Here is a 55,837-nt window from a genome sequence, read left to right as displayed (position 1 = left end):
GGGTGCGCGCGCGGCGCCGGTCGGCCAGGCTGGGCGGGTGAGCAACGAGAACAGCGGCTCCGGCTACGTCACCGCCGGGCAGGAGTACAACCGCGACCAGAACTACATCACCGACCGCATCACCGCCGACGGGTCGAGCGGCTGGCCGGTCGAACCCGGCCGGTACCGGCTGGTGATCGCGCGCGCCTGCCCCTGGGCGAACCGGGCGGCGATCGTCCGGCGGCTGCTGGGCCTCGAGCCGGTGATCTCGATGGGCATCTGCGGGCCCACCCACGACGAGCGCAGCTGGACGTTCGACCTCGACCCCGGCGGCCGCGACCCGGTGCTCGGGTACGAGCGGCTGCAGGAGGCCTTCTTCGCCCGCGACCCCGAGTACCCGCGCGGCATCACCGTGCCGGCGGTGGTCGACGTGCCCACCGGGGCCGTGGTCACCAACGACTTCAAGCAGATGACGCTGGACTTCTCCACCGAGTGGACCGCCCACCACCGCGAGGGCGCCCCCGACCTCTACCCCGAGCACCTGCGCGCGGAGATGGACGAGGTCATCGAGCGGGTCTTCACGGAGGTCAACAACGGCGTCTACCGGTGCGGTTTCGCCGGCTCCCAGCGCGCCTACGACAGGGCCTACGAGCGGCTGTGGACGGCGCTGGACTGGCTGGAGGAGCGGCTGTCGACCCGCCGGTTCCTGATGGGCGACACCATCACCGAGGCCGACGTCCGGCTGTTCACCACGCTGGCCCGGTTCGACGCCGTCTACCACGGGCACTTCAAGTGCAACCGGCAGAAGCTGTCGGAGATGCCGGTGCTGTGGGCCTACGCCCGCGACCTGTTCCAGACCCCGGGCTTCGGTGACACCACCGACTTCCCGCAGATCAAGGAGCACTACTACGTGGTGCACTCCGACATCAACCCGACGCAGGTCATCCCGCTGGGCCCCGACACCCGCAACTGGCTGACCCCGCACCACCGCGAGGAGCTCGGCGGCCGCCCGTTCGGCGACGGCACCCCGCCCGGGCCGGTCGCCGCGGGCGAGGAGGTCCCGGCCGAGCACGGCCCGGGCGGCATCGGGCACCGCTGAGCGCACCGGCCGCCGGGCGAGGGAGGAGGATCAGCGCAGTGACCGAGACCGGCACCCTGCACCTCCGCCCCCGCCCGGCGGCCGGCGGGCCGGCGCTGGACCTGCCCAGCACCGGCCCCGACCCGCTGCCGGTCGACACCGCGCTCGCCGCCGTGCGCGGCTACGCGCGGGGCCGCCGGCCGCTGCGCTACCGGTCCCCCAACGAGCGCGAGGGCCGGTGGGTGCAGGTCACGGCGTTCGGCTTCGCCCGGTTCGACGAGCGCCCCGTGCCGGCCGGGCCGCTCGGCGACGAGGACGTCCTGGTCGCCGAGGGGCTGCACGGCCGGCTCGACCCGGCCGGCTGGTCCGCGGTGCGCCGGGCGCTGGACGACGCCCAGCCGGTGGCCGACGCGCTGGCCGCGCGCGCCGCCGGCCGGGCGCTGGACGACCTGCCCGACGAGGAGCTGTCGGTGCTCGGGGAGCCCGGCACCGTGGGGGCGGCGCTGCGCGCGCTCGGCGAGCTGCCCGGCGTCCGGGCCCGCTACGTGCTCGCCGCGCTGCACCACCGGCACCCCGCGCTGGTGCCGCTCACCGACCGGGCCACCCGGCTGCAGCTGCTGCCGCACGTCCGGGAGGGCGACAGCGGGCCCAGCGCGGTGGTGCACCGCGAGCTGCGCGCCAACGCCGCGGCGCTGGCCGACCTGCAGGAGGCGCTGGGCGCCGAGGGCCTGCACCTCAGCCGGCTCCGGCTGCACGACGTGCTGCTGTGGCTGTCGGCCACCCTGCGGCTCACCCACGCCGCGGCCCTGGGCACCGCACTCGCCTGACCCCGGGCGCCGGCTGCAGCCCGCCGCCGACCGACCGCGCACGCCACGCCCACCTGGGTCACGACCCGCCGTCCCCGCACCGGACCCGGGGTGGACCGATCACCCTCGGTTCTCCCAGGCTGCACACAGGTGACCCGCGCCGCAGCCGCGGCCCGGTCACCCACCACGGCCCGCACCGGCGCGGGACGCCGACCGTCCAGGGGGACCCATGCCCACGACCTCCGCCCGGCGGCACCGCCGCTGGCTGCCCCTCTGCCTCGCCACCGCCCTGGTCGGCGGCGGCACGGCACTGCTGCCCGGCATCGCCGCGGCCGGCGGCAGCGGGCCCGACCCCGGGCACCCCCACGGGCACGCGCGCAGCGTCATCTTCATCAACGGCGACGGCATGGGCGCCGCGCACCGCGAGGCCGGCCGGCTCGACCAGGTCGGCTTCGACGGCCAGCTCGCCATGGACCTGCTGCCGGTCACCGGGCTGCAGACCACCGACCCGCGCGACCCGGAGGACACGGTCACCGACTCGGCCGCGGCGGCCAGCGCCTGGGCCACCGGCCAGAAGACCTACAACGGCGCGATCAGCGTCGACGTCGACCGCAACCCGCTGCCCACCATCGGCGCGCAGGCCCGCGAGGCGGGCAAGGCGACCGGCCTGGTCACCACCGCCCAGGTCACCGACGCCACCCCGGCCGCCTTCTTCAGCAGCACCACCGACCGCGCCCAGCAGGACACCATCGCCCGCCAGTACCTGGAGGTCAGCAAGCCGCAGGTGGTCCTGGGCGGCGGCGAGGACTGGTGGCTGCCGGCCGGCGACGAGGGCCGCTACCCGCCGCGCACGGGCAACGCCGAGGACCCCGAGGTCAGCCGCAGCACCCAGGGCGACCTGGTCGCGCAGGCCCAGAGCCTCGGCTACGAGTACGTCTCCGACGCCGCGGGCCTCGCCGCGGCCGGGAGCGACCGCCTCCTCGGGCTGTTCGCCAACGAGGAGATGTTCCAGATGAGCGAGGAGGGCAACGGCGACGAGTACGACCCCGTCGTCCCGCTCGCGGACATGGCGACCAAGGCGCTCGACGTCCTCTCCCAGGACGAGGACGGCTTCTTCCTGCTCATCGAGGAGGAGGGCGTCGACGAGATGGCCCACCACGACAACGGCACCCGGATGCTGCAGGCGATGCGGGCCCTCGAGGACGCCGTGCAGGTCGCCCGCGACTACGTCGCCCGGCACCCCGACACCCTGCTGGTCGTCACCGGTGACCACGAGACCGGCGGCCTGACCATCGAGGACGTCAACGCCGACGACGAGACCGGACCCGGCGGCACGCTGGACGGCACCCCGGCCCCGACGGAGGACCAGATCTCCGGTGAGGACGGCCCGTTCGCCGTCGCCGGCAGCGACAAGACCTTCGTCCTGGACTGGACGACGAACCAGCACACCGGCGCCCCGACGGTGGTGACCGCGGAGGGGCCCGGCAGCCGGGCGCTCGCCGGCTTCTACCCCAACACCCACGTGCACGAGGTGCTCAGCGACGCACTGCTCGGCTGACCTGCCGCGCACCGTCACCGCGCCGGACGCTCGGTGGTGGATCGCCGGGGCACCGGGTCCGGTGCCCCGGCGGACGTGCGCCCGGCGTCCCCGGGCGGGCACAGTGCGGGGACACCGTCGCTTCCGGGACGACGTCGTCCCGGAAAGGAGGCTCGCGCATGTTCGCCAGCACGATCACCGCCCGCGGCCGGGTGGCCGCCCTCGACGCCACCGTCCACACCGTCCGGGACCAGATCCTCCCGGGCGTGGGCCGGCTGGACGGCTGTACCGGCATGTCGCTGCTCGCCGGACGGCGCACCGGTCGCTGCATCGTCACCACCGGATGGCGCACCGAGGAGGCGATGTGGGCCGGCAACCGGTGGATGGACGCCACCACCCGGCGGATCGGGGCCACGCTGGGCGCCGCGCCGCAGCGGGCCGAGTGGGAGATCGGGCTGCTGCACCGGGTCCGCCCGTCCGGCGCGAACGCCGTCTGCCGGCTGGTCTGGAGCATCCTCCCCGACGCCGACCGCATCGACGACGACCTCGAGACCTTCCGGATGACCCTGCTCCCCCGCATCGAGGAGCTCATCGGCTTCCGCAGCGCGAGCCTGCTGGTCGACCGGCGGCGCGGCCGCACGGTGCTGGCCGTCACCTACGCCGACCGGGAGGCGATGCTGGCGTCCGGGCAGCGGGCCGACGCGCTGCGCCAGGACTACGCCCGCCAGATGGGCGGCCGGATCACCGAGGTGGCCGACCTGGAGCTGGTGGTCGCCCACCTCGGCGTGCCCGAGACGGTCTGACCCCCGCCGGTCAGCCGGCCGCCGGGGCCGCGGCCCGCGCCCGCCAGGACGGGTCGCGGCCGGTGGCGCCGAGCAGCCGGTCCAGCGCCGGCGCGTCCTCGGCCACCGGCACGACCGGCCCGTAGATGCCGTCCCGGGCGCCGGGCAGGTCGCGGTCGAAGTCAGCGACGTAGCGCAGGCAGGCGGCCACGGCGTCCGGGTCGGGCCGGTAGGGCCGGCCGGTCGCGACGGCGAGGTCCCAGCCGTGCACCACCAGCTCGTTGAGCGTGACCCGGCCCCAGGTCGCGCCGGGCAGCCGGATGCCGCCGCCGCCCTCGGCCTCCCCCGTCCAGGCGGCCGGGTCGCGCCAGGCCGCCACCAGGTCGTCGAGCTCGACGGGCACCCGGGTGCGCCAGTCGGCGGGCAGCCGGGCCGCGTCGGGCACCGGAGGCGTGCCGGGCGGTCCCTTGCGGGCCACCCCGGCCAGCCCTCGCGCGAGCCCGTGCAGGTGGTCGAGCAGCCCGGCGACCGGGGTGCCGGCGCACGGGGTGGGGTCGGCCAGCTGGTCGTCGCGGACCCCGGGCAGCAGCGCGGCGACCGCCTGGGCCGTGGGTCCGAGGTCGAGCATCGTCGTCTCCATGCGGTGGAGACCGCCCCGCGGGCGCGGACTCATCGGCGGCGCCGGTGGGTTCAGCCGAGGTCGGCCCGCCAGGCCGCCAGCCGGTCGTCGTCCGCTGCGGCCGACGCCGCCCGCGGAACCGCGGCCCGCGCGGCGTCGGCGTCTCCGTCGAGGGCGGCGTCGACCAGCCGGGTCAGCTCCGGATCGGCGAGCACGCCGGACACCTGGACCGCGCGGGCCAGCCGCAGCCGGGCCCGCACCTCGTCCGCCTGCGCGGGCGCGAGCAGGACGCCGGGCACCGACGTCCCCGGGAAGTGCACCGCACCGTCCGGGTCGGTCGACGGTGCGGCGGCGAGGGCCAGCACCGCTCCGTCGATGCCCGGCGGCGGCGCGGCGAGCACCGCCACGTGCGCGGCCACCTCCGCCCACGGCACCCCGGGAGCGGTGCCGGAGAGCCGGTAGCGGCCCGGGCCGTCGCCGTCGTCCAGCGGCTCGGCGTGCACCGTCGGCGCCAGCGCGACGGTCAGCGGCTCGCCGGCCGGCGGCAGCACGACGTCCGCGGCCAGCAGCGCCGGGCCGGCCACCAGCAGCTGCTCGGCCAGCGGCCCCGCCACCCCGGCGGCCGCACCGGTCCGGACCACGGCCGCGGCGTCCGCAGCCGAACCGCCGGAGCCACCGGCCTCGACGGGCAGCCCGGTGCCGGTCAGCCCGGCGGCGGTGAGCGCGGCCCACAGGTCGGCGTCCCAGGTGCCCGCCGGTACCCGGTCGCGCAGCAGCTCCGACAGCGTGGCCGCAGGTGTGCTCATGCCCTTGTTCCTACCGGCCCGGGCTGGTCACGCGCTCAGCCGGGGCACCAGCACCTCCGGCAGCGCCAGCGGGTCGGCCGCGTCGAAGTCCGTCGACTGGCTGACGCCGGCCCACACCGCCGCCTCGCGGGCGCGCACCCGGGAGGCGTGCTCGGCCATCTGCACCGCGTCGCTGCCCAGCAGCAGCCGCCGCGGCGGGTCGTCCATCGCGACCACGTCCAGCAGCACCCGGGCGGCCCGGGCCGGGTCGCCCGGCTGGCTGCCGTCGACCGACCGCCGGTAGGCGTGCATCCGGCCCACCGTCGCGGCGTAGTCGGGCGCCACCTCGGCCAGCCGCATCGACTCCCCGCCCCAGTCGGTGCGGAAGGCGCCCGGCTCGACGATGGTGACCTTGACGCCCAGCGGCGCGACCTCGCTGACCAGCACCTCGGAGAAGCCCTCGACGGCGAACTTCGCGGCCTGGTAGGCGCCCAGGCCCGGGGTGCCGCCGACCCGGCCGCCGATCGAGGAGAACTGCAGGAAGTGCCCCGACCGCTGGCCGCGGAACACCGGCAGCGCGGCCTGGGTGAGGTGCACGGTGCCGAACAGGTTGGTCTCCAGCTGCGCGCGGAAGTCCTGCTCGGTGGTCTGCTCGATCGGCGCGGAGTCGGCGTGCCCGGCGTTGTTGGCCACGACGTCCAGCCGGCCGAAGGTGTCCAGCGCGGCCTGCACCGCGCGGCCGGCCGCGGCCCGGTCGGTGACGTCGAGGGCCAGGGTGCGCACCCGGTCGCCGTACCGCTCGGCCAGGTCGGCCAGCTGCTCGGGACGGCGCGCGGTGGCGACCAGGCTGTCGCCGCCGTCGAGCACGGCGACGGCGAGGGCCCGGCCCAGGCCGCGGGAGGTGCCGGTGATGAGCCACGTCTTGGTCATGAGGACTCCGTTCAGACGTCGGCCGGCACCGCGGCCGGCGCGGGGGTGGGGACGATCAGCTCGGCCTCGGGGCGCGGGGTGCGGCGCCGGGCGGTGGGCACGAGCAGGGCGAGCAGCGCGGCGACGACCGAGGCACCGGCCAGCGCCCAGAAGGCGGTGGTGAAGCCGGACTCGGCCGGCAGCCCGGCCGGACCGGCCGAGGAGGTGACGACGCTGCTGACGACGGCGGTGCCCAGCGCGCCGCCGATGGTGCGGATGTTGACGTTCATGCCGCTGGCCGCGCCGGTGTGCCCGGCCGGGACGGCCTGCACGATCAGGCTGGTCATCGCCGAGTAGGCCAGGCCGAACCCGACGCCCAGCAGGGCACCGGCGAGGGCCAGCTGCCAGGGCGCGGCGTGGAACAGCGCGAGCGCGGCGCACCCGACGGCGGCGACCACCGAGGCGGCGACCAGCTGCGGCTTGAAGCCGAGCACCGGCGACACCCGGCCGGACACCGCGCCGGCGACCGACATGGTCACCAGCAGCGGCACCATGAGCAGCCCGGCGACGGTCACGCTCTCGCCGAACCCGTAGCCGGTCGCGGCCGGCACCTGCACGAACTGGGGCAGGAAGGCGTAGGTGCCGAACATGGCGGCGCCGAACAGCAGGGCGACCAGGTTGGTGGTCCAGACCGCCGGGATGCGCATCATCCGCATGTCGATCAGCGGGGTGGCCGAGCGCAGCTCGACGGCGATCCAGGCGGCCAGCCCGACCGCGGCCAGGGCGAACAGGCCGAGGGTGCGCGGGGCGGCCCAGCCCCAGGACGACGCCGAGCTCAGCGGCACCAGCAGCGCGACCAGCCACAGCGCGAGCAGCGCGGCCGCCGTGCCGTTGACCCGGCCCGGGGTGCGGGCCGGTGAGGCGGGCACGAACCGGGCGGCCAGCACGGCGGTGGCGGTGACCACGGCCAGCGGCACCCAGAACAGCCAGCGCCAGCCGAGCGCGGACTCGATCGGCCCGGCGAGCACCATGCCGAGGCCACCGCCGCCGGCGATCACCGCGGAGATGACGCCGACCGCCGAGGCCAGCCGGGCGGCGGGCAGCTCGTCGCGCAGGATGCCGAAGGCGAGCGGGAAGACCGCGCCGCCGAGGCCCTGCACCACCCGGCCGCCCAGCAGCACGGGCAGGTTCGGGGCCAGCGCCCCGACCAGCAGGCCGGCCGCGACGGCGCCGAGGGCGAACACCAGGGTGCGGTCCTTGCCGGCCAGGTCGCCGACCCGGCCGAGCAGCGGGGTCGCGACGGCCGCCGACAGCAGCCAGGCGGTGAGCACCCAGGTGACGGAGGAGGCGTCGGTGTGCAGGTCCCGCTGGATCGTGGGCAGGACCGGGGTGAGCATCGACTGCAGCATCGCGAAGGAACCCGTGGCGACGGCCAGCACGGCCATCACCACGCGGGGGGAGGAACGGGGAGCGGACACGGGGACGTCCTTCTGAGGGGTCCGGGAAGGGTGGTGGGGCGGGAACGAGTGGGTGGCGCGCTCGGGTCGCCGTCCTCGGGCCGTCGCGAGCGGTCCGGGGGCGTACCATCGACTCAAGTGGAGGCGCTCCTCCAGATTAGCGGAGGCAAGCCTCCGGATGCAACCGAACGGGAGGACGACGTGGCGCAGGACGTGCGCGAGTCGCCGTTGGCCGAGCTCGGCGTCCGCCGCCCCCAGCGGGCCGACGCCCGGCGCAACTTCGACGCGCTGCTGACCGCCGCGCGGGAGGTGTTCTCCGAGCAGGGCGCCGACGCCTCGCTCGAGGACGTCGCCCGGCGGGCCGGGGTCGGCATCGGCACGCTGTACCGCAACTTCCCCACCCGCCGGGACCTGTTCGAGCGCGTCTACATCGGCGAGGTCGAGGAGCTGTGCGCGGCCGCCGAGGAGTTCGCCGACGCCGAGCCGTGGGCCGCGCTCACCGGCTGGCTGGACCGGTTCGTGCGCTACGTGGCCACCAAGCGGGCGCTGATGGAGGCGCTGAACTGGGAGTCGCCGGTCATCGCGACCTGCCGGGCGGAGATGTTCGGCTGCGGCACGCCGCTGCTCGAGCGCGCCCAGGCGGCCGGTGTCGCCCGCGCCGACCTCACCTTCGACGACCTCATCAAGATGGTCAGCGGCATCACCTCGGGCAAGTTCACCGACGACGTGCAGCGCGACCGGGTGCTGCAGATCGCGCTGGACGGCGTCCGCACGGGCCGATGAGCGACCCCTTCGACCTGCAGCGGTTCGTCGACGCGCAGGACGCGCACGGCACGTACTCGGCCGCCCTCGGCGAGCTGCGCGCCGGCCGGAAGACCACGCACTGGATGTGGTTCGTCTTCCCGCAGCTGGCCGGGCTGGGGCGCAGCGCCACCGCCCAGCACTTCGCCGTCCAGGGTGCCGACGAGGCCCGCGCCTACCTGGCCCACCCGGTGCTCGGGCCCCGGCTGCGGGAGTGCGCGGCCGCGCTCACCGCGCTGCCCGGCACCGACCCGGTCGCCGTCCTGGGTCCGGTCGACGCGCAGAAGCTGCGGTCGTCGATGACGCTGTTCGCGCACGTCTCCCCCGAGCCGGCGTTCCGCGCGGTGCTCGACCGGTTCTTCGCCGGCGAGGAGGACCCGGCCACGACAGGCCTGTTGTGAGCAACGCACCTACACTGCGGCGGTGACGGGAGCGCCTCCACCGCGGGACACCACCGACCGGGTCTGGGACGTGGTGGTGGTGGGTGCCGGTCCGGCCGGCTCGACCGCCGCGTGGCACGCCGCCACCGCGGGTGCGGCCACGCTGCTGCTGGACCGCGCCGCCTTCCCGCGCTACAAGACCTGCGGCGGCGGGCTGATCGGCATCTCGCTGGACGCCGTGCCCGCCGACCTCAAGGTGCCGGTGCGCCAGACGATCTCCACGGTCAGCTTCTCCCGGGGCGCGCGCCGGCTGCGGTCGCGCACCAGCGCCGAGCCGATCCTGCAGCTGGTGGACCGCGAGGAGTTCGACGCGGCGCTGGCCGAGTCGGCGGTGCGCGCGGGCGCCACCTTCCGCGACGGCGTCCGGATGACCGGGGTGACCGAGCGCGACGGGCTGGTCGAGCTGGCCACCGACGGCGGGCCGGTGCGGGCCCGGGCCGTCGTCGGCGCCGACGGCAGCGCCAGCCGGCTGGGCAACCACGTGGGCGTGGTCTGCGAGCAGGTCGACCTGGGGCTGGAGGCCGAGCTCGCCGCGACCGGCTCCGCCGCCGAGCAGTGGCACGGCCGGGTGCACCTGGACTGGGGGCCGCTGCCGGGCTCCTACGGCTGGGTGTTCCCCAAGGGCGACCGCCTCACCGTCGGTGTCATCACCGCCAAGGGCGAGCCGCAGCCCACCCGCGCCTACCTCGCCGCGTTCATCGAGCGGCTCGGGCTCGGCGGCCTCGCGGTCGTGCGGGAGTCCGGGCACCTGACCCGCTGCCGCACCGCCACCTCCCCGGTGAGCCGCGGCCGCGTGCTGGTCGCCGGCGACGCCGCAGGCGTGCTCGAGCCGTGGACCCGGGAGGGCATCTCGTTCGCGCTGCGCTCCGGCACCGCGGCCGGCCAGGCCGCCGCCCTGGTGGCGCGCGCCGGCGACGCGGCGGCCGTCACCGCGGCGACCACCCAGTACGCGACCGCCCTGCAGAGCACCCTCGGCCGGGAGATGGCCGCCGGCCGGGTCTGCCTGCGCGCCTTCGCCCGCTTCCCCGCCGTGTTCGCCGCGGCGCTGTCGTCGACCGGCTCGGGCTGGGGCGCGTTCGCCCGGGTCGCCCAGGGCCGCACCACGCTCGCCGAGCTGCTGCGCCACCGCCTGCTCCGCGGCGCGGTCAAGGCCCTCGCCGCCCGCTGACCCCCTCGCTTTCGGCGCCGAAAGTGGTCCCCTCTTTCGGCGCGGGAAGCGGTGGGAGGGGTCAGGCGGGGACGGCGGTCGGTGGCTCCTCCTCCAGGTGCAGCTCGCGCAGCTGCCCGGGGTGGACGACGAGCACCGGGCCGGTCGCGCCGACCACGCAGTGCAGCGCCACCGAGCCGAGCAGCATGCCGCGGATGGGCCCACCGCCCCGGCTGCCCACCACCAGCAGCGACGCGTCGGCGGCCCGGCGCAGCAGCACCTCCGCCGGCGCCCCCTTCTCCACGTCGACCGTGACGTGGGGCAGGTCGCCGTCCGCCGCGGCCGCCAGCTCGTCGACCGCCGCCCGGGTGGTGGCCCGCGCCTCGGCCATCGCCTCCTCCAGCGGCGGCAGCAGCGCGAACCCGTTCCACTCCTCGACCGGCTGGACGGCGGCGACCACCTCGACGGCCACCCGCATCCGGCGCGCCTGCTCCACCGCGGCGGCCAGCGCGACCCGGCCGCGGGCGGACCCGTCGACGCCGACCACCACCGGCCGGTCGCCCGCGGGCACCCCGTCGCCGTGCACGACCACCACCGGGCAGGCCGCGCTGCTCACGCAGTGCAGCGCCACCGAGCCGAGCACCGTGCTGCGGAACCCGCCCCGGCCCCGGCTGCCCACCACGAGCAGGCCGGCGCGCTCGGACCGGTCGACCAGCACCGCGGGCGCCATGCCCTGCTCCGCCACCACGGTGGCCACCAGCCCCTCGGCCGCCGGCACCTGCGCGCGCACCTCGGCCAGCAGCGCGCGGGCCGCCGCGGCCGCGTCGCCGAGCATCCGGTCGCGGGTGTCCACGTCCAGCGGGACCGCGCCGGCCCAGTAGACCTCCATCGGGACGGCGGTCACCACCTCCAACGGCACCGCCCGCCGGAGCGCCTCGTGCACCGCCCACACCAGCGCGGCCCGCGCGTACGCCGAGGAGTCGACGCCCACCACCACCGGCGCACGCCCGCCGTCCGAGGTCCCGCCCGCCGTCCCGCCGGTCATCGCCGCTCCTCTGCACGCCCGCGCCGGCCGGGGGTGGCCGGCGCCGCCCCGAGGCTCCCCCTGCCGGACCCGGCCGGCCGCGGGCCACGGTCACGACGCGCGGGGACCTAGGGCCCGGCCCAGCCCGCGCACAGGTCGTGACCCACGCGACCAACCAGAACGGTCGACAACCGACCAGATCGGTAGATACTGATCGGGTGCCTCCGTCCCTGCGCCTGACCCGGGAGCAGGTCGACGAGCAGATCGTCGACCGCGCCGCCGCGCTGTTCGCCCAGCACGGCTTCGCCAACACCTCGCTGCAGCAGGTGGCCGACGCCGTCGGCTACTCGAAGGCGGGGCTGCTGCACCACTACCCCAGCAAGGACGCCCTCCACGCGGCCGCCGAGTCGCTGACCCAGGCGCGCCTCACGCAGATCCTCGACCGGGTGCGCGACCTGCCCCTCGGCCCGGCGCGGGACCGCCGGGGCCTGGAGGAGCTGGCCGACTGGGCCTTGATGAGCCCCGGTCAGACGGCCCTCGCCCTCAGCTTCGTCACCCACCTCGCCGACAGCACGCCGTTCACCGAGGCCACGGAGAACGGCGTCCCCGTCCTCCAGGTCTTCGGCGTCGACCCCTGCGCCGAGGACCCGGCGCGGCTGATCCGGGTGATCAGCGCGCTGACCGGCCTGCTCGTCACCTCGCTCGTCGCGTCCCACACCGGCGCGGGACGGGCGTGGCGGGACCACGTCGTCGCCGCCGCCGTCGACGCGCTCGGCCACCGCCGTCCCAGCGCCGCTGCACCCACCCACCCCGACCAGGTCGAGGACTGATCCCCCATGGCACGTCTGTTGTTCCGGCTCGGCTCCGGTGCCCATCGGCACCGGCTGGCCGTCGTCCTGGTCTGGCTGCTGGTGCTCGTCGCCGCCGGCATCGGGTCCGCGACGCTCGCCGGGAGCACCACCAGCGAGTTCAACATCCCCGGCCAGGAGTCGACGACCGCGCTCGAGCTGATCGACCGCGAGTTCGGCTCCGGCGCGAGCGGCGCCACGGCGCGGGTGGTCGTCCAGGCCCCGGCCGGCGAGACGCTGACCGAGGGCCCGGCCGCGACCGCGGTCGAGGACCTGGTGAAGACGCTCAACGGGCTGCCCGGCGTCACCTCGGCGACCGACCCGCTGTCCGCCCAGGCGCCGACGGTCTCCCCGGACCGCACCACCGGCTACAGCACGGTCACCTACGAGGGCTCGGCCGGCGAGGTGACCGAGGCCCAGCAGGAGGCGCTCACCGACGCGCTGGCCGACGCCCGCGGCAGCGGCCTGACCGTCGAGGCGGCCGGTGAGGCGACGCAGAGCACCGAGACCGGTGGCGGGTCGATCGGCGAGGCCGCCGGTGTGGTCGTCGCGCTGGTCGTGCTGGCCGTCACCTACGGCGCGCTCGCCATCGCCGGGATGAACCTGCTGACCGCCCTGATCGGCGTCGGCGTCGGCTTCCTCGGCATCCAGATCGCCACCGGCTTCCTGGAGCTGTCGGCGACCACCCCCGCGCTGGCCACCATGCTGGGCCTCGCGGTCGGCATCGACTACGCGCTGTTCATCGTCACCCGGTTCCGCCAGGAGCTGCGCCGCGGCATGCCGGTCGGGTCCGCCGTCGGCATCGCCACCGGCACCGCCGGGTCGGCCGTGGTCACCGCCGGGGTCACCGTCGTCATCGCGCTCGTCGGCCTGTTCGTCACCGGCATCCCGTTCCTGACCCAGATGGGCATCGCCGCGGCCGGCACGATCGTCGTCGCGGTGCTGATCGCCATCACGCTGGTGCCCGCCGTGCTCAGCCTGCTGGGCACCCGGGCGCTCCCCCGCCGGCAGCGGAAGGCGCTCGCGGCGGCGCAGCCCGAGGGCGGCCGGCACGAGGCCCCGGTCGAGCAGCAGGTCGCCCCGGCCCGCGAGGGCCGCGGCTTCTTCACCGGCTGGATCGGCGGCGTGGTCGGCCACCGCACCCTCTCGCTGCTGGCCGCGGTCGTCGCGCTGGCCGTCGTCGCGATCCCGCTGGCCTCGATGCGCACGACGCTGGTGCAGACCCCGTCCGAGGGCAGCACCCAGGCCAGGGCCGAGCAGCTGCTCACCGACGGCTTCGGCGCCGGCTTCAACGGCCCGCTCACCGTGTTCTTCGACGGCGGCGGCGCGCTGCAGGCCGCGACCGCGGCGAAGCCCGAGCTCGCCCGGCTGGCCGACGTCGCGACCGTCACCGACCCGGTGCCCAACCAGGCCGGGGACGCCGCGCTGCTCACCGTCGTGCCGGAGTCGGGGCCGACCTCCGCGGCCACCGAGGACCTCGTCGGCTCGATGCGCTCGACGCTGGCCGGCGTCGACGGCGCCCGGGCCTACGTCACCGGCAGCACCGCGGTGAGCGTCGACGTGGCGAAGAGCCTCAACGACGCGCTGCCGGTCTACCTGGTGCTCGTCGTCGGCCTCGCGTTCGTGCTGCTGGTGCTGGTGTTCCGCTCGCTGCTGGTGCCGCTGGTCGGCGTGCTGGGCTTCCTGCTCACCATCGGGGCGTCGCTGGGCGCGACCGTCGCGGTGTTCCAGTGGGGGTGGCTGGACTCCCTGCTGGGGGTCGACGTCAACGCGCCGCTGCTGAGCCTCGCGCCGATCCTGGTGATCGGCATCCTGTTCGGGCTGGCGATGGACTACCAGGTCTTCCTGGTCTCCCGGATGCACGAGGCGCACGGGCACGGGGCGGTCAACCGCACCGCGATCACCACCGGCTTCCGGCAGGCCGCGCCGGTCGTGGTCGCCGCGGCCACCATCATGTTCTCGGTGTTCACCGGCTTCTTCACCGGCGGCGACTCGACGATCAAGCAGATCGCGTTCGCGCTGGCGGCGGGGATCCTGTTCGACGCGTTCGTCGTCCGGATGGTGCTGGTGCCCGCGGCGATGGCGCTGCTCGGCGAGCGCTCGTGGTGGCTGCCCCGCTGGCTGCGGTGGCTGCCCGAGCTGGACGTCGAGGGCACCGCGATCGAGCGCGACGTGCCGGCCCCGGGGACCGCCCAGCCGGTGGGCGCCGGCGCGCGCTGAGCCCTCCCGCCGCGCGGCCCGTCTCCCCCGGGAGGCGGGCCGCGCGTGCGGGCGGGTGACATCCCGAGATCGAGGTGCAGAATCGACGGTCGGCGCGGACGGGGCCGAGCTCCCCCGCCGGCCCGCCCAGCCCTTCCCAGCAGCAGGGAGCCTCCTCACCGTGACCAGCACGAGCGTCGGGACCGATGCCCAGCCCGACTCCGACCTGGCCCGCGAGCAGACGGCGGTCGACGACCTCTACCGCCGGCTCGACGACGCCCGCGAGCTGGCCGTCACCCGCTTCAAGCAGGCGCTGGCGATGCCGGTCATCAACCCGCAGTCCCTCGGTGAGCGCGAGGCCGCCGCCCGGTTCCAGGGCCAGCGGATCACCGCGCTGGACGCCGCCGAGCACGCGCTGGTGATCGGCCGGCTGGACCGCGAGCCGGTGGACGACGTCCCGCTGCAGCCGCTCTACATCGGCCGGGTGGGCCTGGCCGCCGACGACCCGTCGGGCGACCCGGCGCTGGTCGACTGGCGGGCGCCGGCCTCGCGGCCGTTCTACACCGCGACCGCGTTCCGGCCCGAGGGCGTCGTGCGGCGCCGGCACATCCGCACCCGCGGCCGCACGGTGACCGCGGTCAACGACGAGGTGCTCACCGTCGACCCGGAGAGCACCGACGGCCCGGCCCTGACCGGCGAGGCCGCGCTGATGGCCGCGCTGACCGCCGAGCGCACCGGCCGGATGACCGACATCGTCGCCACCATCCAGGCCGAGCAGGACGCGATCATCCGGGCCGACTCCCGCGGCGTGCTCGTCGTGCAGGGCGGACCGGGCACCGGCAAGACCGCGGTCGCGCTGCACCGCGCCGCCTACCTGCTCTACACCCACCGCGAGCGGCTGGCCCGCAGCGGCCTGCTGGTGGTCGGCCCGACGCCGACGTTCCTGCGCTACATCGCCGACGTGCTGCCCGGCCTCGGCGAGACCGGCGTGCTGCTGTCGGGGCTGGGCCAGCTCCGCCCGGGCCTGGACGCGCAGGGCACCGAGGCGCCCGCGGTCGCCGAGGTCAAGGGCCGGCTGGCGATGGTCGACGTGCTCCGCACCGCGATCAAGGACCGGCAGACCGTCCCCCGCGGGGTGCGCGAGCTGGTCGTCGACGGCGTGCGCATCCCGCTGCGCGGCGCCGACCTCACCGCCTGCCGCACGGTGGGCCGGCGGGCCTCGCGGCAGCACAACCTGGGCCGGCCGGCGTTCGCCCGCGCCGTGGTCGACCTGGTCACCGACCGGTTCGCCGCGCGGATCGGCAACGACGTCCGCGGCGCGGAGAGCCTGTTCGCCCGCCGCGAGCTCGACGACCTGCGCAGCGAGATGGCCGCCGACGCGCAGGTGCGCCGGCTGGTCGACGAGCTGTGGCCGGTGCTCACCCCCGAGCAGCTGCTGCGCGACCTGTTCGCCGACGCCGACCGGATCAAGCGGGCCACCCGGGGCTGGACCGACGAGGAACGGGCGCTGCTCGTCCGGGACCGCGACACCCCCTGGACACCGGCCGACGTGCCGCTGCTGGAGGAGGCCGACGAGCTGCTCGGCCACGACGACAGCGCCGAGCGGGCCCGCGAGGCCCGCCGCCGCCGGCAGGCCCGCGAGCACGCGCAGGAGACCCTCGACCTGCTCTACGGCTCGCGGTCGCACGACGCCGACGAGGACGAGGAGAGCGAGGAGCTCACCGCCGTCGACCTGCTGGACGCCGAGCTGCTGGCCGACCGGGAGTCCGAGGTCGACACCCGCACCGCCGCCGAGCGGGCCGCCGTGGACCGCACCTGGACCTTCGGGCACGTGGTGGTCGACGAGGCGCAGGAGCTCTCGCCGATGGCGTGGCGGCTGCTGGTGCGCAAGTGCCCCACCCGGTCGATGACCGTGGTCGGCGACCTCGCCCAGACCGGCAGCCTCGAGGGCGCCCGCGACTGGTCCGAGGCGCTGCGCCCGCACGCCGAGGGGCAGTTCCGGATCGCCCAGCTGACGGTGAACTACCGGACGCCGGCGGAGGTCATGGCCGTCGCCGCGGACGTGCTGGCCGCCAGCGGCACCACCGCGCAGGCGCCCCGGTCGGTGCGCAGCTCCGGCGTGCCGCCGTGGGCGGAGCAGCTGGCCGACGCCGCGCTGCCGGCCCGGGCCGCGGCGGTCGCGGCGGAGTTCGCCGCCGCCGGTGGCACGGTCGCGCTGATCGCCCCGCCGTCCCGGGTCTCCGGGCTGGTCGAGGCGTTGTCCGCCGTCTTCCCGTCGGTGTCGAGCGGCCCGGCCGCCGACTCCTCGGCCGGGCCGGTGGTGCTGCGGCCGGTCGACGCGAAGGGGCTGGAGTTCGACTCGGTGCTGCTGGTCGACCCGCAGGGCCTGCTCGACGAGGGCGTGCGCGGCGACAGCGACCTGTACGTGGCGCTGACCCGGCCCACCCAGCGGCTCGGCGTCCTCTCCCCCGGCCCGCTGCCGGAGGTGCTGCACCGGCTGGAGGAGCGCTGAGCCCGCGCATCCGGCCCTACCGGGACAGCGACCGGGACGCGGTCTACGACGTCTGCGTGCGCACCGCCGACGCCGGCGGGGACGCCCGCGGCCGGTACGCCGACGACGCCCTGATGGGCGACCTGTTCGCCGGGCCGTACCTGTTCCTCGAGCCGGAGCTCGCGTTCGTGCTGGACGACGGCGGCCGGGTGGTCGGCTACGTGCTGGGCACCGCGGACACCCCGGCGTTCGTGCGCGGCTACCGGGACCGGTGGATCCCCCGGCTGGCCGGCCGGTACCCGGAGCCGGCCGACCCGCCGGTCACCCCGGACGACGAGGTGCTCGCGCTGCACCACCACCCCGAGCGGATGCTGCGCCCGGAGCTCGCCGCCTTCCCCGCGCACCTGCACGTCGACCTGCTGCCACCGGCCCAGGGCGCCGGGCACGGCCGGGCGCTGATCGGCACGTTCCTCGCCGCGCTCGCCGACCGCGGCGTGCCCGCCGTGCACCTGGGCATGGTCACCGCGAACACCCGGGCGCGCGGCTTCTACGACCGGCTGGGCTTCACCGAGGTGCCGGTGCCCGACGCCGGCGACGTCACGTACCTGGCCCGCCCCACCCGCTGATGTCCGGTCAGCGACCCAGCCGCTTCTGGTAGCGGGCGGCGCGCTTCGCGGCGGCGACCTGGCGGCGTTCGGTCTCCCGGTCCTGCCGCTCGGTTCCCGCGCGGTCCCGCAGGGCGGTGGCCAGACCGGCCGGGTAGCCGGCCTTCACCACCCGGTGCTCGGTGGTCTCCGGCATGTAGGCCAGCGAGTAGATCAACCCGAGGAACAGCCCGCCGCCGCACACCGCGGCCCGCAGGCCCCACCCGGCGGGCAGCACGGCCATGATCACGATGATCGGGACCGCCATCTGCACCAGGCTGCGGGCCACGTGCCGCAGGCCCCAGGTGCGGGTCGTGGTGTCGAACAGCACCCAGCCGCGGTGGCGGGCCGGCAGGCGCCCGCCGAAGGCGTACCAGAGCCAGCGGTGCGGCGACGGCCGGACGACGGGTGCGTCCAGCCCCTCGATCTGCTGCGCGGGCTGGGTCACGGCCGTCTCCTGCTCGGGGCTCGTCGTGCGGGATCGCTCCGGGTGCGGTGGTGCACGGCGTCAGGTCACCAGGTCCTCGGCCGGCAGGCCGAGCCGCTCGACGGTGCCGGCCGGGACCCGCTCCACCTCGGCGCGCAGCGCCCGCCCGGCGTCGGTGAGCACCAGGGCGAGGGTGCGCTGGTCGCGCTCGTCGCGGGCCCGGCGCAGCAGCCCGGCGGCCTCCAGCCGCTCGAGCAGCGGGGAGAGGGTGCCCAGGTCGAGCTGCAGCAGCCGGGCGGCTGCTGGCGTCACGTCACCAGGCTACCCGTTGGTGCCCCGACGGTCGGGGGCCAGGAGAACGGTCCCGCGGTACCCCGCCGGCCGCGTGCGGGTGCCCGGCAGACCCGGCTCAGTCGCGGCGGCGGCGGACCGCCCGGCGCAGCTGGAGGATGCGCACGCTGCCCAGGAGCAGGGTCAGCAGGATCCCGCCGACCGCCGCGATGAGCAGCATCAACGCCAGCGAGGTGCTGCCGGACAGCCCGAGGAACGTCACCTGCACGGTCTGGGTGTTCTGCACCATGAAGACCAGCAGCGCCACGGCGATCAGCGCCGCGGCGCAGACCCCGACCCAGACCCGGCCGGTGCGGGTGCTGCGCACAGCCCGGGCCGGCCGTCCGGAGGAGGGAGCAGGTGTCCCGGACGGGTCCGCGGGGCCACCCGGCCGGGTCGCGACGTCGCCGGGGAGCGGCGGCCCGGGAGCAGGGGTGGTGGGGGGTTCGAGCGTGGACATGGTCCGCTCCGCAGTGGTGCAGTCGCCGGTTCGGTGGGCACCCGCAGGTGGGGTGTCACCCCTTCCGGACACCGCCGACCGTACGCGCTCCCGGCCCCGGCGACGAGCCGCCGCCGCGTGCGCCCTCCCCCGGGTCCGGGGAGAACCGGGCGGCGCGGCGGCGGACCGTCGTCAGGAGGACGCCGCGGCCGGGTGGAGACCGGCCAGGAGCGTGGTGGGGGTGCGCCGGTTCGCGCGGTCGGACGCGTCGGCGAAGGCCCGCCGCGCATCGGCCGACGCGGTGTCCGGGGGGACGACGAGCAGGTCCAGCCGGCCGCGGGCCGGATCGCCGGTGAGGTTGACCAGCTGCCGGTCGAGACTGCGGAACCAGCCCAGCCGGACGGTCCGGCCGTCGGCCGGCAGCCGTCGCGGTGCGGCCTCCCAGGCGTCGGGGTTGTACGCCACCCGGGTCACCCGGATCCCCCGGCGGTGCAGCTCCTGGACCAGGCCGGGCAGTTCGTCGCCCAAGCTGCGGGTCCGGGGCCACCAGGCCCCGTCCAGCGTGGTCCGCCCCTCGGGCGGGTCGATGAGCGCGAGCCGCACCCGGTCCGCCTCGCCGGGACCGGGCGCCGGGCCGCCGGTCGGCGCCGGCGGGTGCGCCGGGACGCGGGTGCGGCGGATGGTGGTCACGGCCGGGCCGCCGGACGCGCGCGGGTCGGCTGGATCGTGGTGGACCCCATGAGGGACCGCCGATCTCCCCCGTCAGCGGGGGGCTCTGGACGCCGGGCCGGCGTCGGGGCCGACGCTACGCGCACCGCACCCCTTCCCGGCCGGTCGAGACCCGGGACCCGGCCGGCACCCGCCCGCCGGGCCGCCGCAGGAGGATGAGGGGGTGACCACGCACCGCATCGACCTGGCCCCCGCCGATCCGCCCACGGAGCGCACCGCCCGCTGCGACTGCGGCGACTGGGCGCGCACCTACACCGCCATCGACCAGTGGAGCGACACCCTCGACGCCGCCCAGCGGCACGTGTCCAGCCTCTGCGGCGACCACCGGCGCGAGGACCGGGGCCAGGGGCACATCGTCGTCTTCGGTGAGTGCGCGTGAGGGGGCCCGTCACGGACCGCAGGTGAGCGCCAGCAGCGCGATGTCGTCGGCGCGGTGGGTGCCGGTGAGCTCGGTCAGCAGCCGGTCGACCAGCTCGTCCGGCGGTGCCCCCGACCAGCGGACGGCGGCCTCCCGCAACCGCTCCAGCCCCTCGTCGATGTCGCTGGTGCGGCTCTCGACCAGGCCGTCGGTGTACAGCACCAGGGTGTCGCCCGGGGTCAGCACGCCCCGCCAGGTGGCGGCCGGCACGGCCGCCGCGCCGAGCATCGGGCTCGGCCGCACCGGCAGGAAGCCCGCCCGCCCGGACCCCACCACCAGCGGCGGCGGGTGCCCGGCCGAGGCGACCGTGAGGCCGCCGTCGGCCGGCGAGAGGACGGCGAACAGCGCGGTGGCCATCCGCTGCAGGCCCAGCAGCGGCCAGCTGGCCTGCAGCCGGTCGACCACCACCGACGGCGCCGGGCTCTCCACCAGCAGCGCCCGGTAGACGCTGCGCAGCTGGCCCATCGTGGCCGCCGCGGTGATGTCGTGGCCCACGACGTCGCCGACCGCGATCGCCACCTGGCCCGTCCCGTCGCCGGACAGCGGGGCCACGTCGTAGAAGTCGCCACCGATGTCGGCGCCCTGGGTGGCGGCGAGGTACCGCACCGCGATGGCGAGGCCCGGGACCGCCGGCGGCCCGGGGGGCAGCAGCGTCGCCTGCAGGGTGTGCGAGGTCTGCAGCTCGAAGTCGAAGCGCTGCGCCTTGCTGGTCACCATCGCCACCTGGACGGCGAGCTGCTCGGCGAGCTCGACGTCCGCGGCGGTGAACGGCCGGCGCCGGCGGTCGGCGCTGAGGGTGAGCACGCCCAGGGTCCGCCCCTCCGCCTGCAGCGGCACGCTGACGACGTCGGACAGCTCCAGCGCGCGCACCGCGGCGAGCTCGGCCGGGTCGCGCACCACCCCGGCCAGCCACTCGTCGGTCACGTCGCGGAACCAGCGGGTACGGCCCTGCTCCATCGCCGCCCGCGCGGGGTGCGGCAGCTCGCGGTACGGGGGCGCCCAGGCGCGCAGCTCGTCGACCAGGTGCTGCCGGGCGGGGTCGCCGTGCCGGGCGACGGCCCGGTCCATCCCCTGCTCGGTGACCAGGTCGACCAGGCACATGTCGGCCAGCCGCGGGACCACCATCTCGGCCAGCCGCTCGACCGTCTCCGCGACCCCGGTGGCGCCGGCGAGCAGCCGGGCGGCGTCCAGCAGGAAGCCCGACCGCTCGGCCTGCTGCCGGGTGACCTCGTGCAGCCGGGCCCGCTCCAGCGCCTGGCCGGCCTGCCGGCCGAGCGTGGCGAGCAGGTCGACGTCGGCCTCCTCCAGCACCGGCGGGCCGGTCGGGTCGACGAGGCTGAGCAGCCCGCCGGTGGAGCCGCCGGGGCCGAGGAACACCGCGAGCGCGCCCAGCAGCCGGTCATCGGCGGCGACCGGGGCGACCACCAGCCCGGTGTGCCCGGCGGCGGTCAGCGCCGCGGCGAGCGCGGGCCAGGCCGCGGCCAGCTGCGGGCCCACCGGCACGCTGCGCACCCCGGAGGACAGCACCGCGCCGACCCGCCCGGCGGTCGTGCGGTCCAGCTCGCGGACCAGGTCGTCGCCGAGCCCGTCCTGCGCGGCCAGCGCCACCCGCGGCTCGCCGTCCCCGACACCCGAAGGTTCGTCGACCAGCCACAGCCCGGCCGCCCGGGCGCCGACCGCCCGGCGGGACCGGCGCGCGACGACGGCCGCGACGTCCCCGGGGGTGACCGCCGCCGACAGCTCGCCGACGACCCGCTGCAGGGTCCGGGAGCGCACCTCGGACTCCTCGGCCGCGCGTTGCGCCGCCAGCAGCTCCCGCTCGTAGCGGCGGCGCGCGGTCGCGTCGAACAGGGTGAGCCGCACCAGCAGCGGGACGCCGTCCGGGTCGCGCACCTCGCGGGCGTGCACCAGGCAGGGCAGCGACGAGCCGTCGCGGCGGATCAGGTCGAGCACCATCTCCCGCACCTCGCCCTGCGTGCGCAGCAGCGGGACCAGGTGCGTCTGCACGAGCACCCGGCCGCCCACGCTCAGCAGCCGGTCGAACCGGGCGCCGAGCACCTGCTCGCGCGGGCGGTCCAGCCAGCCGCAGAGGGTCCGGTTGACCTTGACCACCGTGCCGTCGGGCCGGGCGGACAGGTAGCCGCAGGGGGCGTTCTCGAACAGCTCCTCGGGGTCGTCGGAGAGCAGGGCCGCGAGCCGCGGGTCGGGGTCCGTCGATCCGGCGTCCATGGCGTCGGCGCTCACCGAGCGCCCTCGAGGAACGCCCGGATCGCGGCGACCGTCTCCGCCGGGGCGCTCAGGTGCGGGCAGTGGCCGGTGGCGGCCAGCTGCACGAAGGTGCTGCCCGGGACCGCCCGGTGCACGTAGCGGCCGACGACCTCGGGGGCGATGACGTCGTCGGCGCACTGCAGCACCAGCGTCGGGACGGTCACCCCGGGCAGGTCCGCGCGGTTGTCGGACAGGAAGGTGACCCGGGCGAAGTGCCGGGCCACGCCGGGGTCGGTGCGGCAGAAGCTCGCCGTGAGCTCCTCGGCCAGCTCGGGGCGGTCCGGGTTGCCCATGATCGCCGGGCCCATCGCCGCCGACCACGCCAGCTGGTTGCTGTCCAGCGCGTCCAGCAGGGCCGCGATGTCGTCGCGGGAGAACCCGCCGGTGTAGTCGCCGTCGTCGACGTACCGCGGGTTCGGGCCGATGAGCACCAGCGCACCGAACAGCTCCGGCGCCTGCTGCTGGGCGAGCACCGCGATGATCGCGCTGACCGAGTGGCCCACGAGGACGACGTCCCGCAGCTCCAGCTCCCGGCACAGCGCGACGACGTCGGCCGCGTGCCCGTGCAGCGTGCCGTACCGCTCGCGGTCGTAGCCGCGCACGTCGGAGCGGCCGAAGCCGACCAGGTCGAAGGTGACCACCCGGTGGTCGGTGGCCAGGTCCGGGACGACGAGCCGCCACATCTCCTGGTCGCAGCCGAACCCGTGCACCAGCACCATCGGCCGGGCGGTGGCCGCGCCGGTGACGCGGACCACGTCCCGCGCGCTGGCGACCACACCGGCAACCTATCGACCGCGGTGTCCGCGCAACAGCCCCGCCCGGCGCCGGGCTGGTCGGCGGTCCTCAGCCGGCGCTGACGTCCGTCACCACCACGCCGCTGGCCGGCTTCGCCGGGATCCGCGCCAGCGAGATGGTGAGGTCCTGCTCGGGGAGCGTGTAGTCCAGCCGGGCCAGCCGGACGGCGAGCGCCGACAGCAGCGCCACCGTGACGTCCTCGCCGGGGCAGCGGTGGCCGGTGCGCGGGTCGCCGCCACCCTGGGGCACCAGCTCCCACGGGCCGATCTCCCGCACCGCGTCGTCGGCGGTGAGGAAGCGCTCCGGGCGGAACGCGTAGGGCTCGGGCCACAGCTCCGGGTCGTGGTCGGTGCCCCACAGGTCCAGCAGCACCATCGACCCGGCGGGCACCTGCTGGCCGTCGAACTCGACGTCGCGCGGGGCGCGGCCGCCGATGAACGGGGCGAACGGGTAGAAGCGGCGCACCTCGTGGGTGAAGGCGGTGGCGAACGCCGGGTCGCCGGTGCGCAGCCGTGCCCGGTGCTCGGGCCAGCGCTCCAGCGCGTGCGCGGCGAACGCCACGAACCAGCAGACGGCGACCGTCGGGCGGACGACGTTGAGCACCTCGACCGCGGCGGTGCGCGGTGACAGCAGCTCGCCCTCGGCGTCCCGGTGCCGCGCGACCACGTCCAGCACCGACCCGGGCGGCGGCGTCAGGGTCCCGGCGCGCACCTGCTCGACCAGGCCCGCGCCCCAGGCCTCGCGGCGCTGCCGGGCGCGCCGGGCCCGCCAGTGCCGGGGCGCGCCGGTGGCGAAGCCGTCGACCATCGTGGTCAGGTCGCGGGCGAGCGCGGGCAGGTCCGCGGGGTCGACCGGCACCCCGGCCCAGGTGCACACCCCGGCGGTGAGCACCTCGGCGGCGGCGTCCTGCAGCACCACCCGGTCGGCGGCGGTCCAGCCGGGCACGGCGGCGTCCCAGGCGGCGGTCACCTCGTCGACCAGGTCGCCGACGCCCTCGCCCATGAGCAGCTGCACGAACATCGCCTTGCGGACGCGGTGCTCCGCGCCGTCCAGGTGGTGCACCCCGCCCTCGCCGAAGAGGGTCGCCGACACCGGCTCGGGCAGCGCCCCGCCGCGGCGCACGTTCCGCTCGTCGTAGACGAACCGCGCGCCGTCCTGGCCCGCCACCCCCAGCGCCGGGCGGGCGAGCACCAGCCGGGTGCGCACCGACCGGCGGCCCCGGCGCAGGTCCGGCAGCCAGGCGTAGCCCCTGGCGAGCATCGGGATCGACTGGTCGAGGTGCGGGCGCATGCCCCGCCCATCCCCCACCGCCCCGCCGGGGAAACGGGCGTCAGCCGGCGGCACCCAGGCGGCGGAGCAGGTCACGCACCTCGTGCCCCGCCCAGCTGTGCGCGGAGCCGCCGTCCAGCACCGCCGCGACCTCGCCGAGCGCGCCCGACAGCGCCGTCTCCTCCTCGTCGAGCAGCCCCCGGTAGGCCGGGTCGAGCAGGTAACCGGTGGGCTCCGCGGACACGCAGCCGAGCAGGTCCAGCAGCACCTCCAGCCGGCGGGCGGCCTCCGGGGCGGGGTCGGCGCGGCCGGCCATCGCGACCGTGTCGACGTCCTGCTCCCACAGCCGGGCGCGCACCGGGTCGTCCTGCAGCGCCAGCACGGTGCCGCTGCGCCGCGGTCCGGCCTGCTCCGGCTGCGGCGCGGTCAGCACGCTGCGCACCTGGTGGGCGATCCGGATCAGGTCGTCGTCCAGCATCGAGGTGCCGACGAACAGCACGTGCCGGGTGAGCAGCAGCGACTGCAGCACCCCGGCCAGCGCCGTCCGGCCCGCGCCGAACTCCAGGTACTGCTCGCGGGTCAGCACCACGCTCTCCGGGTGGGCGGCGTCACCGTGCAGCTTGAGGATCCAGCGGGGCGCGGCGTCGTCCGGGTCGTCGAACGGCAGCACCCGCAGCGGCCGGCCGACGTCCGCGGCGGCGAGCTCGACCAGCGGGTCGTAGTTGGTGGTCACGAACTCCCGCACCGGCAGGCCCGCGACCAGGGCGTGCGCCAGCGCGTAGGGGCCGGGGCCGAAGCGGTCCTGCACGTAGCCGGCGAGCGCCTCGCGGCCCAGCTCGCGGGCCAGCAGCGCCGCGGAGTCCTGCGGTGGCAGCTGGGCGAGCCCGGCGCGCAGGTCGTCGTCCAGCCCGGCCTCGTCGGCGAGGTCGTCGAGCAGCGCCAGCCAGGTCGGCCGGCCCGCGGCGGCGCTGACCCCGGCGCCGAGGAAGACCGCGCGGCCGCCGGCCCGGGCCCGGGCCCCGAGCTGCCCGGCGACCTCGTGCAGGTCGTCGGGCAGGTCCCAGCCGCCGCCCTCGGCGCGCCGCACCCGCTGCGCCGCGGCCAGGTCGCTGGGCCGGCGCAGCACCAGCGCGACGTCGAAGCCGTGCTCCTCCGCCGCCGCCCGCAGCACCGGCAGCAGTTGGCGCAGCAGCTCGCCGCGGCGGCCGGCCGCGCCGCCCCAGCCCGTGCCCAGCGCCGGCAGCCCGACCAGCCGCCGCGCCCGGCCGTGCGCCGGCTGCGCCACCTCACGGCGGGCCACCGCGGCCAGCGCCTCCCGCGCGCCCTCCAGCAGCCAGGCCAGCCCCCGGCCGGCGGCCTCGTCGGCGGCGTCATCGGCGTCCCCGCCCTCGTCGACGGTGTCGATCAGCCACACCCGCCGGCTGCCGCAGCCGGGCAGCTCGCGCACCCGCTCGGCGCCGTCCCAGCCGCCGGTCAGCCGCGCGCCGTCGTCGTCGCGGGCGGCCACCTGGTCGCCGGGGATCAGCGGCAGCCAGCTGGCGGTGACCCGCAGCGAGCGGTCGGTGGGCACCAGCACGTCGTCGCAGGAGAGCCGGACCAGGTCGGCACCCACGACGAACACGTGCCCGCTCACGCGTCGCCCGCCGCCCGCAGCACGCCCGCACCTCCGTCGTGCACCGCCCGCGCCGCGGCGTAGGAGGGCCGCCGGAACCGGGCCATCGGGCCGCCGGTGGTCAGCCCCGGGGGCGGGAAGGCCATCGAGTCGAAGTGCAGGTCGGGGTCGGCGGGCTCGGCGGGGGCGCGCAGCTCCACCTCGGCGAACGGCCGCCACCCACCCCGGCCCGGCGCGGCGGCCAGCGTGAACCGCACGCCCGCGCCGCGGGCGACCAGGTCCTCCCGGTCGGCGGGCACCCCGCGGCCCTGCGGGAACGCCGCCAGCGCGATCGGCCCGGACGACGACCGGTAGGACATCAGCGAGCCGTAGGTGGCCGCCGCCTGCCGGTGCAGCGCCGGCACCTGCCGGGTGAGCGGTCCGCTGCCGGACCCCGACAGCAGCAGGTCGACCGGCGGGTCACCGTCCTCCCGGCCGGGCACCCGGATCGCGAGGCCGAGCAGGTCCGGCAGCCAGGTGGGCAGGCCGGCGCCGCGGGACACGCGCACCAGGACGTCGTCGGTGCCGGGCCGGTCCAGCCACGGCACGCCCAGCGGCGGCCGGGCGCCGGTGCGCTCCAGGACCGCGTCGAACAGCACGCCGTGCGGGTGCAGCGGCTTGTGCCCGGTGGCCCGGGTGAGCGCGGCGAAGGCGACGGCGACCGCGCGTCCGGCGGTGGCGGCGAGGTCGGGCATGCTCCTGCGGTCGCCCGTCCCGCCCGGTGGCAAACGCCGACGCGCGGGTCGGCACGATGGGCCGGTGGACACCCCGCCGCTCGGCCTGCTGCTCGACGTCGACGGGCCGGTCGCGAGCCCGGTGACCCGCACGATGGCCGCGCCGGGCCTCGCCGCGGACCTGCGCACGCTGCTGGCCGCGGGCGTGCCGGTGGTGCTCAACACCGGCCGGTCGGCCGCGTTCGTCGCCGAGCGGGTGGTCGGACCGCTGGTGGCCGCGGGCCTGCCGGCCGGCGCGCGGCTGCACGCCGTGTGCGAGAAGGGCGCGGTGTGGGCGGCCGGCGGACCCGGTGGCCTCGGCCCGGTGACCGTCGACCCGGAGCTCACCGTGCCGTCGGTGTGCGGGGAGGTGGTCGCCGACCTGGTGGCCGGGGGCCACGACAGTGCCGTGTTCGTCGACGACAGCAAGCTGGCGATGGCCACCGTCGAGGCGCGCACCGACGTCCCGGCCGGGGAGTACGCGGCCGCGCAGGCCGCCTTCGACGCCGACCTGCTGGCCGCCCTGCGCGCCGCCGGCCTCGGGGTCCGGCTGGGCGCCGAGGAGTTCCCGGACGCCGACGGCCGGGTGCCGTGGCGGATCGACCCGTCGGTGATCGCGACCGACGTGGAGTCCGCAGCCTGCGGCAAGGACCTCGGCGCGCGCCGGGCGCTGGAGCTGCTGGCCGCCGACGGCCCGCTCCCCCGCGTCTGGCACACCCTCGGCGACTCCCGCACCGACTACGCGATGGCCGACCAGCTGCACGCGCTGGGGCACGGCGTCACCCACGTCGACGTGCGGCCGGCCGGCCCGCTGCCGGCGCGGCCGTACCCGGTGCGCACCGTGCCCGGGCTCACCGACGACGCAGCGGGCGCGGCGTACCTGCACTCGCTGGTGGCAGCGCTGCGCTGACCGGTCGCCGCTGGTCCCCGCTCAGTCGCGGGTCGTGCCGCAGTCCTCGCACCGCTTGCGGACGCGGGCGTTCTCGGCGGTGCAGTTGTCGCAGACCCAGCCGGGGGCCACGACGTCCTCGTCGGTGCCGGTGGCGGGCGGGGTCAGGTCGAGCAGGGTCATGCGGGTGGTCCTCCTGCCTCGGCCGGGGCTGCCGGCCGGTCGTGGTGCCGGCGGGGCAGGGATCGCCCGCCCGCCGTGGGGCACCGACGCTAGGAGGCCCCGATGACGCGCAGGTGACGTCGAGGGAACGTCTGGTCGTCATGACGACCGGACGGTGGACCGGCCGGGCGGGTCAGCCCAGGCCGCCGCCGCACCCGCCGGAGCCGCACGCGCAGCTGCCGCAGCCGGCGCCCGGCGCGGGGTAGGCGTCGGCGAACGCCTCCGACCGGGCCAGCCGCCGCATGCCCGCGGCCCCCACCAGGTCCGCCACCCCGACCCCGACCGCGGCCAGGCCGACCGCGACGGCCGCGGTGGTCAGCAGCGCACCGGTGCCGGCAGCCACGCCGACCACGACCGCGGCGGCGAGCACCGCGACCGCCCCGGCCCACGCGACCGCGCGGCGGCCGGACGTGGACGCGGCGACCGCCGGCAGCGCCAGCACCGCACCGCCGACCAGCACCCAGCCGGTGGCGGTGCCGGACACCAGCGCGACGACGACGGCGACCAGGCCCAGCCAGGTGGCCGCGGCACCGAACGGCGCGGCGCCGGGGGCGAGCTCACCGGCGCGGGCGGCACGCAGCATGCCGATGCCGCGGGCGGCGGCGAGGACGCCGAGCGCACCGAGCAGCAGCCGGGCACCGCTGTCGTGCCACGCCACCGCGACCACGCCGAGGACGACCAGGGCCACGCCCACGGCGGCCGTGCGAGGCCAGGTGGAGCGCGCCTGCTGCGGGGTGGTGGGGAGGGTCCCGGCCAGCTGGCCGGCGGTCACCGCGTTCGTCACGCCGACCAGTCTCCCCCACCGCGGTGGGTGCGTGACCGGCGGACCGGGCGCCCGGCGGCCTCCGGCGGCGGAGCGGCCTCCTCTGTGCCACGCTGATCGCCGCGCCGGGGCGGGGGCCCGGCCTGGAACCGGGCCACGAGCTGCGAGGAGACGGCGATGACCGCCAGCGGGACGGCCGCACGAGCCGGCGACTCGGACGCCCTGCAGGGGCTGGCCAGGGTGGGGCTGGTCGCCTACGGCGTGGTGCACCTGCTGGTCGCCTGGCTGGCGCTGCAGCTGGCCTGGGGCGGCGGCGGGGGTTCCGCCGACCAGTCCGGGGCGCTCGCGACGCTGGCCGGGAAGCCGCTGGGCAAGCCGCTGCTGTGGGTCATCGCCGTCGGGCTGTTCGCGCTGGCGCTGTGGCAGCTGGCCGAGCTGCTCCGGCTGCGCAGCGCGCGGGCCGACGACGGCAAGGAGAAGGCGAAGGCCGGGTTCAAGGCGGTCAAGACGATCGGCACCGCGGTCGTCTACGCGGCGCTGGGCTGGTCGGCCGTCCAGTTCGCCACCGGCGGCGGCGGCTCGAGCGCCGGCCAGCAGCAGCAGGCCGTGTCCGGCGTGCTCGGCTGGCCCGGCGGCCGGTTCTGGGTGGTCGTCGCGGCGGCCGTGCTGCTGGGCATCGGGGTCTACCACGTGCACAAGGGCGTGACCCGCAAGTTCCTCGAGGACATCGACACCGCCTCCGCCTCGCCCCGGGCCACCCGCACCGTCGAGCGGCTGGGGCTGGTCGGCTTCCCGGCCAAGGGCGTGGCGCTCGCCCTCGTCGGCGCGCTGCTCGCCTGGGCCGCGTTCACCTTCGACCCGGAGAAGGCCAGCGGCCTGGACGGCGCCATGCGCACGGTGCTCGACGCGCCCGCCGGCCAGTGGCTGCTCACCCTGGTCGCGCTCGGCATCGTCGCGTTCGGCGTCTACCTGCTGTTCCGCGCGCGCTACCCGCAGCGCTGACGCCCGGTGGGCTCCGTCGTCCGGCGGGTGCACGAGGCGGTCGCCCGCGCCCGTGACGTGACCGACCACCCGGTGCTCGAGCACCTGGCCCGGGTCGGGCTCGTCGCCTACGGCGTGCTGCACGTGCTCATCGGCTGGCTGGCGTTCCGGATCGCCTGGTTCGTGCAGCCCCGCACCGAGGACGCCGACCAGACCGGCGCGCTGCAGACCGTCGCCGACTCGACCGGTGGCCGGGTGCTGCTGTGGGTGATCGGGCTGGGCCTGCTCGCGCTGGCGCTGTGGCAGGCAGGCGAGGTGCTGCGCTGGTGGACCGGTCTGCTGCGCCCGGAGCACCGGCTGCGCGTCGCCGTCGTCGTCGCCAAGTGCGGCGCGAAGGCGGTGGTGTACGCGGCGCTCGGCGCCACCGCGCTGTTCTTCGCGGTGGGGCTGGAGTACCAGGCCGACGAGCGCTTCCGGGAGCTGACCGACGAGGCGCTGGCCATCCCCGGCGGCGCCGCGCTGGTGGTCGCGGCCGGCCTGGGGGTGGCGGCGGTCGGGCTCTACGTGCTGGTGCGCGGCTTCACCGGCGGCTTCATGCGGGACGTCGACCTGGCCGCCGCCCCCGACCGCTGGGAGCCGCTGATCCAGCGGATCGGGTCGGTCGGCTACGTGGCGAAGGGCATCGCCTTCGCCCTCTCCGGCGGTCTGCTGGTGCACGCCGCGGCGACCTCCGACGTGTCGACGGCGACCGGCCTGGACGGCGCGATGAACGCGATCGGCGCGGTGCCGACCGGCCAGTGGCTGCTCACCGCGGTCGCGGCCGGCTTCGCCGCGTTCGGGGTCTACGCGCTGGCCCGGGCCCGCTACCCCGACCGCGACCCGGCCAGCTGACCGCCGGTCACCCCAGCAGCGCGGCGAACCGGTCGAGCACGCGGCCCAGCGCGGCGTCGGCAGCGGGGGCGAGGGCGACCAGGTGGGCGAACCCGTGCGGCATGGCCGGCAGCGCCAGCTCCTCGGCCGGGCTGCCGGCCGAGCGCAGCCCCTCGGCGTAGGCGTGCCCGGAGTCGCGCAGCGGATCGCAGCCCGCGGTCACCACGAGCGCCGGCGGCAACCCGGTGAGGTCGCCGTCCAGCGGGCTCAGCCGCGGGTCCGGCCCGGTGCCCCGCGGCACGTAGGCCCGGGTGTACCAGCCCATGTCGGTCAGGGGCAGGAACGGCAGGTGCCCGAACTCCTGCGCCGAGGGCTGGTCGGCCCGGCCGGCCACCACGGGGTAGAGCAGCAGCTGCGCGGCCGGCTGCGCGCCACCGGCGGTCCGCAGCTGTTGGCACACCACCGCGGCGAGGTTGCCGCCCGCGCTGTCGCCGGCCACCGCGACCCGGGCCGGGTCGCCGCCGAGCGCCCCGGCGTGCGCCAGCGCCCAGCGGGTGGCCAGCACCGCGTCGGCGACCGCCGACGGGAAGCGGTGCTCCGGGGCGAGCCGGTGCTCCACCGAGACGACGACGGCCGACAGCCGCGCGGCCAGCCGCCGGGCCAGCCCGTCGTAGCCGGCGACGCCGCCCAGCGACCAGCCGCCGCCGTGCAGCAGGACGACCGTGGCGCCCTGCGGCTCGGCCGGGCGGTAGGTGCGCACGGGCAGCCCGCCGCGCAGCACCAGGTCCTCGGCCGGCACCTCGGGAGCACCCGCGAGCCCGGCCTCCAGCAGCGCGGCGAAGCGACGCCGGGCCTCGGCGAGGGACACGTCCCGCAGCGCCGGCCCGGCCAGCTGCGGCACCAGCGCCGCCAGGTCGGGGTGCAGCGCGGGCGGGACGGTCAGCGGGGTCTCGGGCGCGGTCTCCACCCGGTCATCGTGGCGCAGCGGCTCCCGGCGCCGCGGAGGGGTCGGTGGGAGCGGGGCTCAGGCGGCGTCGACGACGGCGAAGACGTCCCAGAGCCCGGTGATCTGCAGGGGGCGGACGACGGCCCGGCCGGTGCCGCAGCGCATCGTCAGCCGCACGCCGGCGGCCACGGCGTCCCGGTGGGCGGTGGCGAGCACCGACAGCCCGGCCGAGTCCAGGAAGGTGACGCCGCTGATGTCCAGCTCGACCGCGGTGATCCCGGGGCGACCGAGCACGTCGGTCAGGCAACCACGCAGGCCCGGCGCGGTGGTGGAGTCGACCTCCCCGGTCACGACGACGGTGCACCCGTCGGCGGACGGCGCGGTCCGGACGTGGATGCGGGTCGGGTCGATGGTGAGGGGTGAAGCCGTCATGATGCCCTCCGGCGGTGTCTCACCGGGGCGGGTCCCCCGGCGTGTGCGCCGGACCACGAGGGCCCGGTCGCGGCACCTGGTTGAACCGCTGCGGGAACGCTAGGGACTGCGGTGCGTCGTGCACAAGGGGGTCCCGGCGTGGCGCGGTCCGCCACGCCGGGTCCGCCGGCTCCCGTTCACCCGCCCGACAGGTCCCGTCCAGGCGCGTGACCAGCACGGGAGCCTCAGCCCCACACCTCCGCGGCGGTCTCCACCACCAGCGCCAGCTTCGCCACCTGGTCGTCGCGGGTCAGCGCGTTGCCCTCGACGGTCGAGGAGAACCCGCACTGCGGCGAGAGCGCCAGCTGCTCGAGCGGCACGTACCGGGCCGCCTCGTCGATCCGCCGCTTGAGGTCGTCCTTGCTCTCCAGCTCCGCCCGCTTCGTCGTCACCAGGCCCAGGACCACCCGCTTGCCCGGGGGCACGAAGCGCAGCGGCTCGAACCCGCCGGAGCGGGCGTCGTCGTACTCCAGGAAGAAGCCGTCGACGTCCAGGCCGCCGAACAGCGCCTCGGCGACGAAGTCGTACCCGCCCTCGGCGACCCAGGAGGAGCGGAAGTTGCCCCGGCACAGGTGGGTGGTCACGGTCAGGCCCGCGGGCCGGCCGGCGAGCGCGGCGTTGATCTGCCGGATGTAGCGCTCGTGCTGGTGCTCGGCGTCCCGGCCCTGCTCGGCCAGCTGGGCGCGCTGGGTGGGGTCGTTGAGGTAGGCCAGGCTGGTGTCGTCGAGCTGCAGGTAGGTGCAGCCCTGCGCGGCGATGCCGGCGACCTGCTGGCGGTAGGCCGCGGACAGGGCGTCCCAGAACTGTTCCTCGTCGGGGTAGACGGCCGGATCGATGTTCGCCGCGCCGCCGCGGTAGTGGACCATCGACGGCGACGGGATGGTCAGCTTCGCCGTCTGCCCGTCGGTCACCTGCGACTGCAGGTAGGCGAAGTCCCGGCCGAAGATCGGCTCGTCGATCGACAGCGGCCCGTCGACGTGCAGGCCGGCCGGCGCCCAGTCGACGGTGCCGTCGGAGTTGTGGAAGTGGACGACCCGGCCCTCGCCCTCCACCCGGCTGATCCCGTTGATCGCGTAGATGAAGTCCATGTGCCAGGTGGCGCGACGGAACTCGCCGTCGGTGGCGGACGCCAGGCCGACGTCGCGCTGCAGGCGCACCGCGTCGGCGATCGCTGCGTCCTCGACGCCGCGGAGCTCGGCGTCGTCGATGTCCCCCGCGGCGTGCCGGGCGCGGGCGTCCAGCAGCTCGGCGGGCCGCAGCAGGCTGCCGACGTGGTCGGCACGGAACGGGGGGCCGGAGAGGTCGGGCATGGCCTCAGCATGCCCGGCTCCCCGGCCGTCGGCACCCCCGTCAGGCCTCCCGTGTCGGCAGGATCGCCACCCCGTGCCCGGCGGCGTGCGCGGCGACCGCGGCCGGGTCGGGCGGTCCGCCGGCGGTCAGCGCGCTCATGCCGCGCAGGAACGCCACCTGGCCGGCCCCGGTGACCACGACGACCAGCCGCGCCCCGTCGTCCCCGTCGTTGCGGTAGCAGTGCGGCGTGCCCGCCGGGACGTGCGCGAAGCCGCCGGCGTCGGCGGTGACCGTCTCCCCGCCGAGCACGAGGGTCACCCGGCCGGCGGCCACGTAGAACAGCTTGTCGACGGCGAGCGTGTGCAGCGGTGACCGGGCGCCGGGCGCCAGCGTCATCTCCAGCGCCTCCCAGGCGCCGGCGGTCTGCGGGCCGTCGGCGAGCACCGTGGCCTGCGCGCCCATGAGCGGGAAGGCGTCGTCGTGCCGCGGCGCCGTGTACCCCGTGTCCATCGGTTCCTCCCTAGGCTCGGCCGGGTCCGTCCCGGTCGTGCCGCGGACGACGCTAGGGAGCGGGCGGCCCTCCCCGGCATCCCGAGAACCTGGGGGGTCCCGTGGCAGCAGCAGGTCCCGGTGCGGCCGGCGAGCGGCTGCTGCGCGCATTCGCGCGCGGCCTGCCGGAGGACGCCGACCACGTGGAGCTGCGGCGGGCCGCCGGCGCGCTGCTGCGCCCGCACGTCGGCGCCGACCTCGCCGTGTGGGCCACCGTCGACCCGCTCACCACGATGTGGACGTCGTGCGTGCTGGACGGCGCCCCGCGGGACGAGGCGCTGGAGGCGGCGGTGTTCGCCAACGAGTACGGCGTCCCCGACGTCCTCAAGCTCGCCGACCTGGCGGCCGCGCCCCGCTCGGCGCAGGCGGGCAGCCTCGCCGGGCGCACCGCCGGCGACCCGCTCCGCTCGCCGCGGTTCCGCGAGGTGCTCGAGCCGCGCGGGGTCAGCGACGAGTTCCGGATGGTGTTCTCCGACGGCGGCGCACCGTGGGGTGCGCTGGTGCTGCTGCGCAGCGGCGGCCGGTTCACCGCCGCGGAGACCGCCCGGCTGGCCGCGCTAGGCCGGCCGTTCGGCGGGCGCCTCCGCCGGGCGCTGCTGCGCGGCGCCGCCACCGCGCCGCAACCGGACGGCGTGCTCACCGGGCTGGTGCTCTGCGCGGCGGACGGCCGGATCACCGAGATGACCCCCGAGGCGGCCGGGCTGCTGGCCGTCGTCGACCCGCGCGAGGTGCCGCAGGTGGTGGCCGCCGCGGTGGCCCGGCAGCGGGCCGGGGCGGGGGCCAGCGGCGCCCTGGCCACGGCGGACGGGCGGTGGCTCGCGCTGCACGTCACCGCCCTGGCCGGCTCGGTCGCGGTGGTCGTGGAGCGCATCCGGCCGCACCAGCTGGCCGAGATCGTCGTCCGCTCGGTGGGCCTGACCCCGCGCGAGCGGGAGGTGCTGGACCAGGTGCTGGCCGGCGCCACCACCCGGACGGCGGCCCGCGCGCTGGCGCTGTCGGAGTGGACCGTGCAGGACCACCTGAAGAAGGTGTTCGCCAAGTTCGGCGTCGGCAGCCGGGCGGAGCTGCTGGCGACGCTGTTCGCCACCGCGTACGCCCCGCTGCACGGCACCGGCGCGCAGCCTTCGCCGCACGGCCACTTCCTGCCGTCGCCCGGGTGAGGCCCGGGCCACACAGGTCCGGCGCGGATACTGGCGGTCATGCGGAAGTGGGTCGCGATCTCCTGGGCCGTGTGGGCCGTCGCCTCGGTGCTGGCGTTCGTGAAGGACCCGATCCTCGGCGTGTGCGTGCTGGTCTTCCTCGGCGCGGTCGCGGTGGTGCTGACCATGGCGAGCGGCTGGGACGAGCACCCCGACTACGAGACCCGCGAGCAGTTGCGCGCCGAGCGCCGCGCCGCCAAGTGGGAGCGGACCAAGGGCTCGCGGGAGAAGGACGCCGCCCGCTACGCCGCTGCCAAGGCCAAGCAGGCCGAGAAGCAGGCCCGTCGCGCCTCCTGACCTCGCGGTCAATTCGTTGGACGCCGGCCGGCGGCGTCCCTACCGTTCCGGACATGGGCGACACCTACCTGCGGCTGCGCACCGTCTGAGCTGACGGCCGCGCCGTCCGGCCCCCTCTGCGCGGGGCCGGCCTGATCACACCCCCTCCCCCGGCCTGCCCGCCGGGAACTGCGGGCTGCCGCTCGTCCTCGTCCGGAGGTACCCCCATGTCACGTCCCGTCCCTGCTCCCACCGGCGCCGCGGCCGACGCCCGCGCCGCGCTGCCCGACGACGCCCACCCCGGGTTCGACCGGCTGGTGCACGCGGTGCTCACCGCGCACCGCCAGCCGCTCGGAGCGGTGCTGCGGGCGCAGCTGCCCGGCACCTCGGGGGTGCGCTGGCTGCGCACCGCCGGGCTGCCGGCGACCGCGCGGCCCGGCGAGCTGACCGCCGAGCAGTGGCTCTCGCTGCACACCGAGTGGCTGGCGCACGCGCCGGTCCCCCGCGGCGGCACCCGGCCGGCCGGCGCCCCGCGCGCCGACAGCCGGCACGGTCACGCGCCCGGCGCCCAGGCGATCCCGCGGTACTTCTAGGAGGCGCCCGCCGGGGGCGCCGTCAGCCGACGGCGTCCTCGGCGGCCAGCTGGGCGGCGCGGTCGGGGAACGCGAACGCCTCGGTGAGCGCCGCCCGCTGCGGCCAGGCACCGGCCCGCCAGGCCAGCGCCCGGCCGAGCGCCGCGGGGGTGCCGTCGACCGCGTCGACGTCCGCGCCCGGCCACCACGGCACCTCGTGCCCGCCGGTCACCGCCAGCGGCGCGTGCACCGCGACCCGGCCGGCCAGCCGCGCGACCCCGAGGCGGGCGGCGGCCAGGTCGGCGCCGGGCACGTCCGCCCAGTCGAGGGTGCGCAGCGGCCGGCTGGTCACCCGCCCGGACACCAGCTCGCTGGCCAGCGGCAGGTCGAGCAGGTCGGCGACGGCGTCGGGCTGCCCGCCGGTCGGGACGACGTCCGCTCGGACCAGTGACTGCAACCACGGCGCGTCGAGCACGACCGCCTCGTCGCTGACCCGGTCCGGCGCCACCCGCACCCGCGCCGGCGGATCGGCGTCGACGCCGTCCAGCGCGGCGGCGAGCTGCGCGTACACGGTGCGCAGCGTGCCGGGCGGGACCCGGCGGGCGGGGTCGGCGAGCCGGTCGAGCAGGTCGAGCGCGTCGTCGACGTCGGCCAGCACGTCGGCGACGGTGCGGGGCGGCGCGAGCAGGTCGAGCACGGCGTCGACCAGGCCGGACGCCGGTTCGTACAGTCCCTGCAACGACTCGCCCTCCGGGTGGCGGAGCCGCCCCGGTGCCCGGCCGTCGAGCACCGGCGAGGTGCGCAGCCACCAGCGCAGGTAGCCGGGCACGGGGGTGCCGCCGAGGTCGACGTCGGCGCGCGCCTCGGCCGGCAGCGCCGCCAGCAGCGGCAGCGCCCGGGGCCAGTCGCGGACCAGCTCGAGGTCGCGGACGGCGGTCAGCCGCGGCCACGCCGTCGGCGGCACGTCGGCGGGCAGCCGGTCGAGGACGGCGTCCGCCCACTCCTCGGCGCGGTCGACGTCGAGGTCGTCGGGGTCCTCGGCGGTGGCGAGCGCGAAGGTGTCGAGCACCCCGACGGCACGGAGCGCGTCGGCATCGTGCCGGCGGGCGAACCGGCGGTCGAGGGTGCCGAGCGCGCCGGGCTCGAGCACCCCGGCGAGCGGGGAGCCGGGCAGCAGCAGCTCCCCCGCGGGCGCCCACCCCTCCTCGGCGTCGGGCAGCGCGAGGTCGGCCAGCCAGGGCAGCTCGCCGGGTGTGGTGCCGGCCGCGGCGACCAGGGTGAGGACGGCGTCGGCGAGCGGGCCGACGTCCTCGCCGTCGTCGGCGCGGTCCAGCGAGCTCTCCACCGCCGCCCGGACGTCGGGGTCGGCGAGCACGGCCGCCGCGGTGGCCGGGCGGGCGCCGAGCCGTTCGAGGGCGCGGCGGGCGGCCCCGGTGGTGGCGGCGGGGTCGGCGATGCGCAGGCCCAGCGGCGCGAGCCGGGCGGCAGGCAGCGTCTCGTCGGTCAGCAGCACCCCGGCGGGGGTCTGCGCGGTGCGGCCGTCGGCCAGCGGGACGGGCAGCGCGGCGAGCTCGTCGCGGTCGGCGTCGGCGAACGCGGCGTAGAGCGCGGCCCACCACTGCGGCGGCCGCTGCACCGACCGCACCGCCTCGACCACCTCGGCCAGGCCGGCGTGGCGGACACCGAGGACTGCTCGCACCGGGGCGTCGGCACGCCGGGACCAGCCGTCGGGGAGCAGGCCGGGCAGCACCCCGGTGAGCGCGGCGACCCGCTCGGGCGTGGGGTTGTCGAGGGCGACGGCGCGGTCGGGGCGCTGGGGTGCGTCCTCGGGGTCGGCGGCGGGGAGCCACTCCCGCGCGCGGAGCCGGTCGAGCACCGCGGCGCACAGCTCGGCGTCCAGCTCAGCGGCGGCCAGGCCCGCCCGCGGGACCAGCGCCAGCAGCGCCGGGTCGGCCGGCAGCGCGGTGAGCAGCTCCGTGTAGCCGGCCGCCGCGACGTCGACGAGGTGCGCGGTGACCGCGCCGGGCGCCACGTGCCGGCGGTCGGGGCCGAGCGGGAAGGGCGCGATCAGCCGGACCGGCAGCGACAGCGGCTCGTCGCTCGGCGTCGGCGCGTGCACGACCTGCCGGCCGGGCAGCGGCTGCGGCCGGCCGTCGGCGTCGACCGGGACGGCCCAGGTGACGGTGTAGCCGCGGCGGTCGCGCTCCTCGACCGGGCGGTCGGCGAGCAGTTCGGCGGGCAGCTCGCCGTCGGCGGTGGTGACGCGCCAGGTGGTGACCGTGCCACCGTCGGTCAGCTCGGTGCGGTCGCCGGTGGTGTGGCGGCTGATCGTGCGCTCGGCGCCGTCGAGGACCACCTCGACGTCCGCAAGCTCCGGGAGGGCGAGGAGCAGCTCGGCGTCGAGGTCGTGGAGCGCGGCGCGGACGCTCTCCCGAGCGCCCGGTCGCAGCGGGAGGACGACCTCGGTGGCGAAGCCGGCGGGTGGGCGGCCGTCGGTGGCGAAGGGCAGCCGGAGGACCGGGACGGCGCCGTCGCGGCGGGCGAGCTCGTCGGCGAGCTGCGGGACCTGCGCGACGGCCGCGCGGGTGTCGTCGGCGCTGAAGCGGACGGAGCGGTCGGTGGAGTGGACGGCGGGCGCGTCGGTGACGGCGAGGACGGCCGCGAAGCCGACGCCGAACCGGCCGACGGTGGCGCCCTCGCGCTTCGAAGAGGCGCGGAGGGTGGCGAGCGCCTCGACGCCGGCGTCGTCGAGCGGGGCGCCGGTGTTGGCGGCGCGGAGGGTGTCACCGTCGAGGGTCAGCCGGAGCCGGCCGGGGGCGCCGGCGCGGGCGGCGGCGTCGGCGGCGTTCTGCGCGAGCTCGACGAGCAGGCGGTCGCGGTAGCCGCCGCGGACCAGGTCCTCCTCGGCGTTGGCGTCCTCGCGGAAGCGGGCCGGGGAGTCGGTCCAGGCGGCGAGCACCCGCCGGCGCAGCTCAGCGGGATCGGGCACCCGCGCAGCATCCCACCGGGCGAGCGCGGGCACCGCCCGTCGGCCGGCAGCGCAGGCTCATGGGCGGCCGCGCCTCCAGAGCGAGCGCCGGGGACGCCGGACCGGCGCTGGGGCTGCGGGCGCCCAGTCGACGTACCAGCCGGTCTCGTCATCGGGGTCCGTGGCCGACACGTGGACGACGTGACCGGCGGGGGCGAGGAGCCCCAGCGCGTCGTCGGCAACTCCGCGGCCCAGCTCGAGCGCGGCGTACGGATCCGGAGCGGGCACCTCGAACGTGACGTGGAGCAGGGCACGGTCGCGCTGGTCAACCCAGACGCACTGCTCTTCCTCATCGGGCCGGAACCCGTCGAATCGTTCGAGGACCGAGTCGTCCAGCGGCTCGACCGCGCGCACGTCGACGCCGACGCACCACCGAGGCATACGGACAGTGTCGGCACCTCGTCTCCAGGTTTCCTCGGGTCAGCAGCGCGGTCCGTCCCGTCCGCCGATGAGGGGACCAATGAGGATCTCGGTGCCGTCGGGCCGATAGGTGCGCCATCGACCGCCGGGATCTCGCTCGACGGTGAACCCGTGATGCACCTTGGTGTGGTGCCGTTCGCACAACAGGGCTGAGTTCTCGAGGCCGGTCTCACCGCCGTTGATCCAGTGCACGAGGTGGTGCACATCGGCCCACCAGTGCGGTGCGCCGCAGCCGGCGAACACGCAGGTCTTGTCCCGAGCGACGACCGCCCGACGCAGTCCCGCCGGGACGATCCGGTGCTTTCGCCCGTAGTCCAACGGCGTCCCGTCCGGACCCATCACCACCCGGGAGACCACCGCGTCGCAGGCCAGCCACCGGGCCCGCGCGGCAGAGATCTGCGCCCCGAACCCCATCGTCGTCGTCTGGGCGCCGGTCGACGGGTCGATCAGGTCCTCCAGCGCCACCTGGACGACGACGTGCGGCTTCTCCCCACGCAGCACCGGCAGCTGGCCACCGGCGAGCTGGTTGTCCGCGATCTGCACCAATGCGTCCGCCTGCTGCTGAACCCGCGTGCGGGTGTCGCCCTTCGGCCGGTCGGCCTGAACCTGCGACTCCAGGGCGGCCTGCACCTTCTCACTGGCCACCGCGTCCAGGTCCCACCTGCCGGTCGTGCTGCCATCGGCGTGCTTGACGATCCGCAACGACCGCACCTCGGTCGGGTCAGGCTCGGGACCGTCGGGGTCCAGCGCAGCCTCGAACGCCTGCACCGCGACCTTCAGCGCCTCGTGGGAGGACTCGCGCGCCACTCGCGCCCACGCCTCGTCGAAGGCGGACAGGTCGATGCCCTGCGCCGCAGCGGCGGCGATCTCCTTCGGTCCCACCGCGTCGGCGATCACGTCCACCTGCGCCGCGCTGATCGAACCCTCGGCAAACCCGGCCGCCACCAGCGGGAAGGACGGCAGCGTCCGCCCGGCCCGGGTCAGCTTTGACGCGTCGTTCGCCGACATGCGCTGGTGCCCGACCAGCCACGACCGCATCGACTTCAAGCCATCGCGCTCCGGCGCCTGCGTGGTCTCCGCGTGCCGCACGGTGCGGGTCAGCTCCGCGGCGACCATGTTCCCCGCCGCCACCAGCAGCGCCGTCCGGTCCAACGACTCCTCGTCGGTCAGCTCGTGCAGGTCCTGCCGCGAGAGGTCACCGAGCAACGCCAACAGTGCGTGCACGACACCTCCCGACGACTTCGAACGTGTGTACGAAGTCTACCGGAGGAGGACCACCCTCACCAGACGAATCCCCAGGTCAGCCGGCCGATCGGCCGCTCCGTGGTTGCTGTCGGGATGGCGCGCGAGGAAGGCGGGCCGAGGGGGGGGGAGGAGCAGTGCCGACCACGCCCCCTAGCGTCCGGGGCATGGGAACGACAGCAGTGGTCACCGGGGCGGCACGCGGCATCGGCGCCGCCATCGCGCGCAGGCTCCGGGCCGACGGGCACACCGTGGCGGTCCTGGACGTGCTGCGCCCGGAGGACGACGACCTGGCCGCCGTCTGGACCGGGTGCGACGTCACCGAGCCCGACCAGCTCGAGGCGGCGATGACCGCGATCGCGGCGGAGCACGGCGGCATCGACGTCCTGGTGAACAACGCGGGGCTGATCTCGCCGCGCCGCCCCTACACCGAGAGCACCAAGGACGAGCTGCTCCGCTACCTGACCGTCAACGCGGTCGGCTACGCGCTGGCCACCCAGGCCGCGCACCCGCACCTGGTCGCCGGCGACCGGGGCTGCGTGGTCAACGTCGCCTCGCGGACCTTCTTCACCGGCAGCCCCGGCCAGCTCGCGTACGTGGCCAGCAAGGGCGCGGTGATCGGCATGACCCGGGTGCTCGCCCGTGAGCTGGGCGAGCACGGCGTGACCGTGAACGCGGTGATGCCCGGGCAGGTCGCCACCCCGGGCACCGAGCAGTACAACGACGAGGCCGCCTTCGACCGCACGATGGCGCAGCAGGCGATCCGCCGGCGGGTGCAGCCCGACGACCTGGCCGGGCTCGTGTCGTTCCTGGCCGGCCCGGACGCGCGGATGGTCACCGGGCAGACGCTGATCTGCGACGGCGGCGGCCACCTCCATTGAGGCGACCGCCGCCATGGCATCAGAACAGCGGCAGGACCCGGATCAGAGGTACTGGCGCACCAGGATGACCGCGACGCAGGCCGGCTTGGCCGCGCCCTCGACCTCGAAGGTCATCGTGGTCTGCATCTGGATGCCGCCGGCCACCTCGGTGACCGAGTCGACGACGGCCGAGGCGCGCACCTTGCTGCCCACCGGCACCGGCGAGGGGAAGCGCACCTTCTCGGTGCCGTAGTTGACGCCCATGCCGAAGCCGGTGATCTTCATCATCTGCGGCATGAACAGCGGGGTCAGAGACAGCGTCAGGTAGCCGTGCGCGATCGGCCCGCCGAAGGGGCTCTCCTTGGTCGCGCGCTCGACGTCGACGTGGATCCACTGGTGGTCACCGGTCGCGTCGGCGAACTGGTTGACCTTCTCCTGGGTGATCTCGACCCAGTCGGAGGGGCCGAGCTGCTTGCCCACGAGGGACTTGGCGCCCTCGACGCCGTCGACGGTGAGGGGGGTGGTCATCGGACCTCCTGGTCGGTGGCGACCAGCCCGGTCGGCTGGTCGGGGGTGGGGACGACGGCGATCCGCTTGGCCCAGGCGAGGTCGGCCTTGCCCGACGGGCTGCGCTGGAGCTGGTCGACGACGACGAGGTCACGCGGGCGCTTGTGGTCGGCCAGCCTCTCACCGACGAACGCGCGCGCCTCCTCGGTGGTCAGGGTCGCACCCGGGTGGAGCGCGACGACGGCGACGATCCGGGAGCCCCAGCGCTCGTCGGGTGCACCGACGACCATCGCGTCGCGGACCGCCGGGTGGGTGAGCAGCAGCTGCTCGACCTCCTCGGCGAACACCTTCTCGCCGCCGGTGTTGATCACCCGGCTGCCGCGGCCCTGGAAGACGACGGTGCCGTCGGCCTCCAGGCTGGCCATGTCGCCGGGCACGACCCAGCGGCGGCCCTCGTACTCGCGGAAGACCGCCGCGGTGGCGGTGTCGTCACCGGAGTAGCCGATGGTCTCCATCGCCGGGGCGGCGAGGAAGCCGACCTGACCGGAGCCGGGGACGACGTCGTGGCCCTCGTCGTCGATCACCCGGGCGCCGGGGGCGAGCCGGAAGCGGGCGGTCGTCGCCTCGTCGCCGCGGCGGGTCTCGGCGATCGCGAACGGGCCGCCCTCGGACGCCGCGACCGCGTCGCGGCACACCATGTCGGCGTGCCGCAGCAGGCGCTGCTTCACGTCGGCGCTCCAGGTGACCCCGACGCTGAGCATCCGGATCAGGCTGCTCAGGTCGTAGGGCCGGCCCTCGGCCTCGGCGCGGTCGAGCGCGTCGGCCAGCGGCCGGGCGAAGACGTCGCCGACGACCGACACCACGGTGACCCGCTCGCGCTCGACGGTGGCGGCCAGCTCGTCGGGGTCGAAGCGCTTGGAGGGCAGGTAGATGACCCGGCCGCCGGCGACCAGCGTGCCGAGCGAGGAGTACATGCCGGTGCCGTGCATCAGCGGCGGCGCGGGCAGCGTGACCAGGGTGTCCCGGTCGACGCCGAACTTGACCAGCGCCGCGCGCAGCTCGTCGAGCGTCTCCGGGTAGGGCTCACCCAGCAGCAGGTAGCTGTTGGCGCAGACGGTGCCGAACAGCCACGAGTGCGGTGCGCGCACCCCCTTCGGGCGCCCGGTGGTGCCGCCGGTGTACATCACCCAGTCGTCGTCGCCGCGCTCGATGCGGGGCATCGGGTCGACGCCGACGGCCTCGGCCCACCCGGTCGCCCAGCCCGGGACGTCGTCCGGCGCGCCGACCTGCACCGCCGTGCGCAGCAGCGGCAGGTCCTCGCGGGCCTCCCCGATCCGCTCGGCCATCGACTCGTCGTAGACGATCGCCGACGCCCCGGAGTCCGACAGCAGCCCGACGAGCTCCTCGCGGCGGTACCGGTAGTTCACGTTGACCGGCACGGCGCGCACCTTCAGCACGGCCCAGACGGTGGAGAGGTACTCGATCCCGTTGTAGAGCCCGACGGCCACCTTGTCGTCGTGCCCGATGCCCGCGGCGGTGAGGAACCCGGCGAGCCGGGAGGCCTCGTCGTCCAGCTGCGCCCACGTGCGGGTGCGCTCGCCGTGGCTGATCGCGAGCCGGTGCGGCCGGACGTCGGCGACGGTCTCCAGGACCGTCGCGAAGCTCTCCTTCACTTCTTCGTCGGGGCGCCGGGGCCGGCGGGGCGCCAGTCGGCCAGGTGGTTCGCGAACGGTCCGCGGAAGGCGGCGGCCAGCGCGTCGGCGTCCCAGCCCCCCTCGCGCACCTCGGCGGCGAGCTCGACCGGGTGCGACCAGACCGCGACGCGGTCCCCGCCGGCGCCGATGGCCTGGCCGGTGATGCCGGCGGCCTCGTCGGAGGCGAGGAACACCACGACCGGCGCGACGTCGTCGGCGGTGCCCAGCCCGCCGCGGCGGACGTCGGCCGGGATCGGCTTGCCGGCGTCGGCGAGCTCGACCAGCTCGGCCATGCCCGGGATGGTGGCGACCATCCGGGTCAGCGCCACCGGGATGACGGCGTTGACCGTGGTGCCGCTGCGCTCGAGCTCGGCGGCCCAGGTGCGCACCAGCCCGACGATGCCGGCCTTGGACGCCGAGTACCCGGTCTGCCCGAAGCTGGCCCGCTGGCCGGCCGGCGAGCCGATGAGGATCAGCCGCCCGCCGCCACCCTGCTCCTTGAACTGGCGGGCCGCGGCACGACCGCAGGCGAAGGTGCCGCGCAGGTGGGTCTGCACCACGAGGTCGAAGTCCTCGTCGGCCATCTTCAGCAGCGTGCGGTCGCGCAGCACACCGGCGTTGGTGACCATCACGTCGAGCCGGCCGAACTCCGCCACGGCCTTGGCGACGACGGCGTCCCCGCCCTCCGTGGTGCCCATCGCCGAGCCCTCGGCGACGGCTGAGCCACCGTCGGCGGTGATCTCCTTGGCCACCTCCTGGGCCAGCTCCAGGTCCAGGTCGTTGACCACGACCGAGGCGCCGGCCCGGGCGAGGGCCCGGGCGTAGGCACGACCGAGACCGCGACCGGCCCCGGTGACGACGGCGACCTTGCCGGGCAACTCCATGAACGCTCCTCCGTCGGACTGCACTGACCGATCCGTCGGATGCTGGGCGATCACCGGGAAGCAGGGCAACGACCGCATCCGTCAGACGGAAGGACGCCCACCCCCGACCTGAAAGGCTCTTGCAGGTCAAGGGCTGCCGGTGTTGACTTCTGAAAGAAGATTTCAGATCCGAGGAGCCGCCCCGTGCAGGAACGTCGTGCACAGCTCACCGACCCGGCCGTCATCGACGCGCTCGCCCACCCGGTCCGGCTGGACGTGCTGGGCTACCTCATGTCCGCCGGACCGGCCACCGCGTCGCAGTGCGCCCGCGCCGTCGGTGACACCCCGTCGAACTGCAGCTACCACCTGCGCGTGCTCGCCGCGCACGGCCTGGTCGAGCCCGACGACTCCGGCGACGGCCGGTCACGGCCGTGGCGCACCACGCTGACCGGCTTCTCGGTCGACGTGGGCGACCCGGACGCCGAGGCGGGCGTCACCCGGATGGTCGGGGCGTCGGTGGAGCTGGACCACCACCTCGCCCGGGAGTACCTCCGCGGCCACGAGGACGTCCCCGAGCCCTGGCGGGCGGTCGACGCCCACGCCTCCTACGGGCTGTCGATGTCGCCGGACGAGCTCGCCGACGTCCTCCGGCGGATCGACGACCTGGTCCGGCCCTACATCCAGGCCACCCGCGCCGACTCCCCCGCCGACGCCGAGCACGTGCACCTGTCGCTCACCGCGTTCCCGCGGCGGGCCTTCGGCCGGCGTCCGTGACCAGCGCCGGCCCGGACGCCCGCGTGGCGGCGGCGCGCACCGCCCACCCGGGCCCCGGTTCGGCGATGGCCGTCCCGGCGTTCCGCCGGCTGTGGACCGCCGCGGTCGTCTCCGACGCCGGCGACTGGCTGATGTTCATCGCCCTGCCGCTGGTCGTGCTCCGGCTCACCGGGTCCGCGCTCGGCACCTCGCTCGCCTTCGTGCTGGAACTGGTGCCGCCGGTCGTGCTCGCCCCCGTCGCCGGCCGCCTGGTCGACCGGCTCCCCCGCCGCCGCGTGCTGGTCGCGGCGCTGCTGGTCCAGGCAGCGGCGCTGCTGCCGCTCCTCGCCGTGCACGACCGGTCCGACCTCCCAGTGCTCTACGGCGTGATCGTCGTCCTGGCCACCTGCTCGGCGGTCGTCGAGCCCGCGAAGAACGCGGCGCTCCCGACCCTGGTGGGGCCCGGGCGGGTGGTGTCGGCGAACGCGCTCGTCGGGCTCGGCAACGACCTGGGGCGCATCGTCGGCGGCCCGCTCGGCGGGCTGCTGCTGGCGACCACCGGGCTCGCCGGTGTCGCCCTCGTCGACCTGGCCACGTACCTGGGAGCCGCTGCGCTGGTCGCCACCCTGCCGGCGCTGCCGGCCGGCCGGGTCGGGCCCGCGGCCGGCGGGCCCGCCCCGGGGAGCACCGGGGTGCTCGGCGTGCTGCGCGCCCCGGCACCCCGCGCGCCCGTCGTCGTCGCCTTCGTCGCCGCGGTCGCGCAGGGGCTGTTCGTCGTGCTGTTCGTCTTCTTCGTCACCGACGTCCTGGGCGGTGCGGAGACCGACGTCGGCGTGCTGCGGGGCGTGCAGGCCGTCGGCGCGATCGCCGCGGGCGCGGTCCTCGGGCTGCTCGGCGCCCGGCTCGACGTCCGGAGACTGACCGTCGTCGGCAGCGTGGCGTTCGCCGCGCTGAGCGCCGCCATCTGGAACCTGTCGTTCCTGACCCACGCTCTGCCGCTGTACGCCCTGCTCTTCGCCGTGATCGGGGCGCCGGCCGTGCTCATGGGCGCCGGCCTGACGAGCCTGCTGCAGCGTGCGGCCGCCGACCACCTGCGCGGTACCGCCTTCGCCACCCTGGCACTGGGACAGGCCGGCGGCCAGGCGATCGGCCTGGTCGCGGCCGGGCTGCTGCAGGACTCGGCCGGCACCCTCCCCCTGCTCGAGGTGCAGGCGGCCACCTACGGCGCGGCCGCGCTGCTCGCGCTGCTGCTCCTCCCCCGGACCGGCCGCCCGTCGCCGGCCTGATCGGGGAGCTGCCCGGACCCGCTACCGATCGGTAACGTGCGCCGCATGCCAGTCAGCGCGGCGGTGCCAGCCACCGGCGAGACGTTCGAGTCGACCGACCCCGCCACCGGTGCGGTCGTCGGGGTCTTCCCCGTGCACGACGCGGACGCCGTCGCCGCCGCCGTCGCCCGGGCGCGCCCGGCCGCGCAGGCGTGGGCCGCGCTGGGCTTCGCCGGCCGGCGCTCCCGGCTGGACGCCTTCCGCGGCTCGCTGGCCCGCCGGCTGCACGAGCTCGCCGACCTGGTGCACCGGGAGAACGGCAAGCCGCACGCGGACGCCGTCCTGGAGGTCACCCTGGCGATCGACCACCTCGCCTGGGCGGCGCACCACGCCCGCCGCACGCTCGGCCCGCGCCGGGTCAACCCGGGTCTGCTGGCCGCCAACCACGCGGCGTCGCTGGAGTACCAGCCGCTCGGGGTGGTCGGCGTGATCGGCCCCTGGAACTACCCGGTGTTCACCCCGATGGGCTCGATCGCCTACGCGCTGGCCGCCGGCAACGCCGTGGTCTTCAAGCCCAGCGAGTTCACCCCTGCCGTCGGTGCGTGGCTCGCCGCCGCGTGGCGGGCCGCCGTCCCCGACGCCGCCGACGCCCTCCAGCTGGTCACCGGCTTCGGCGAGACCGGCGCGGCGCTGTGCCGGGCCGGCGTCGGCAAGCTCGCGTTCACCGGCTCCGCGCCCACCGGCCGGAAGGTGATGGCCGCCTGCGCCGAGACGCTCACCCCGGTGCTCATGGAGCTCGGTGGCAAGGACGCGATGATCGTCGACGACGACGCCGACGTGCCCGCCGCCGCCGACGCCGCCGTCTGGGGCGCGATGAGCAACGCCGGGCAGACCTGCATCGGCATCGAGCGGGTCTACGCCACCGCCCCGGTCTACGACCGGTTCGTCGCCGAGGTCACCGAGCGGGTGCGCGACCTGCGCCCGGGCACGGACGACGACGCCAGCTACGGCCCGATGACGATGGCGAGCCAGACCGACGTCGTCCGCCGGCACCTGGACGACGCCCGCGCGGCCGGGGGCCGGGTGCTCACCGGCGGCACCGTCGAAGGCGGCTACGTCGCGCCCACCGTGCTGCTGGACGTGCCGGAGACGTCGGCCGCCGTCCGCGAGGAGACGTTCGGGCCGACGCTGACGATCACCCGGGTGCGCGACGCCGAGGAGGCGCTGGAGAAGGCCAACGCCACCTCGATGGGGCTCGGCGGCTCGGTGTTCAGCGGCTCGAAGGCGACGGCCATGGACCTCGCCCGCCGGATGCGCAGCGGCATGACCGCCGTCAACTCCGTGCTCACCTTCGCCTCGGTGCCCGCGCTGCCGTTCGGCGGCGTCGGTGAGAGCGGCTTCGGCCGGATCCACGGCGAGGACGGGCTGCGCGAGTTCTCCCGGGCCAAGGCGATCACCCGCAAGCGGGTGGCGCTGCCGGTCGACTTCATGAGCTTCGCCCGCCCGGAGAAGGCCGCCGACGCGCTCGCCCGGTTCATCGGCGTGGTGCACGGGCGCCACCGCTGAGCAACGCCTGATCCGGTTTCTCGCGACGAAGCAGGCCGGGTTCTCGCGAGAAGCCGGGCTGGGCGGGGCGATCAGGGGCGGGCCTCGTAGACGATGTTGAACGGCGTCTCCGCGGCCCGGCGGAACCGGCCGAACCCGGCCGCGGTGGCCACCCGGCGCACGGCAGCCTCGCCGGCCTGCGCGCCCAGCCGTTCGTCGCCGTCCTGGGAGAAGGCGTTGGGCAGGCAGAGGAAGGTCGAGAAGCTGTAGTACACGCGGCCGACCGGGTCGAGGTTGTCCGCCGGGTCGTCGTGCGCGTACGGCTCGACGATCATCCAGGTGCCGTCGGCGGCCAGCGTCTCCCGCACGTGCCGGGCCGCCCCGACCGGGTCGCCCATGTCGTGCAGGCAGTCGAACGTCGTCACCAGGTCGAGGTCCCGGCCGGTGAACGTCTGCGCGCTGGCCACCTCGAAGCTCACCCGGTCGCCGACCCCGGCCTCCGCGGCGCGCTTGCGGGCCAGCTCGATCGAGCCGTCGTGGTAGTCCGACCCGGTCACGTGCGCGGCCGGGTACGCCTGGGCCAGCAGCACGGTCGACGCGCCGAGCCCGCAGCCGACGTCGGCCACCCGCCCGCCGCCGGCGAGCTTCTCGACCACGCCGTCCAGCGCCGGCAGCCACGACGTCGTCAGGTTGGCGTGGTAGCCGGGCCGGAAGAACTGCTCGGTGCCGAGGAACACGTCGCCGTCCTGCTCGTGCCACCCGATGCCGCCCCCGGTGCGCACCGCCTCGGTCACCCGCGGCTCGGCGCGCAGCGCGCCCAGCGCCAGCAGGAAGGCGCCCGGGACGAAGACCGGCGCGTCCGGGTCGGTCAGCGCCAGCGCCTGCTCCTCGGTGAGCTGGTAGGCCTCCGCGCCGGCGTCGCTGCGGGTGACGTACCCGCCGGCCGCCTGGCCCCGCAGCCACTCGGCCACGTACCGGGGGTCGGTGCCGGTCCGGGCCGCCAGCTGGGCGGGGGTGGTCGGCCCGAGGCCGAGCGCCCGGTACAGCCCGAGCCGGTGCCCCACCACGACGTTCCCGGCGGCCATCGTCGCCCCCAGGTCGCCGACGAAACTGCCCAGGAACTCCATGAACCTGTCCTGGTCGACTGCCATCGTCCTGCTCCTTCGTCCACCCCCGCGCGGTCCACGGGGCCAGGACACCCGGGCCGGGAAGCGACCGGCCGGGTGCACGCCGGACTGCTCGGCATGGGCCCCACCGGGGGCCATGGTCGACCTCCGGCGGCCCCGATGGGCGCTGCGTGCCGGGCGGAGTCCGCCGCGCCGCGGCCGGCCACCCTGGGCTCCCCCGGCGTCACCCCGCGCCACCCACCCCCACCTTCGGCACCGCGGCGGGGCGGGTCAGCCGTGCGCCTCCATGGCGGCGGCCGGGGTCGGGGAGGTCGGCAGCACGCTGCCGACGGCGCGGCGCGAGCGGCGGATCGCGATCGACAGCACCGCGGCGAACACGCACAGCCCCGCGCCGCTGTAGAACGCCGGGTCGTAGGAGCCGGTGACGTCGCGGACCACCCCGGCGCCGAACGCGGCCAGCGCCGCGCCCACCTGGTGGCTGGCGAACACCCAGCCGAAGACGACGGGCGCCCGGGCGCCGAAGTACTCGCGGCACAGCGCCAGCGTCGGCGGCACGGTGGCCACCCAGTCCAGGCCGTAGAAGACGATGAACGCGATCATGTTGGCCTGCAGGTCCGGGCCGAACAGCTGCGGCAGCAGGAACAGCGAGACGCCGCGCAGGCCGTAGTAGGCGAGCAGCAGCAGCCGCGGGTCGACCCGGTCGGTGAGGTACCCGGAGAACACGGTGCCGGCGACGTCGAAGATGCCGACGAGCGCGAGCAGCCCGGCGGCCGTCGTCATCGGCATGCCGTGGTCGTGCGCGGCGGGGATGAAGTGCGGCTGCACCAGCCCGTTGGTGGTCGCCCCGCAGATCATGAAGCCGCCGGCGAGCAGCCAGAACGGCCCGCTGCGCACCGCCCCGCCCAGCGTGCGCAGCGCGGTCCGCGCCGGGTTGCCGCGCACCGGGTCGGCGTCGTCGGCCGCGGTGCCGCCGAACGGGACGACGCCGAGGTCGCGCGGCCGGTCGCGCAGCAGCCACGCCACGAACGGGGCGACGGCGAGCGCGGCGAGCGCCGTCCCGAGTGCCGCCGGCCGCCAGCCCCACCGCTGCGCGATCGCCGCGACCAGCGGCAGGAAGACCAGCTGCCCGGTGGCCCCGGCCGCGGTGAGCACGCCGGAGACCAGCCCGCGGCGGGCGACGAACCAGCGCCCGGTCACGGTGGCCACCAGCGACATCGCCATCGACCCTGTGCCCAGGCCGACCAGCACGCCCCAGCACAGCACCAGCTGCCAGCTGGCGGTCATGAACACGGTGAGCCCGCTGCCCACCGAGACCACGCACAGCGCCGCGACCACCACCCAGCGGACGCCGAAGCGCTCCATCAGCGCCGCGGCGAACGGGGCGGTGAGCCCGTAGAGCAGCAGGTTGACCGAGACGGCCGCCGAGATGGTGGTCAGCGACCAGCCGAACTCCTCGTGCAGCGGGTCGATGAGGACGCCGGGCACGGCACGGAAGCCGGCGGCGCCGATCAGCGCGAGGAAGGTGACGGCGGCGACCCACCAGGCGGGGTGGATCCGGCGGACGGGGGTGGTCACGCCGGAGATCCTGACGGTTGGCCTCCGCACGGACCAGTGGCCCGGCGGACACCATGTGCAACTATCCGGCCATGACGGAGCCGCACGAGGTCGTCGTCCTCGCGGTGGGGACGGCGATGGCGTTCGAGATCGGGCTGCCGCACGCCTTCCTCGGCGGGGCGGTCGACGCCGCCGGCTCCCCGCTCTACCGGGTGCGGACGGCCTCGCTGGACGGCGGCCCGGTGCGCACCAGCGCCGGCTACTCGATCGTCCCCGACCACGACGCGAGCGCCCTGGCCACGGCCGGCACCGTCGTCGTCCCCGGGGTCTACGGCGGGCCGCAGCTCGACGGCGTCGTCGACCCCGCCGTCCGCGAGGCGCTCACCACCGCGGCCGCCTCGGCCCGGGTCCTGTCGATCTGCACCGGCGCGTTCGTGCTCGCCGCCGCGGGGCTGCTGGACGGCCGGCCGGCGACCACGCACTGGGCGCACGCGCAGGCCTTCGCGCGGCTCTTCCCGCAGGTCGCGCTCGACCCCGACGTCCTGTTCGTCGACGACGGCGACGTGCTCACCTCCGCGGGCAACGCCGCCGGCATCGACCTGCTGCTGCACGTCGTCCGGCGCGACCACGGCAGCGACGTGGCCAACGACGTGGCCCGCCGGCGCGTGGTGGCGCCCTGGCGGGACGGCGGGCAGGCCCAGTTCGTCGACCGGCCGCTGCCCGAGCCCGGCGACGCCAGCACCGCGGCCACCCGCAGCTGGGCCGCCGGCCGGCTGGCCGAGCCGCTGACCCTCGAGCAGCTGGCCGCGCACGCCGCGATGAGCGTGCGCACCTTCACCCGCAGGTTCCGGCAGGAGACGGGGCTGTCGCCCGCGCGCTGGCTGGTGCTCCAGCGGGTGGCGCTGGCCCGCGAGCTGCTGGAGCGCACCGACGACCCGGTGGAGCGGGTCGCCGCCGCGGCCGGGTTCGGGACCACGGCCAACCTCCGCCAGCACCTGCACGCCGCCGTCGGCGTCGCGCCGCTGGCCTACCGCCGCACCTTCCGCCGCTGACCCCCGCGATCCGGTCAGCCGGCGGCGGCGGTGAAGCGGGCGGCGAGGTCGCGCAGGGTGTCCCGCAGCTCCGGCGGGCGGACGACGGTGAACGACGCCCCCGCCCGGCCCAGCGCGGCGGCCGCCCACGAGAGGTCGTCGACGTCCATCTGCACCCGGCACCGCCCGGCGCCGTCGTCGGCCACCTGCGCCCAGGCCCCGATCCGCGCCCGCACCTCCGCCGCCGGCGCCGCGACCACCGCCTCCACCGCGTGCGGCCAGGCCTGCCGGCCCAGGCGCTCGCGCACGAACGTCGCCGCGTCTGCGGCCGGCAGCCGGCGGGCGGCGAACCGGGCGCCGGTGCCGCGCGGCGCGGTGACCCGGTCGAGCCGGAACACCCGCCAGTCGGTGCGGTCGAGGTCCCAGCCGAGGAGGTACCAGCGGCGGCCGAGGGAGACCAACCGGAACGGCTCGACCGCCCGCTCGGTGGCCTGCCCGTCGGCGGCGGTGTAGCCGAAGGTGATCCGCTCGCCGTCCCGGCAGGCCAGGGCCACCGTGGTGAGCGCCGCCGGGTCGACCCCGCCGTCGGACACCGGGCCGCCCCAGCTCGCCGCCTCGGTCATCGCCCGCACCGCGTCGACCCGCCGGCGCAGCCGGGCCGGCATCACCTGCACCAGCTTGGCCAGCGCGCGCAGCGAGGACTCCCCCACCCCGCTGACGCTGGTCGCCGCGGCGGCCGACAGACCGACCGCGAGCGCCACCGCCTCGTCGTCGTCGAGCACCAGCGGCGGCAGCGCGACCCCGGGCGCGAGGGCGTAGCCACCGTCTGCGCCGCGCGAGGCGTCCACCGGGTAGCCGATCTCGCGCAGCCGGTCGACGTCGCGGCGCAGCGTGCGCACCGAGACGCCGAGCCGCTCGGCGAGGTCCGCGCCCGACCAGTGCCGCCGCGACTGCAGCAGCGACAGCAGGCGCAGCGTCCGGGTGCTCGTGACGGCCATGCCGCGAAGTCTGCCCGACACAGCGGACAGGAACTGACCGCTGTCGCCACTAACGTCGAAGACACGACCGGACGACGACGAGAGGCCAGGACCATGACCGCCACCAGCACCCTCAGCACCGAGCGCGCCGACCTGCTCGAGACGCTGCGCACGCACCGCGCCTTCCTGCGCTTCACCGTGCGCGGCCTCACCGACGAGCAGGCCACCGCGCGGCCGACCGCCAGCGAGCTCACCCTCGCCGGGCTGGTCAAGCACGTGAGCTTCATCGAGGACACCTGGGCGCGCTTCGCCGCCGAGGGCCCGGCCGCCTTCGAGGGCGGCGAGGGCAGCTGGGCGGAGGCATGGGGGCTCGCGGACGGCGAGACGCTGGCCGGGGTCCTGGCCGCCTACGAGGAGGTCGCCCGGCGCACCGACGAGCTGGTGGCCACCCTCGACCTGGACACCGCGTACCCGCTGCCCGAGGCACCGTGGTTCGAGCCCGGGGCGGTGCGGTCGGTGCGCCGCACGTTCCTGCACGTGGTGGCGGAGACCGCGCAGCACGCCGGGCACGCAGACATCCTGCGCGAGTCGATCGACGGTCAGAAGACGATGGGCTGACCCGATGTGATCAGCGACTCCGGGCACATCGGCCGGGAGCGGGCGCCGGTCTGGCAGAGTGGGGTCACCGGCGCCGCCCCGGGCTCATCCGAGAGCCCGTGGACTCGACGTCGGCGCGAGGCTGCGCCACCGAGGCGCGCCGGCGACCCGACGTCCGACCCCCGTCGCTGCGACGCGGCCCCCTGAGGTGGGTGCCCCGCACCGGGTGGATGAACGGGAGCCACCCGAGCGTTGGGACACCACGTATGACCTCCAGCCACGACACCCCTGCCCAGGACGACGCCGGCCGCGCGCGCCGCCGCGCCACCCGCCCGGCCACCGCCCCCACCGGCACCGCCGCCACCCCCGCCTTCCGCAGCGCCCCCGCCGCGGCGCCGGCCGCCTCCTCCCCCGTCCCGGGTGAGGGCGGCACCCGCCGCCGCCGTGGTGGCCGCGGTCGCGGCACCGGCGCGGGCCCCCGCCCGGCCGAGCAGCAGGCGCCGGCGCCCGCCGTCGAGACCGCGCCCGTCGTCCCCGCCGGCGACGTCGCCACCGTGCTGCCCACCGACTCCAGCTGGGCCGAGCTCGGCGTGCCCGCCCCGCTCGTCGAGGTGCTCACCGCCAGCGGCCTGACCGCGCCGTTCCCGATCCAGGTCGCGACCCTGCCGGACTCGCTGGCCGGGCGCGACGTGCTCGGCCGCGGCCGCACCGGCTCGGGCAAGACCATCGCCTTCGCGCTCCCGCTGGTCGCCCGGCTCGCCGCCTCCACCACCAGGCGGCAGGCGAAGCGGCCGCGCTCGCTGATCCTGGTGCCGACCCGCGAGCTGGCCAACCAGGTCAACGCCACCGTCGAGCCGCTGGCCAAGGCGCTGGGCCTGAAGACCACCGTCGTCTTCGGCGGTGTCGGCCAGAACCCGCAGGTGCAGGCCCTCGCCGGCGGCATCGACGTGCTCATCGCCTGCCCCGGCCGGCTCGAGGACCTCATCGGCCAGGGCCACGCCGACCTCGGCGCGGTCGAGGTCACCATCCTCGACGAGGCCGACCACATGGCCGACCTGGGCTTCCTCCCCGGCGTGAAGCGCCTGCTGGACCGCACCCCCAAGGGCGGTCAGCGGCTGCTGTTCTCCGCGACGCTGGACAACGGCGTCGACGTGCTGGTCAAGCGCTACCTGTCGAACCCGGTGACCCACTCGGTCGACCCGGCCGTCGCGCCGGTGTCGACGATGACCCACCACGTGTTCCGCGTGGACCCGCTGGACAAGAACCAGATCGTCAAGGAGCTCGCCTCCGGGCTGGGTCGCAGCGTGCTGTTCACCCGCACCAAGCACCAGGCCAAGAAGCTCGCCAAGCAGCTCACCGCGGCCGGCGTGCCCGCGGTCGACCTGCAGGGCAACCTCAGCCAGAACGCCCGCGAGCGCAACCTCGAGGCGTTCAGCAACGGCACCATCCGGGTGCTGTGCGCGACCGACATCGCCGCCCGCGGCATCCACGTGGACGACGTCTCGATCGTCGTGCACGTCGACCCGCCGGCCGAGCACAAGGCCTACCTGCACCGCTCGGGCCGCACCGCCCGCGCCGGCGCCGGCGGCACCGTGGTCACCATCGCCACCCCGGACCAGTCCGGTGAGGTCCGCACCCTGGCCCGCCAGGCCGGCATCACCCCGGAGGTCACGGCGATCAAGCCCGGCGCCCGGGAGATCACCGCGCTGGTCGGCGAGGCCGCGCCGCACGTCGAGCCGGCCCCCGTGCAGGAGCCGCAGCCGCAGGGCAGCGGCGGCGGGGCCAACGGCGGTCGCCGGCGTCGCAGCGGCGGCGCCACCGGGGGTGCCTCGTCGTCCACCGGTCAGCAGCCGGGCGGACGCCGGAGCCCCCAGGGCCCCGCCCGCACCCGCGCCGAACTCGCCGCGCGGGCCGGCCAGCAGCCCACCGGCTCCGGCCGCGGCCGCCGCAGCCGCTGACGTCCCGGGCCGGTGGCCGTCCCCCGGGGGCGGCCACCGGCCCGCGGTGATCACCGGTCGCGTGCCGGGCGGGGAGCCGGAAGGATGATGTTGAGCGCTCCACATCCCCGTTCCCCCAGTGAGGTCCCCATGCGCCTGCCCATCACCGCCAGCGAGATCGCGCCGCGGATCGCCACCGGCGCGTTCATCCTGAACTCCGGCCTCGGCAAGCGGGGTGCCGACGAGGCGACCGCGGCCGGCATCCACGGCTTCGCGACCGGCACCTACCCGTTCCTCGGCAAGATCGCGCCGATGACGTTCGCCAAGGCGCTGTCGACCACCGAGGTCGTCATCGGCGCCGCGCTGCTCACGCCGTTCGTGCCCACCGTCGTCGCCGGCGCCGCGCTGACCGGCTTCTCCGCCGGCCTGCTCGGGCTGTACCTGCGCACGCCCGGCATGCGCAAGGAAGGCAGCCTCGCCCCCACGCAGGAGGGCCTCACCGTCTCCAAGGACGTCTGGATGCTCGGCATCGGCGCCGGCCTGATCACCCAGGGGATCGTCGACCGCCGGCCGCCCGCCACGCCCAGCCGCTCCGCCCGCAAGGCCGGCCGCAAGGCCGCCCGCAAGGCCGAGGGCCGCGCCGCCAAGGTGGCCAAGGAGAACCGCAAGGCGCTGGCGAAGGCGAACGCCAAGGCCGGGGCCGCCGCCCAGAAGGTCCGCGACACCGTCGCCGCCTGACCGCCGGCCGGGTCGGGCGCGGCGACCGTGCCGCCCCCGCCGAAGCAGCCGCAGTCGATCTGCAGGCCGCGGGCCCACGCGGCGGC

Annotated in this window: 55 protein-coding genes; 26 read left to right on the top strand and 29 right to left on the bottom strand. The window is 76.6% G+C overall.

What is annotated here, in order from left to right; genetic code table 11:
- The first annotated feature begins 37 nt into the window (after positions 1–37).
- From AB0J00_RS19720 to AB0J00_RS19705, 4 genes are all read left to right on the top strand, one after another.
- The gene (locus AB0J00_RS19720) at positions 38–1,078 is read left to right on the top strand and encodes a glutathione S-transferase C-terminal domain-containing protein (RefSeq protein WP_357748136.1); all 1,041 of its coding nucleotides are present in this window, start codon (positions 38–40) and stop codon (positions 1,076–1,078) included.
- Between the two features lie 38 nt (positions 1,079–1,116).
- Entirely contained in the window at positions 1,117–1,884 is a 768-nt protein-coding gene (locus AB0J00_RS19715) for a DUF6308 family protein (RefSeq protein ID WP_357748134.1), read from the top strand.
- 208 nt (positions 1,885–2,092) lie between these two features.
- Positions 2,093–3,421 carry an alkaline phosphatase gene (locus tag AB0J00_RS19710; protein ID WP_357748131.1) on the top strand — a complete coding sequence of 443 codons (1,329 nt, stop codon included), beginning with the start codon at positions 2,093–2,095 and terminating at the stop codon, positions 3,419–3,421.
- A gap of 158 nt (positions 3,422–3,579) precedes the next feature.
- Positions 3,580–4,203 carry a hypothetical protein gene (locus tag AB0J00_RS19705; protein ID WP_357748128.1) on the top strand — a complete coding sequence of 208 codons (624 nt, stop codon included), beginning with the start codon at positions 3,580–3,582 and terminating at the stop codon, positions 4,201–4,203.
- 10 nt (positions 4,204–4,213) lie between these two features.
- On the opposite strand, the gene AB0J00_RS19700 is transcribed toward AB0J00_RS19705, so the two are convergent.
- From AB0J00_RS19700 to AB0J00_RS19685, 4 genes are all read right to left on the bottom strand, one after another.
- Positions 4,214–4,810: a TIGR03086 family metal-binding protein gene (locus AB0J00_RS19700; protein WP_357748126.1), complete on the bottom strand. Its 597-nt coding sequence runs from the start codon at positions 4,808–4,810 to the stop codon at positions 4,214–4,216.
- 62 nt (positions 4,811–4,872) lie between these two features.
- Positions 4,873–5,607, bottom strand: a complete 735-nt coding sequence (locus tag AB0J00_RS19695) for an acyl-CoA dehydrogenase family protein (RefSeq protein WP_357748123.1) — start codon at positions 5,605–5,607, stop codon at positions 4,873–4,875.
- 27 nt (positions 5,608–5,634) lie between these two features.
- Entirely contained in the window at positions 5,635–6,516 is an 882-nt protein-coding gene (locus AB0J00_RS19690; protein ID WP_357748120.1) for an oxidoreductase, read from the bottom strand.
- An 11-nt stretch (positions 6,517–6,527) separates the two neighbouring features.
- Positions 6,528–7,973: an MFS transporter gene (locus AB0J00_RS19685; RefSeq protein WP_357748117.1), complete on the bottom strand. Its 1,446-nt coding sequence runs from the start codon at positions 7,971–7,973 to the stop codon at positions 6,528–6,530.
- 180 nt (positions 7,974–8,153) lie between these two features.
- Between AB0J00_RS19685 and AB0J00_RS19680 the strand changes: the two genes are divergently transcribed.
- Genes AB0J00_RS19680 through AB0J00_RS19670 form a run of 3 tightly spaced genes read left to right on the top strand, consistent with a single transcriptional unit; the run spans position 8,154 to position 10,361 of the window.
- A complete protein-coding gene (locus AB0J00_RS19680) occupies positions 8,154–8,735 on the top strand; it encodes a helix-turn-helix domain-containing protein (RefSeq protein ID WP_357748114.1) in 582 nt (193 codons plus the stop codon).
- Positions 8,732–9,154 carry a DUF1810 domain-containing protein gene (locus AB0J00_RS19675; RefSeq protein ID WP_357748111.1) on the top strand — a complete coding sequence of 141 codons (423 nt, stop codon included), beginning with the start codon at positions 8,732–8,734 and terminating at the stop codon, positions 9,152–9,154. The genes AB0J00_RS19680 and AB0J00_RS19675 overlap by 4 nt, the downstream gene beginning before the upstream one ends.
- Before the next feature lie 22 nt (positions 9,155–9,176).
- Positions 9,177–10,361, top strand: a complete 1,185-nt coding sequence (locus AB0J00_RS19670) for a geranylgeranyl reductase family protein (protein WP_357748108.1) — start codon at positions 9,177–9,179, stop codon at positions 10,359–10,361.
- A gap of 61 nt (positions 10,362–10,422) precedes the next feature.
- Here AB0J00_RS19670 and AB0J00_RS19665 read toward each other — a convergent pair whose 3' ends face one another.
- Positions 10,423–11,385, bottom strand: coding sequence for a universal stress protein (locus AB0J00_RS19665; protein WP_357748106.1), 963 nt, complete (start codon positions 11,383–11,385; stop codon positions 10,423–10,425).
- A 197-nt stretch (positions 11,386–11,582) separates the two neighbouring features.
- Here AB0J00_RS19665 and AB0J00_RS19660 point away from each other — a divergent pair, with 197 nt between their 5' ends.
- From AB0J00_RS19660 to AB0J00_RS19645, 4 genes are all read left to right on the top strand, one after another.
- Positions 11,583–12,194 (top strand): helix-turn-helix domain-containing protein, encoded by a 612-nt coding sequence (locus tag AB0J00_RS19660; protein ID WP_357748103.1) that lies wholly within the window; start codon positions 11,583–11,585, stop codon positions 12,192–12,194.
- Positions 12,195–12,200: 6 nt separating this feature from the next.
- Complete coding sequence (locus tag AB0J00_RS19655) at positions 12,201–14,432, top strand: MMPL family transporter (protein ID WP_357748100.1); 2,232 nt, start codon at positions 12,201–12,203, stop codon at positions 14,430–14,432.
- Between the two features lie 160 nt (positions 14,433–14,592).
- Positions 14,593–16,923, top strand: coding sequence for a helicase (locus AB0J00_RS19650; RefSeq protein WP_357748097.1), 2,331 nt, complete (start codon positions 14,593–14,595; stop codon positions 16,921–16,923).
- Positions 16,924–16,979: 56 nt separating this feature from the next.
- A complete protein-coding gene (locus tag AB0J00_RS19645; RefSeq protein ID WP_357748094.1) occupies positions 16,980–17,528 on the top strand; it encodes a GNAT family N-acetyltransferase in 549 nt (182 codons plus the stop codon).
- Between the two features lie 7 nt (positions 17,529–17,535).
- Here the strand turns inward: AB0J00_RS19645 and AB0J00_RS19640 are convergent, their stop codons facing one another.
- The 4 genes from AB0J00_RS19640 to AB0J00_RS19625 form a co-directional block, all read right to left on the bottom strand.
- Entirely contained in the window at positions 17,536–17,994 is a 459-nt protein-coding gene (locus tag AB0J00_RS19640) for a DUF5313 family protein (protein ID WP_357748091.1), read from the bottom strand.
- 60 nt (positions 17,995–18,054) lie between these two features.
- Positions 18,055–18,285 (bottom strand): MarR family transcriptional regulator, encoded by a 231-nt coding sequence (locus AB0J00_RS19635; RefSeq protein WP_357748088.1) that lies wholly within the window; start codon positions 18,283–18,285, stop codon positions 18,055–18,057.
- Positions 18,286–18,382: 97 nt separating this feature from the next.
- On the bottom strand, positions 18,383–18,631 hold the full coding sequence (locus tag AB0J00_RS19630) for a lipopolysaccharide assembly protein LapA domain-containing protein (protein ID WP_357748086.1): 249 nt from the start codon (positions 18,629–18,631) through the stop codon (positions 18,383–18,385).
- 303 nt (positions 18,632–18,934) lie between these two features.
- Entirely contained in the window at positions 18,935–19,432 is a 498-nt protein-coding gene (locus AB0J00_RS19625) for a DUF5994 family protein (protein ID WP_357748083.1), read from the bottom strand.
- Positions 19,433–19,634: 202 nt separating this feature from the next.
- On the opposite strand from AB0J00_RS19625, the gene AB0J00_RS19620 reads away from it, so the two are divergent.
- Positions 19,635–19,850, top strand: a complete 216-nt coding sequence (locus AB0J00_RS19620; protein WP_357748081.1) for a hypothetical protein — start codon at positions 19,635–19,637, stop codon at positions 19,848–19,850.
- Positions 19,851–19,859: 9 nt separating this feature from the next.
- On the opposite strand, the gene AB0J00_RS19615 is transcribed toward AB0J00_RS19620, so the two are convergent.
- From AB0J00_RS19615 to AB0J00_RS19595, 5 genes are all read right to left on the bottom strand, one after another.
- Entirely contained in the window at positions 19,860–22,133 is a 2,274-nt protein-coding gene (locus AB0J00_RS19615) for a SpoIIE family protein phosphatase (protein WP_357748078.1), read from the bottom strand.
- On the bottom strand, positions 22,130–22,933 hold the full coding sequence (locus tag AB0J00_RS19610) for an alpha/beta hydrolase (protein WP_357748075.1): 804 nt from the start codon (positions 22,931–22,933) through the stop codon (positions 22,130–22,132). The genes AB0J00_RS19615 and AB0J00_RS19610 overlap by 4 nt, the downstream gene beginning before the upstream one ends.
- 67 nt (positions 22,934–23,000) lie before the next feature.
- Positions 23,001–24,242 (bottom strand): cytochrome P450, encoded by a 1,242-nt coding sequence (locus tag AB0J00_RS19605; protein WP_357748072.1) that lies wholly within the window; start codon positions 24,240–24,242, stop codon positions 23,001–23,003.
- A gap of 40 nt (positions 24,243–24,282) precedes the next feature.
- On the bottom strand, positions 24,283–25,854 hold the full coding sequence (locus AB0J00_RS19600) for an SIR2 family protein (protein ID WP_357748070.1): 1,572 nt from the start codon (positions 25,852–25,854) through the stop codon (positions 24,283–24,285).
- A complete protein-coding gene (locus tag AB0J00_RS19595; protein WP_357748068.1) occupies positions 25,851–26,567 on the bottom strand; it encodes a phosphodiesterase in 717 nt (238 codons plus the stop codon). Before AB0J00_RS19595 ends, AB0J00_RS19600 begins: the two co-directional genes overlap by 4 nt.
- Positions 26,568–26,631: 64 nt before the next feature.
- On the opposite strand from AB0J00_RS19595, the gene AB0J00_RS19590 reads away from it, so the two are divergent.
- Positions 26,632–27,495 (top strand): hypothetical protein, encoded by an 864-nt coding sequence (locus tag AB0J00_RS19590; RefSeq protein ID WP_357748066.1) that lies wholly within the window; start codon positions 26,632–26,634, stop codon positions 27,493–27,495.
- A gap of 21 nt (positions 27,496–27,516) precedes the next feature.
- Here AB0J00_RS19590 and AB0J00_RS19585 read toward each other — a convergent pair whose 3' ends face one another.
- Positions 27,517–27,657, bottom strand: coding sequence for a hypothetical protein (locus AB0J00_RS19585; RefSeq protein ID WP_357748064.1), 141 nt, complete (start codon positions 27,655–27,657; stop codon positions 27,517–27,519).
- 172 nt (positions 27,658–27,829) lie between these two features.
- Positions 27,830–28,480 (bottom strand): hypothetical protein, encoded by a 651-nt coding sequence (locus AB0J00_RS19580; protein WP_357748062.1) that lies wholly within the window; start codon positions 28,478–28,480, stop codon positions 27,830–27,832.
- Positions 28,481–28,636: 156 nt separating this feature from the next.
- Here AB0J00_RS19580 and AB0J00_RS19575 point away from each other — a divergent pair, with 156 nt between their 5' ends.
- Together AB0J00_RS19575 and AB0J00_RS19570 are read left to right on the top strand one after the other, a co-directional pair.
- Positions 28,637–29,461, top strand: coding sequence for a DUF1206 domain-containing protein (locus AB0J00_RS19575; RefSeq protein WP_357748059.1), 825 nt, complete (start codon positions 28,637–28,639; stop codon positions 29,459–29,461).
- 6 nt (positions 29,462–29,467) lie between these two features.
- Positions 29,468–30,331: a DUF1206 domain-containing protein gene (locus tag AB0J00_RS19570; protein ID WP_357748056.1), complete on the top strand. Its 864-nt coding sequence runs from the start codon at positions 29,468–29,470 to the stop codon at positions 30,329–30,331.
- Positions 30,332–30,338: 7 nt separating this feature from the next.
- Here the strand turns inward: AB0J00_RS19570 and AB0J00_RS19565 are convergent, their stop codons facing one another.
- The 4 genes from AB0J00_RS19565 to AB0J00_RS19550 form a co-directional block, all read right to left on the bottom strand.
- Positions 30,339–31,277, bottom strand: a complete 939-nt coding sequence (locus AB0J00_RS19565; RefSeq protein ID WP_357748054.1) for an alpha/beta hydrolase — start codon at positions 31,275–31,277, stop codon at positions 30,339–30,341.
- Between the two features lie 57 nt (positions 31,278–31,334).
- Entirely contained in the window at positions 31,335–31,688 is a 354-nt protein-coding gene (locus AB0J00_RS19560; protein ID WP_357748052.1) for an STAS domain-containing protein, read from the bottom strand.
- Positions 31,689–31,912: 224 nt separating this feature from the next.
- Positions 31,913–33,037, bottom strand: coding sequence for a 5-methyltetrahydropteroyltriglutamate--homocysteine S-methyltransferase (locus AB0J00_RS19555; protein WP_357748050.1), 1,125 nt, complete (start codon positions 33,035–33,037; stop codon positions 31,913–31,915).
- A gap of 40 nt (positions 33,038–33,077) precedes the next feature.
- On the bottom strand, positions 33,078–33,527 hold the full coding sequence (locus tag AB0J00_RS19550; RefSeq protein WP_357748048.1) for a cupin domain-containing protein: 450 nt from the start codon (positions 33,525–33,527) through the stop codon (positions 33,078–33,080).
- Between the two features lie 101 nt (positions 33,528–33,628).
- Here AB0J00_RS19550 and AB0J00_RS19545 point away from each other — a divergent pair, with 101 nt between their 5' ends.
- The 3 genes from AB0J00_RS19545 (at position 33,629) to AB0J00_RS19535 (ending at position 35,634) form a co-directional block, all read left to right on the top strand.
- Positions 33,629–34,726, top strand: coding sequence for a helix-turn-helix transcriptional regulator (locus AB0J00_RS19545; protein ID WP_357748045.1), 1,098 nt, complete (start codon positions 33,629–33,631; stop codon positions 34,724–34,726).
- Between the two features lie 39 nt (positions 34,727–34,765).
- Positions 34,766–35,062 (top strand): hypothetical protein, encoded by a 297-nt coding sequence (locus tag AB0J00_RS19540; RefSeq protein ID WP_357748042.1) that lies wholly within the window; start codon positions 34,766–34,768, stop codon positions 35,060–35,062.
- A gap of 206 nt (positions 35,063–35,268) precedes the next feature.
- A complete protein-coding gene (locus tag AB0J00_RS19535; protein ID WP_357748039.1) occupies positions 35,269–35,634 on the top strand; it encodes a hypothetical protein in 366 nt (121 codons plus the stop codon).
- Positions 35,635–35,656: 22 nt separating this feature from the next.
- On the opposite strand, the gene AB0J00_RS19530 is transcribed toward AB0J00_RS19535, so the two are convergent.
- The 3 genes from AB0J00_RS19530 to AB0J00_RS19520 form a co-directional block, all read right to left on the bottom strand.
- Positions 35,657–38,602: a hypothetical protein gene (locus tag AB0J00_RS19530; RefSeq protein WP_357748036.1), complete on the bottom strand. Its 2,946-nt coding sequence runs from the start codon at positions 38,600–38,602 to the stop codon at positions 35,657–35,659.
- A gap of 57 nt (positions 38,603–38,659) precedes the next feature.
- Positions 38,660–38,995, bottom strand: coding sequence for a hypothetical protein (locus AB0J00_RS19525; protein WP_357748033.1), 336 nt, complete (start codon positions 38,993–38,995; stop codon positions 38,660–38,662).
- Between the two features lie 66 nt (positions 38,996–39,061).
- On the bottom strand, positions 39,062–40,213 hold the full coding sequence (locus AB0J00_RS19520; protein WP_357748031.1) for a DUF222 domain-containing protein: 1,152 nt from the start codon (positions 40,211–40,213) through the stop codon (positions 39,062–39,064).
- Positions 40,214–40,470: 257 nt separating this feature from the next.
- Here AB0J00_RS19520 and AB0J00_RS19515 point away from each other — a divergent pair, with 257 nt between their 5' ends.
- Positions 40,471–41,184, top strand: a complete 714-nt coding sequence (locus AB0J00_RS19515) for an SDR family oxidoreductase (protein ID WP_357748028.1) — start codon at positions 40,471–40,473, stop codon at positions 41,182–41,184.
- A 42-nt stretch (positions 41,185–41,226) separates the two neighbouring features.
- Here the strand turns inward: AB0J00_RS19515 and AB0J00_RS19510 are convergent, their stop codons facing one another.
- Genes AB0J00_RS19510 through AB0J00_RS19500 form a run of 3 tightly spaced genes read right to left on the bottom strand, consistent with a single transcriptional unit; the run spans position 41,227 to position 44,248 of the window.
- A complete protein-coding gene (locus AB0J00_RS19510) occupies positions 41,227–41,691 on the bottom strand; it encodes a MaoC family dehydratase (RefSeq protein WP_357748026.1) in 465 nt (154 codons plus the stop codon).
- Positions 41,688–43,343: an AMP-binding protein gene (locus AB0J00_RS19505; protein ID WP_357748024.1), complete on the bottom strand. Its 1,656-nt coding sequence runs from the start codon at positions 43,341–43,343 to the stop codon at positions 41,688–41,690. Before AB0J00_RS19505 ends, AB0J00_RS19510 begins: the two co-directional genes overlap by 4 nt.
- Positions 43,340–44,248, bottom strand: a complete 909-nt coding sequence (locus AB0J00_RS19500; RefSeq protein ID WP_357748021.1) for an SDR family oxidoreductase — start codon at positions 44,246–44,248, stop codon at positions 43,340–43,342. Before AB0J00_RS19500 ends, AB0J00_RS19505 begins: the two co-directional genes overlap by 4 nt.
- 183 nt (positions 44,249–44,431) lie before the next feature.
- Between AB0J00_RS19500 and AB0J00_RS19495 the strand changes: the two genes are divergently transcribed.
- Genes AB0J00_RS19495 through AB0J00_RS19485 form a run of 3 tightly spaced genes read left to right on the top strand, consistent with a single transcriptional unit; the run spans position 44,432 to position 47,811 of the window.
- Complete coding sequence (locus tag AB0J00_RS19495; RefSeq protein ID WP_357748018.1) at positions 44,432–45,001, top strand: helix-turn-helix domain-containing protein; 570 nt, start codon at positions 44,432–44,434, stop codon at positions 44,999–45,001.
- On the top strand, positions 44,998–46,266 hold the full coding sequence (locus AB0J00_RS19490) for an MFS transporter (RefSeq protein WP_357748015.1): 1,269 nt from the start codon (positions 44,998–45,000) through the stop codon (positions 46,264–46,266). Before AB0J00_RS19495 ends, AB0J00_RS19490 begins: the two co-directional genes overlap by 4 nt.
- Positions 46,267–46,311: 45 nt before the next feature.
- The gene (locus AB0J00_RS19485; protein ID WP_357748012.1) at positions 46,312–47,811 is read left to right on the top strand and encodes an aldehyde dehydrogenase family protein; all 1,500 of its coding nucleotides are present in this window, start codon (positions 46,312–46,314) and stop codon (positions 47,809–47,811) included.
- A 71-nt stretch (positions 47,812–47,882) separates the two neighbouring features.
- On the opposite strand, the gene AB0J00_RS19480 is transcribed toward AB0J00_RS19485, so the two are convergent.
- Positions 47,883–48,941 (bottom strand): class I SAM-dependent methyltransferase, encoded by a 1,059-nt coding sequence (locus AB0J00_RS19480; protein WP_357748009.1) that lies wholly within the window; start codon positions 48,939–48,941, stop codon positions 47,883–47,885.
- Between the two features lie 246 nt (positions 48,942–49,187).
- The gene (locus AB0J00_RS19475) at positions 49,188–50,492 is read right to left on the bottom strand and encodes an MFS transporter (RefSeq protein ID WP_357748006.1); all 1,305 of its coding nucleotides are present in this window, start codon (positions 50,490–50,492) and stop codon (positions 49,188–49,190) included.
- A gap of 71 nt (positions 50,493–50,563) precedes the next feature.
- Between AB0J00_RS19475 and AB0J00_RS19470 the strand changes: the two genes are divergently transcribed.
- On the top strand, positions 50,564–51,523 hold the full coding sequence (locus tag AB0J00_RS19470; protein ID WP_357748003.1) for a helix-turn-helix domain-containing protein: 960 nt from the start codon (positions 50,564–50,566) through the stop codon (positions 51,521–51,523).
- A gap of 14 nt (positions 51,524–51,537) precedes the next feature.
- Here the strand turns inward: AB0J00_RS19470 and AB0J00_RS19465 are convergent, their stop codons facing one another.
- Entirely contained in the window at positions 51,538–52,500 is a 963-nt protein-coding gene (locus AB0J00_RS19465) for a YafY family protein (RefSeq protein WP_357748000.1), read from the bottom strand.
- A gap of 93 nt (positions 52,501–52,593) precedes the next feature.
- Here AB0J00_RS19465 and AB0J00_RS19460 point away from each other — a divergent pair, with 93 nt between their 5' ends.
- The 3 genes from AB0J00_RS19460 to AB0J00_RS19450 all read left to right on the top strand — a co-directional run bounded on the left by AB0J00_RS19460 (position 52,594) and on the right by AB0J00_RS19450 (position 55,751).
- Positions 52,594–53,097, top strand: a complete 504-nt coding sequence (locus tag AB0J00_RS19460) for a DinB family protein (protein ID WP_357747996.1) — start codon at positions 52,594–52,596, stop codon at positions 53,095–53,097.
- Positions 53,098–53,342: 245 nt separating this feature from the next.
- A complete protein-coding gene (locus tag AB0J00_RS19455) occupies positions 53,343–55,034 on the top strand; it encodes a DEAD/DEAH box helicase (RefSeq protein ID WP_357747993.1) in 1,692 nt (563 codons plus the stop codon).
- Positions 55,035–55,163: 129 nt separating this feature from the next.
- Complete coding sequence (locus AB0J00_RS19450) at positions 55,164–55,751, top strand: hypothetical protein (RefSeq protein WP_357747990.1); 588 nt, start codon at positions 55,164–55,166, stop codon at positions 55,749–55,751.
- Positions 55,752–55,837 lie beyond the last annotated feature (86 nt).

It is taken from the genome of Modestobacter sp. NPDC049651 (assembly GCF_040659695.1).
Classification (GTDB): domain Bacteria; phylum Actinomycetota; class Actinomycetes; order Mycobacteriales; family Geodermatophilaceae; genus Modestobacter.
This window is presented reverse-complemented; position numbering and strand designations above follow the sequence as displayed.

Coding starts and splice junctions, on each gene's coding strand:
- AB0J00_RS19690 (WP_357748120.1), bottom strand. CDS start 6,516: ATGACCAAGACGTGGCTCATCACCGGCACCTCCCGCGGCCTGGGCCGG.
- AB0J00_RS19485 (WP_357748012.1), top strand. CDS start 46,312: ATGCCAGTCAGCGCGGCGGTGCCAGCCACCGGCGAGACGTTCGAGTCG.
- AB0J00_RS19555 (WP_357748050.1), bottom strand. CDS start 33,037: ATGCCCGACCTCTCCGGCCCCCCGTTCCGTGCCGACCACGTCGGCAGC.
- AB0J00_RS19465 (WP_357748000.1), bottom strand. CDS start 52,500: ATGGCCGTCACGAGCACCCGGACGCTGCGCCTGCTGTCGCTGCTGCAG.
- AB0J00_RS19585 (WP_357748064.1), bottom strand. CDS start 27,657: ATGACCCTGCTCGACCTGACCCCGCCCGCCACCGGCACCGACGAGGAC.
- AB0J00_RS19695 (WP_357748123.1), bottom strand. CDS start 5,607: ATGAGCACACCTGCGGCCACGCTGTCGGAGCTGCTGCGCGACCGGGTA.
- AB0J00_RS19655 (WP_357748100.1), top strand. CDS start 12,201: ATGGCACGTCTGTTGTTCCGGCTCGGCTCCGGTGCCCATCGGCACCGG.
- AB0J00_RS19480 (WP_357748009.1), bottom strand. CDS start 48,941: ATGGCAGTCGACCAGGACAGGTTCATGGAGTTCCTGGGCAGTTTCGTC.
- AB0J00_RS19575 (WP_357748059.1), top strand. CDS start 28,637: ATGACCGCCAGCGGGACGGCCGCACGAGCCGGCGACTCGGACGCCCTG.
- AB0J00_RS19500 (WP_357748021.1), bottom strand. CDS start 44,248: ATGGAGTTGCCCGGCAAGGTCGCCGTCGTCACCGGGGCCGGTCGCGGT.
- AB0J00_RS19455 (WP_357747993.1), top strand. CDS start 53,343: ATGACCTCCAGCCACGACACCCCTGCCCAGGACGACGCCGGCCGCGCG.
- AB0J00_RS19535 (WP_357748039.1), top strand. CDS start 35,269: ATGTCACGTCCCGTCCCTGCTCCCACCGGCGCCGCGGCCGACGCCCGC.
- AB0J00_RS19550 (WP_357748048.1), bottom strand. CDS start 33,527: ATGGACACGGGGTACACGGCGCCGCGGCACGACGACGCCTTCCCGCTC.
- AB0J00_RS19710 (WP_357748131.1), top strand. CDS start 2,093: ATGCCCACGACCTCCGCCCGGCGGCACCGCCGCTGGCTGCCCCTCTGC.
- AB0J00_RS19450 (WP_357747990.1), top strand. CDS start 55,164: ATGCGCCTGCCCATCACCGCCAGCGAGATCGCGCCGCGGATCGCCACC.
- AB0J00_RS19540 (WP_357748042.1), top strand. CDS start 34,766: ATGCGGAAGTGGGTCGCGATCTCCTGGGCCGTGTGGGCCGTCGCCTCG.
- AB0J00_RS19700 (WP_357748126.1), bottom strand. CDS start 4,810: ATGCTCGACCTCGGACCCACGGCCCAGGCGGTCGCCGCGCTGCTGCCC.
- AB0J00_RS19665 (WP_357748106.1), bottom strand. CDS start 11,385: ATGACCGGCGGGACGGCGGGCGGGACCTCGGACGGCGGGCGTGCGCCG.
- AB0J00_RS19515 (WP_357748028.1), top strand. CDS start 40,471: ATGGGAACGACAGCAGTGGTCACCGGGGCGGCACGCGGCATCGGCGCC.
- AB0J00_RS19560 (WP_357748052.1), bottom strand. CDS start 31,688: ATGACGGCTTCACCCCTCACCATCGACCCGACCCGCATCCACGTCCGG.
- AB0J00_RS19605 (WP_357748072.1), bottom strand. CDS start 24,242: ATGCGCCCGCACCTCGACCAGTCGATCCCGATGCTCGCCAGGGGCTAC.
- AB0J00_RS19510 (WP_357748026.1), bottom strand. CDS start 41,691: ATGACCACCCCCCTCACCGTCGACGGCGTCGAGGGCGCCAAGTCCCTC.
- AB0J00_RS19470 (WP_357748003.1), top strand. CDS start 50,564: ATGACGGAGCCGCACGAGGTCGTCGTCCTCGCGGTGGGGACGGCGATG.
- AB0J00_RS19595 (WP_357748068.1), bottom strand. CDS start 26,567: ATGCCCGACCTCGCCGCCACCGCCGGACGCGCGGTCGCCGTCGCCTTC.
- AB0J00_RS19460 (WP_357747996.1), top strand. CDS start 52,594: ATGACCGCCACCAGCACCCTCAGCACCGAGCGCGCCGACCTGCTCGAG.
- AB0J00_RS19705 (WP_357748128.1), top strand. CDS start 3,580: ATGTTCGCCAGCACGATCACCGCCCGCGGCCGGGTGGCCGCCCTCGAC.
- AB0J00_RS19675 (WP_357748111.1), top strand. CDS start 8,732: ATGAGCGACCCCTTCGACCTGCAGCGGTTCGTCGACGCGCAGGACGCG.